The sequence below is a fragment of the Brevibacillus agri genome (assembly GCF_004117055.1).
GTDB classification, from domain to species: domain Bacteria; phylum Bacillota; class Bacilli; order Brevibacillales; family Brevibacillaceae; genus Brevibacillus; species Brevibacillus agri.
The window spans coordinates 2,726,257-2,782,081 of the sequence record NZ_CP026363.1 but is presented as its reverse complement, the minus strand read 5'-3'; the positions used below and the strand labels follow the sequence as shown (position 1 = coordinate 2,782,081).

Here is a 55,825-nt window from a genome sequence, read left to right as displayed (position 1 = left end):
GGACCTACGATTTGCGCGCCAAGGACGAGGTTGGAGCCTTTTTCCGCAATCAGCTTCACGTAGCCCTCGCCTGCGTTGACAGACAGAGCGCGGCCGTTTGCAGCAAACGGGAAGCGTCCCACCACATAATCGATGCCTTTTTCTTTTGCTTCTCGTTCGTTGATACCCACGCTTGCGATTTCCGGATCGCAGAAGACAACCGCAGGAATCGCTTTGTAGTCCACCTCAGCCGGATGTCCGGCAATGGCTTCGGCAGCCACTTTTCCTTCGTAGGAAGCTTTGTGTGCGAGCGCAGGACCTGGCACGATATCCCCGATCGCGTACACGTTAGGAATGTTCGTGCGGCCTTGCTTGTCAACGACGATCAGGCCACGATCGGTCAAGTTCATGCCGATATCGCGAACGCCCAGCTCATCGGTGTTCGGACGGCGGCCAACGGTGACGAGCACGTATTCTGCCTCGATTTGTTGCGCTTCGCCTTTGACTTCGGCTTTCACGATCACGCCGTTTTCGGTCTCTTCCATGCCTTGCGCCAGCGCTTTGGTATGGATGGTCACGCCGAGCTTTTTCAGCTTGCGCTCCACGAGACGCGGCATGTCTGGCTCAAAGCCAGGCAAAATTTGATCGGAGCCTTCGAGAATCGTCACTTTGGTACCGAATTTCGCAAACACCGTACCCAGCTCGATGCCGATGTAGCCGCCGCCGATCACGACCATGCTCTTCGGCAGCTCGGTCAAGGACAGAGCTTCTGTCGAGGACAGCACGCGCTTGCCGAACGGGAAGGCAGGCAGCTCGATCGGGCGGGATCCGGTCGCGATGATGCAATGCTCGAAGCGATAGCGGTTCACGTCATAACCGTGGAAGACGCGCACTTCGTTTTCGCTGACGAACAGCGCTTCACCTGGGATTACCTGGATTTTGTTGCCTTTAAACAGGGAGCCAACGCCGCCTGTCAACTGCTTCACGATGCCGCTTTTCCATTCCTGGACTTTGGCAAAATCCACTTTGACGTTTTCCATGGTGATCCCCATGGATTCGGTATGTTGGGCGTGCTCATACGTGTGTGCCGCATGGATCATCGCTTTGGAAGGAATGCAACCTACGTTCAGGCACACGCCGCCCAGCTCTGCTTTTTCCACAACCGCTACGGTTTTCCCCAGTTGGGCGGCGCGAATCGCCGCCACATATCCGCCTGGGCCCGCACCGATGACGAGCACGTCTACTTCTGTCGTAAATTCACCTACTACCATTGTCTCTTATCCCTCCATGACGAGCAGCGTCGGGTTTTCCAGAAGCTGCTTCACGTAGTTGACGAAACGCTGCGCAGGTTCGCCATCAACCAAGCGGTGGTCAAAGCTCAAGGACAGATGCAGCATTTGGCCAACCACGATTTCGCCGTTTTTCACCACTGGTTTTTCGCTGATGCGACCAACGCCGAGGATTGCAACCTCTGGGTAGTTGATGATCGGCGTGAAGAACATGCCGCCAGCGGAACCGATGTTGGTGATGCTGAAGGTAGAGCCTTTCAGCTCGTCAGCACTCGCTTTGCGCTCGCGGGATTTTTTCGCCAGCTCGCTGATTTCGCCAGCGATTTGGAAAATCGACTTGCTGTCAGCCGCTTTGACGACAGGAACGAGCAGGCCGTCTTCTGTCGAAGTCGCGATACCGATGTTGTAATATTTTTTGTAGATGATTTCTTGTTTTTCATCGTCAATGGAAGCATTCAGCTCTGGGAACTTTTTCAGACCCGCTACGACTGCTTTCACGATCATTGGCAGGTAAGTCAGCTTCACGCCGCGCTCTTCTGCGAGTGGTTTCGCATCTTTGCGCATCGCAACCAGCGCGGTTACGTCCACTTCGTCGAAGATCGTTACGTGTGGCGCTGTGTAAGCGGATTTCACCATTGCTTTGGCAATCGCTTTGCGGATGCCTTTCAGCGGAACGCGCTCTTCCAGTTCGCCAGCTTGTGCGCTGTAGTGAACGGTTGGCGCAGATGCTGCTTGGGCAACACCAGTTGGAGCCGCTGCCGGAGCTTCGACTGCTGCTGGAGCAGCCGTTTCTACTGCTTGTGCGGCAGGAGCGGATGCGACAGCGCCGCCCGCTACGAAGCGGTCTACGTCTTCGCGGGTGATGCGGCCGAGCTTGCCCGTACCAGGTACCAGTGTCAACTGCACGCCTTTTTCACGCGCGTATTTGCGCACGGAAGGAGTAGCCAACACGTGCTTGCGGTCGATTGGAGCGGCAACCGCTGTCGCTGTCGCTTGCGGCGCCATTGGCGTTTCCAGCGCCTGGTTTGCATTTGCGCTCACCTGGGAGCCGATGTCGCAGCCTGGCTCCATTTTGTCAGCAGCAGGAGCTGGTGCAGCTTCAGCCCCATGCGCATCGCCGTGACCGTGGTCTGGCAGGTTCGGAATTTCGCCTTCTACTTCGAACTCGATCAAAGGATCGCCGACGACAGAAACAGTCCCTTCTGTCACTTTCAGCTCGACAACTTTTCCTTTTACAGGCGATGGAACTTCTACTACCGCCTTGTCATTTTGCACTTCCATAATGACTTGGTCTTCTTCTACGGAATCTCCGGGCTGTACGTGCCATTTGACGATTTCGCCTTCATGGATACCCTCGCCGAGCTCCGGGAGTCTGAATGTAAAACGACTCACAGTATCTCCTCCTTTTAAACACTACGCTTCAATGAACAGCCTGCAAATTTCGGAAAGAAGGCGGAAAGCTCTCAACTTTTCCGCCATTATGTCTGTTTCCGATTAAAAATCGAGCACTTGCGTGAGTCCGTCTACCACGCGTTTCACGTCAGGCAGCCAGATATCCTCTGCTTGTGCAAACGGATAGACTGTATCCGGCGCAGTGATACGCAGCACAGGCGCTTCGAGGTGGAGAATGGCGCGCTCGTTGATTTGCGCGATGATTTCCGCAGCAACACCGGAAGTTTTTTGCGCTTCCTGCACGACAATCGCACGGTTTGTTTTCTTCACGGATGCGACGATGGTGTCGATATCGAGCGGGCTGATGGTGCGCAGGTCGATGACTTCTACCTTCGCGCCGCGCGCTTTTTCGATTTCTTCTGCGGCTTTCAGGCTGGTATGCACCATAGCACCATAGGTGATGATGGTAACATCGCTGCCTTCTTTTACTACGTTCGCTTTACCCAGCGGGATGGTGTACTCGCCTTCTGGCACTTCTTGACGGAAGGAACGGTACAGCTTCATGTGCTCCAGGAACACGACCGGATCGTTGTCGCGAATCGCGGAGATCAGCAGACCTTTTGCATCGTACGGGTTGGAAGGGATAACCACTTTCAGACCCGGCGTTTGCAGCATCAAGCCTTCCAGGGAGTCAGCGTGCAGCTCAGGTGTTTTCACGCCGCCACCAAATGGGGAGCGGAACGTTACCGGGCTGGAAAAGCGACCGCCGGAACGGTAGCGCATACGAGTCGCCTGGGAAGCGATCGCGTCGAATGTTTCAAAAACGAAGCCAAAGAACTGAATTTCCGCTACAGGACGGAAGCCGTTGATGGACAAGCCTACAGCCAGTCCACCGATTCCGGACTCAGCGAGCGGCGTATCGAATACGCGCTGCTCGCCAAATTCAGCTTGCAAACCTTCTGTCGCACGGAATACCCCGCCGTTTTTCCCTACGTCTTCCCCGAAGACAAGTACGGTTTCATCGCGCTTCAACTCTACGCGCATTGCATCCGTAATGGCTTGAACCATTGTCATTTGTGCCATGGCTTATTTCGACTCCTTCGCCAGGAATTCTGCCTTTTGCTCTTCGAGTGCAGGCGGCAGTGTCTCAAACATTACATCGATCAGTTCGGTCACTTTCATTTTCGGCGTTTCGTCCGCTTTTTTGATCGCGTCCGCAACTGCTGCTTTTGCTTCTTCAATGACAGCTTCCTCGTCTTTTTCGCTCCAGAGGCCTTTGCCTTCGAGGAATTTGCGGAAGCGGATCAATGGATCGCGCAGTTCCCACTCGCTTTGCTCTTCGCCAGAGCGGTAGCGGGTTGGGTCGTCACCTGCCATGGTGTGTGGACCATAGCGGTAGGTCAGCGCTTCGATCAGTGTCGCGCCTTCGCCGTTCACGCCGCGCTCTCTCGCTTTTTTCACCGCGTAGTAAACAGCGAGGATGTCCATACCGTCGATACGCTCGCTGGCGATACCGGCAGCCACTGCTTTTACGGCGATGTTTTCAGAAGCCGTTTGCTTTTCGAACGGCAGGGAGATCGCGTAACCGTTGTTTTGCGAGAAGAAGATGACAGGCAGCTTGTAAACGCCTGCGTAGTTCATGCCCTCGTAGAAGTCACCTTGGGAGGTTGCCCCGTCACCGAAGTAGTTGATCGCCACGCGCTTTTCGCCGCGCAGCTTGTAGCCCATCGCCACACCTGTCGCTTGCGTACATTGCGCAGCGATGATGATTTGTGGCATCAGTACGTTGACGCCTTCCGGAATCCGTCCACCCTCGATGTGTCCGCGGGAGTAGAGGAACGCTTTGTGCATAGGGAAACCGTGCCATACCATTTGCGGAATGTCGCGGTAGCTTGGCAGGATGAAGTCTTCTTTGGAAAGCGCTGCCTCGGAGCCGATCATGCTTGCTTCTTGACCCGCTACAGGCGCGTAAAAGCCGAGACGACCTTGACGGTTCAGGCTGATAGCGCGTTGGTCCCACACGCGGGTAAAGACCATTCTACGCATCAGTTCACGCAACTCATCATCAGAGAGCTCGGGCATCAAGTCAGGACGAACAACCGTACCGTCCGGTGCAAGAATTTGCAGCGGGGCGTTGTTCTCTGTTTGTTCAACAGCAGTGGTTACGCTCATCTCATTCACCTCGTCACTAGAATAAGGGGCTTCCTGCCTGCCGTGCGCCCTGCCGCGTTTCACCGAGCAGATGCTCAATCAATGGCGGCGAGTGCGAACGATGTCGGAAGTGTCCCCAATAATGGAAAAAGCAGAAGAAAAGTTGTCTCGTGCAAGAAAGGGCTTACAGCGCCGTTTGCACCACCCTGTTATACTGCAGACAAATTGTCTGTTTAATGTGTTATAGTATTGATATTACAGGGTTTATTTCCTCTCTGTTATCATTTACTATAAAAGCTGTATCAGTTTTTTTCAAGGCTTAGTTTTACATTTGAGCAAACAGGAGTGTAAATCGATGTCTGAATATGTAAAACGAACGATCATAAAAGAAGAAGTGCCAAGCATTCATGTGGACACTCCCCGCTCGGTCAAAGTGTACCTCCCGCCGGGCTACAACGAGCTTCTGTCCTATCCTGTCGTCTACTGCCAGGACGGGAATGACTTTTTTACGATGGGACGAATCGCTACCATCGCCAACCAGCTCATTTTGGAGGAAGGCATCGAGCCGTTCCTCGTCGTCGGCGTCTCGGTAGACCGCAGCAAGCGGACGAGCGAATACTCCCCCGTCGGCGCAAGAAACGAAGCGTACAAACGCTTTTTTTGCGAAGAGCTGCTGCCGTACATCGAGGAGCGCTATCCCGTTAGGCGCGACAAAGCGTCCCGCGTGCTTGCAGGCGATTCGCTCGGAGGCACTGTGGCGCTGCATCTCGCCCTGGACCAGCCTGAGCTGTTTTCGCAGGTGCTTGCGCTGTCGGGAGCCTTTTTCCAGCCGACGCTCGACGCCATCCAAAGCCGCGAGAGCCTGTCCTGGCTGCGCATCTGGATGGTCGTGGGACTGGACGAAACCGCCGTGGAGACGCATATCGGAACGTTTGACTTCGTCGAATGGAACCGGGAAGCGAAAAAGCTGCTCACGGCCAAACAGGCCAACCTGTCCTATGCCGAAAAGCCGGGCAATCACGTCTGGGGCCTGTGGCAAAAGGAGCTGCCGGATGCCCTTCGCCACTTTTTCCCGCCGCCGCGCCTGTAGCCGCTTCCAGACTCGGCTGGCTTGGCGACGTGTCCGTTTTCGGCTAGAGCGAGCCGTTGATTTCCTTGATCTCTTCGTATCCGTAATAACGGCCATCTACCATGTAAATGCCCTGGTGGGTGGCTTTTTCAATTTCTCCTGCTACCTGCTGCGCATTTTGGAGAACGATGTTGACGATCTTGCTCTCGTCGCGCTTCATCTGGTTTTGCAGCCGCTCACGCTCTTTGGCCGATATCATGTTCATCCCTCTTTTCCCTCAACAGTCAATGGCTATAGTATTTCTTTGGAAGAAGGGAAATACACGCGAACGACGGAGAAAAACCCCCGCCATGCCGCAAGAGCCGCTCTTGGACAGACGGGGGCTTTCTGGATTTATTTTTCGCTCTTTCAAGCCTTCTGCGAGCAGCCCCTTCGCCTTGGCGGCATCTTCCTTGAAGTAATCGTTGCTGCTGAGCTTCATCGAGGGCGGCACCCAGGCGTAGGCAGCGGGAACACCCGGCATGACAATTCCGTCGACCAACGGCTGGCGCTCAATCGCGTAGGAAAACGCCTGGCGAATTTTTTTGTTCGTAAACGGCGGCTGGGTCGTATTAAACGTAACCGCTACGGTATTCGGATACGGGTCGAGCACAATTTTGCCCTCATCCTGCAAGCTTTGCAGCAAATCGACAGGCAGCGTATAGGCAGGGTGGCCGCCCCAATCGAGATCGCCGGAATCAAACAGCGCTTGCAACGTGTTGGTGTCGGTAATCATGCTCCAGACGATCTTGTCCAGCTTCACCGCGTCTTTGTCATGGTACTTGTCGTTTTTGACCAGCACCAGCTTGTTTTTATGCTCCCAAACATCCATCTTGAACGGGCCGTTTCCGATGTAGTTCTCGGGAGAAGCCGCCCAGCCCGGATTGGACTCGACCGTTTTTTGGTGCAGCGGGAACAGCGTCGGGAAAGCGGTCAGCTCGTAAAAAAACGGCGCGGGCGAATTGAGCTGCACTTCCAGCGTGTGGTCATCGAGCGCTTTGACCGCGACGGCATCCTTGCTTCCTTTTCCCGTGTTAAATTCTTCCGCTCCTTTGATGAAATAAAGCATGTAGGCGTACTCTGAGCCTGTTTGCGGGTCGAGATTGCGCTTCCAGGCAAATTCAAAATCGTGCGCGGTGACGGGATCACCGTTGGACCAGAGGGCGCCTTTTTTCAATTGAAACGTGTACATCAGCATATCGGGGGAAACGGAGTAGTTCTCGGCCAGCGCTCCCGCAATCTTTCCGTCAGGCCCGTAGCGCGTCAGCCCTTCAAAACAAGCCGTAATCACGTCAAAGGAAGTCCCGTCTGATGCCAGGCCCGGGTCTGCCGTCGGCGTTCTCCCCCTTCCGCATTCCAGTTCAAGACCATCTCTTGCGTTTTGGCTTGCTCGGATTTCGTTGTTTCTGTGCCCTGGTTGTCAGTTGCCGACGGCTGGGACGAACTACAGCCTGCAACGAATTGAAAAATCAGAAACCCAATCAATAGCGCGCCTGTTCGTTTCTTCAACTCTCGCGTCCTCCTCGTCTGTGTCGAGTTCGCGAAGATGACTGATTGACAGTCTTTTACTCTCCACCATGCTATCGCATCACCGCAAAAAAGGAATCGGACGAGTTGGTAGAAAATCATGTGCTAGCGGCGAAAGATTTTTATACATATTGCCAAAAAATTCGTTCTATTTCTTCGGCGCTTCCCAAGCAACAAGCCAGTCCGCCCCTTGTCTGGTGCTGGACTGGCTTTTCGCTCTCGCTCAAACAGCCTGTATCGTTACCCGGAACACTTCGCTGCTCCCAGCAGCTTCTCTACGACTTCCAGCACTTTGGCGACGCTTTGCTCGTCGATATGACGGTGCGTCGTAAAGCGGATCACGTATTCGTCGAAGTCGACCGCCAACACCCCTCTGTCTGCGAGCCGCTGCAAAAAGTCAACCGCTGTCTCCTGGATCGAATCGGTCCTGACCAGCACGATATTCGTCTCGACAGGCTCGACAGTCAGGGACAGCTTGCGAAAGCCTGCGGCCAACTGCTGTGCCCGCTCGTGATCTTCACGCAGCCGCTCGACCATCTCGGTCAAGGCGATGATTCCCGGCGCAGCCAAATAGCCCGCTTGGCGCAAGCCTCCGCCGAGCTTTTTTCGCCACCATCTCGCTTCTTCGATAAAAGCGCGGTCCCCAGCCAAAATGGAGCCTACGGGCGCACTCAGCCCTTTGGACAGGCAAACTTGAACGGTATCCGTGTATTGGCTCAGTTCGCAAACGTCGACTCCTTGGGCGACCGCCGCATTGAACAGCCTCGCCCCGTCTAGATGAACCGGAATCCCGTGCTTTTGCGCCACGTCATAGACGCCCTTCATCTGCTCGACAGTGACCACCGCGCCTCCAGCCCGGTTATGCGTATTTTCCAGGCAAATCAATTTCGTTCGCGGAAAATGAATGTTGTTGCCGCGGATCGCTTTTTCCACGTCTTCCGGGCGCAAGGCACCGCGCTCTCCCGCGAGTGTCCGGGTTTGCACGCCAGCCAGAGCCGACATCGCTCCCCCTTCGTAATAAAAAATATGCGATTCCGCTTCCGCGATCACCTCGTCACCATTGACACAGTGGGTCAGCACAGCGACCTGGTTGCCTTGTGTGCCGCTGGTGACAAACAAGGCCGCCTCCTTCCCGAGCCGTTCCGCTGCAAGCTGCTCCAGTCGGTTTACCGTCGGGTCTTCGCGATAAACATCATCGCCCACTTCGGCTTCCGCCATCGCGCGAAGCATCGTTTCAGTCGGTTTCGTGACGGTATCGCTGCGCAAATCCATTTTCATAAAAGCGTCCCCTTCCGCATGTTCGTCTAGCAACTCTATGTTCCAGAACACTTTCCACATTGCATCTGCAATTCCCTCTTTGCTAAGATGGAGAAGAAACTTACATACATACAGTTAGGAGACTTGACCGATGAAGGTAAAGATCACTCGCAATGCAGCGAAGCAACTGACCACGATCATGGAGCAGGAAGAAGACAAAGACCTGAAGCTGCGTGTCTATATCACTCACGCGCACGGCGATCATGCACACTACGGCCTGGCGCTGGACAAACCGACCGAAGAGGATGAAGTAGTCTCCACTGACAAGGAAATCGACGTTGTCGTGAAAAAAGACGAGCCGCTTCTGGACGGCATCATCGTCGACTACCTGTATCTGCCGCAAGAAGGCTTCGTCATCACCAACCCGTCCAAAGGAAACACAGGCGACCATTAATCGCTTTGAGCCACACACGCAAAAACCCCTCTGCTGCTTATTCAGCCAGAGGGGTTTTTACTATTTGCCACGTTCAAGCCTGCGTGTACAGCTCGGGCGAAAGCTCAGCCAGCAGTGGCGCCTGCTCCCCTGCCATCTTCGTCAGCACGAGGCGATGCACCGGCCTGGTCATCGCCACGTAGAGCAGCTTCGCGTCCCATTCGTTGCTTTGATACGCATCCACATCGACCACGATGACCGCGTCAAACTGCAAGCCTTTTGTCAAATAGGCAGGCATCACGGTTACGCCGCCCGGAAACTGGTTGTCTTTGCTGCCGAGCAGCGTCAAATCGGCAATGCTCTTTGCAAGCGCCTTGTGCGCCTTTTTGCTCGCCTGAATCGTCTTGGTGACGATCGCGATTGTTTGCAACCCTTCCTTTTGCAGAGCGGCCACCCGGGAGCTGACTTCCGTCCACAGCTTGGCGCGCGAATCGGCCTCGACCATGATTGGCTTTTCGCCATGGCGCAAGACGGGCTTCGCCAAGACGGCTTCCGGCAGCTCAATCTGCCGCAGCACTTCGTTGGCGCACAGCATGATCTCAACTGTCGAGCGATAGCTTTGCGCCAGCGTGTAGTAGGCGGGACGAAGCTGTTCGAAAATACCCTGGGTCAGCTCCTCCCACGCGTGAATGCCGCGGTAGCTGTGAATGCCTTGGGCGATGTCGCCGACAATCGTCAGCGAGTGGCGCTTCGTCGCGAGCGCAATCACGGCAATCTCCAACGCGCTCAAGTCTTGCGCTTCATCCACGACGGTATGGTCGAAATGCCCGGCCTTGTTCATCCCTTCGATGATATGCTGCAAATACAACAGCGGCGCGATATCCTCCGCTTCCAGCCGCTCCTGGGCAAACAGCGCCGCAGAAGACCGGCTCACATCGCGGACCACTTCGTCGGAAATGTCCGCAGGGACAAGCTTGCGCAACAGCTCCTCCTCTGCGATCAGCTCGCGGTACGACTCGAAAATGTCCAGCCGCGGGAAGGAGACGAGGTACGTATCCAAAATTTGCTCCAGCATTTTTTCAAACTTGGCCAGCCCTTGCTTGTCGAGGTCGACTTTTCGCTCGCGCAAATGCGAAAATAGCTGTTTGTTCATCTCCTGCTTCAAATGCTTGCGCAGCGCATCGACGCGCCGATGGTACGGCAAGGACCCGAACTGCTCCAGAAAAAACTGCCGGATCGTCTCGCCCGGGATGGAGAACACTTGCTTCGTCTTGTTGTAAAGAAAACTCAGTTTTTTGAACGGGATTCTCGTCTCGATCACGTAGCGTATGTACTCTTCCATGGCTTCCCGGCACGCCAGCGAGCCTTTGAAACGCAGCCGATGGCGGGTGATTTCCTGCTCCCGCTCGTCCTGCCCTTCTTCAAAAAACAACTGCAGCGGTTTGTCCGGGCTCACGATCCGCCAGCCTTTGGGCATGAGCGGCTTCACGAGCCGCGCCGCCCAGTCTACAAACGTCGATTGCTGAACATCGTCGACGCCAAGCTCGGGTAGCACCTCTGATATGTACGTCAGAAACATCCGGTTCGGGGCGAACACCATAAATTTTTTCGACATCATCGTATCCTGGTAGTTGTAAATCAGGTACGACAGCCGATGCAGCGCAATCGTCGTCTTTCCGCTGCCCGCAACCCCTTGCACGACGATCGGCCGATCTTTTTCCGCGCGAATGATGTCATTTTGCTCCGACTGGATCGTCGCGACGATATCTTTTAAGCGGCTGTCATTCGTCAAGTTCAGATTGGCGTTCAAAAATTCGTCGATGAAGCCTTCCTGCAAAAACTCGTCCGGGTGCCCCATCTCGCGGTTGATCGTCTCTTTTACAGCGCCATCGTAAATCCCGACGATTTTTCCGTCCTCAATCGCGAAGTTGCGCTTCAATCTCACCTCGCCGCGCACGATCTCGCGCCCCATCCGGTAAAACGCATCCTTGCTCTCTCCGGAATAATAGAGACTGGCAATGGGCGCTCGCCAATCCACGACGATCGAATCAAACGTATCGCTGCGGACGATCCCTCTTTTTCCGATGTACACCTGGTCAAGCTCGTAAACCTCGTCCTTGAGAAAATCGACTCGGCCAAAGTACGGCTTGTCGCGTCCGTGATCCTCCAAATAACGCAGGTCTTTTGCCTTGCTTGCGTTCACGACCTGCTTGACGTAATCGTCGGTCGCTTCCCGAATCTCTTCGCGCAGCCGAGCGATCTCCCCATCGATCAATGCAATCGTCTCATCCAGCTTGTTTTGTTCTGCCTCGTAATCGCGGTGTTGGGTACTCACACCCATCCCCCCTCTCGTCTTTTATCAATGTGATGGTCGTTATTGCATTTGTCTGGCAAGCCAGATTCCCGCGGCACAAGAGAGCAGGCCGACCACGATACTGAGCAGGGCGTAAACGAGCCCGCGCAGCCATTGTCCCCCTCCCCAGAACGAAACCACTTCCAGCGAAAATGTGGAAAACGTCGTGAATCCGCCCATAATACCTGTCGTAAACAAAAGATACAGCTCAGGCGAGAAGCCTCCCCGCTCCTTGCCGATCACAAACAAAACGCCGATGGCAAACGAGCCAATGATGTTCGCCAGCCACGTGCCTACAGGCCAGCCCGGCTGATTGGCAACCAGCGCCAGCACATAACGAAGCAACGAGCCGACTGCTCCCCCAACCGCTACAGCCACCCATGCCATTGGTCCCCCTCCTCAATTGCAAAACTGGCAGATGTCGTCAGGAACAAAAAGACACCCGAGCGTCAAGCAAGGATGTCTGCCGTATCAATACAAGTAAGTTTACTGTTTTGGACGATTTTCCTCAAGATCTTCCACATAGCGGATGGAATCCAGATTCGCTCGAAGCGACATCTTGACCGCATCGATGTACTTTTGGCGCAGAGCTTTTTGCTCCTGCTTTTCCTCGTCAGTCAAGCCAACCTCGCGAGATTTCTTGACCAGTTCGTTGATTCGTTTAATTTCCGCGTCAGATACCACGTTCCGGTTCCTCCCACTCTGTAGTAATGCCGCTTTATTATATCATATCAGTCGGAACTGGCAAGAGAGCGGATGGCGGGCAAGTGCTCGAATCAGTCCGTTTCCGGGATGAACAAGGTCTGCCCCGGATAAATGAGATTGCTGTCGAGGTTGTTCGCCATTTTGATATCGAAAATCAGATCGCGCACATCCACCTTTTCCGAATGATGATGGCGCACAGCAATCGTCCAAAGACTGTCGCCGGAGCGAACGGTCACTTCTTTTCCTTTTAGCGGCTCTTTATGCGCAGAAGAGGCAAACACCAGTTCGGTAAGCAAGTAAAAAAAGAGAGAGAACGTCAGCAAAAACAAAATAGCTTGTCCTCTCGTGATGCCCAAACGGACGCGGCGAGGCTGCTTTTTCTCGAAACGGTTATGGATAGACATGGCATTCATAATATGACCCCCTGCAAACATACGTTCTATAAGTTCGTATCCCTATCATAAATGAGAACATATGTTCATGTCAATACAAAAACCGCCGTCTCGCAAATTCGCGCGGAGCTGCTGTGCGCAGCCGTTTTTGCTTCGGATGACGCTGCCGGGCGACTCTATTGGGGTGGATTTAGCTCGTTTCTAGCTGGTTGCTTGCTACCTGAACAGAAGTCCAAGTGTGCCGCGTTGGTGCGGTTTGTGGCTTGACGTAAGCTCGGCTCTTCGGTACTGGAGCGGCTGGCGGTTTGACGTGAGCTCGACTCTGCGACAGTGGAGCGGCTTTTGGCTCGACGTAAGCCCGGCTCCGCGACGATGGAGCGGCTTGTGGCTCGACGTAAGCCCGGCTCCGCGACGATGGAACTGTTTGCCGACTTGGAGTTAGCCCGGCTCTATTACAATGGAACGGCTGCAACTTACGGCTCCGGCCGCCCGCCCGCGCTTTTTTCGAGATTTGGCCGATGCTGTCGAATCAAATGCATTTACCCTGTCAAAAATTCCTGTTCGCATCAAAATCGAACTTATGTTTGTCGAACGCAAGCTCCCATGGTATAATATAGGAAAACATGTTCGAGAAATCAGGGGTGTCTCTCTATGTCAAAATTATCCAGCAGACAACAAGCCATAATCGAATTTATTCGCAAGGAAGTCCGGGACAAAGGCTATCCTCCATCCGTCCGCGAAATCGGCGAAGCTGTCGGACTTGCCTCCAGCTCTACTGTGCACGGTCATCTGGCGCGCTTGGAAAAGAAAGGGCTGATCCGCCGCGACCCTACCAAGCCTCGCGCCATCGAACTGCTGTCTGAGGAAGACCGCTTCCAGGACAACTTCGAGGACTCTGTCGTTCGCGTTCCCGTCATCGGGAAAGTAACCGCCGGGCAGCCGATTACCGCGATTGAGGACGTCGAAGAGTACTTCCCGCTTCCAGAAAATATCGTGACTTCAGACAAGGTGTACATGCTGCGGATTTCCGGGAACAGCATGATCGACGCCGGTATCCTGGACGGCGACTACGTAATCGTGCGCCAGCAGCACGTCGCCAACAACGGCGATATCGTCGTCGCCATGACAGAAGAAGACGAAGCGACCGTCAAGCGCTTTTTCAAAGAGAAGAACCACTTCCGCCTCCAGCCGGAAAACGCGACGATGGAACCGATCATTTTGGACAACGTCACCATTCTCGGAAAAGTCATTGGCGTCTATCGCCTCATCCACTAATCGTTCCAGCGCATGAAAAAAGGACAGCCTCCGCTGTCCTTTTTCGTCTCTATCATTATATTTATCTGGCAAGGAAAAACCAGACGATCATGCTCACCTGCAACACGACTTTGACAACTGCGCTTCCCAAAAAGCCGATCAGCGAGCCAAAGCCTGCCTTTACCGCTTTCTCTATCGGCTGCTTTTGCACGAGCAACTCCACCAGCACCACGAGCACGAACGGCATAATCAGCATCCCGAACGGCGGGAACACGAAGATTCCGAGAACAATCCCTACGGCCGCAGCCACCGAAGACCATTTGGAGCCGCCGTACTTTTTCACGAAAAACATGTTGGTCAACAAATCCGCACCGTACAGCAAGATACTGAGCACCACCATCCCCCACCAGAAAGACGCTGGCAACCCCGCTCCCGGATCGGCTATGAAAAAGTGGTAGAGCAAAAAGCCTGCCCACAGTAAAATCGTATCGGGTAGTACTGGCAAAAATATACCGGCGATACTTAGCGCGAAAAGCACCAACACGATAATCCAAAGAACAATATCCATTCTCTATGCACTCCTCTCACATAGGTAATACGAGAAAAAGCCGATTGAAGTTGCACTCTTCTTTTGCGAATCCGTGAGGCCGTCTGCGAGGAGTACCTGCCTATTTTAACGAAAGCGGAGGGTTACTATGACGCGAAACTGGCGCGACCTCTCTTATTTGCACAACGGGACACCGAAACAAAAAGCTGCGGGCCAGGCCATCGCCCAATCCGCGGTCATGCAGCGGCTGCAAGCGTTCGATCCCGTGCTCGCAGGTACGATCCCTCTGGACATCGACATTGCGGACAGCGATCTGGACATTATTTGCGAGTGCCACGACCTCGAGCAGTTTGCCGACGTCGTCCGCGCTTCGTATGCGGCGTATGAAGGCTACGAGGAAGCTCGTCTGCTCGTGCAAGGCGTGCCCACCTGCCTGATTGCGTTTTTTGCCTGCGGCTTCTGGTTTGAGCTGTTTGCCCAACCGCGCCCGGTCGAACAGCAAAATGCGTATCGGCACATGGTCGTCGAGCACCGTTTGCTGCTGCTCGGTGGCGCTGACGCCCTCCGCGCCATCCGCCAGCTCAAGCAAGACGGCCTGAAAACCGAACCTGCTTTTGCCTCCTATTTTAACATTCCGGGAGACGATCCATACCAGGCGCTGCTGGATGTGGAAAAGTGGACGGAAGAACAGCTCCGCACTCTTGTGACCAGGTAAAGAGTCCCCCGCTCCTTTGTCGCATAGGCGGACGGCGCGCGCGTGGCGAAAAAATCGCCAGAGCCGCGGTGCAAATGGCGGACAGATGATTTATAATGGGAACTACTGCGCGGGCACTTGGCGGCGCGCAGGGAGAAAACGCGAACGAGGGGGTGTGTGGTTGGTGAATGGAATTGGTTTGCCAGATACTGCAGCGTCTCATGCAAAGCCTGGGAATAAGGCGATACTTTGCATGAGGTGGACAGTCGTTTAGACAATTCATCGCCTTCTCTAACGTATCTCATTTCTTATTTCCTGGCTTTGCCCCTTATTTTTCACTTCAAAAATAAGGAGCGAGCGGAAATGAAATATGTGAATGCAGCCAGCATGCTGCCAGAAACCTTGATCGCAGAAATCCAAAAGTACGTGCAGGGAGAAATCATCTACATTCCGAAACCGAAGACGGCCCATCACAAATGGGGGACCCGGACCGGCGGCAGAAAACAGTTGGATGAACGCAACAGCGCGATCCGCAACGCTTTTCGCGAAGGCGCCTCCATCCAGGAGCTGGCCGAGCAGTACTTTCTCTCGACGGAAACGATCAAAAAGATTGTGTATGCCAAATAGACAAAAGCACTGGCGCGTCCACGAGACGGTCAGTGCTTTTCCTATGCCGAGTTCTTTTTACAATCGTTCTTTCCCTTTGCAGCGCACTCCGCTCCTTTTACAGTAGAAGGTACAAACACCATCACAACTCCTCACGCCTGACGGAGTACGCTGCAAGGAGGAACCAGAAAGATGCAACCATTTATTTCACCCCACCACTATCACTTCATCAAAGCACAGGTGCAAACCTTGTTGAACGCATACACAAGCAGCACAGACCCTAACGTCATCCGGGCCCGCAAAGAAATCGCCCAGGAATCCGTGTTCCAGCTCTTCCCCGGCATGACAGAGGAACAAAAACAACTGCTTGCGCCACTCGCAGCCATCAAGGAAAAGAACGAAGCCAAACAGTTTTTGCTGCGGCTCTCGCCGTATATCATCCCTTTTCCCGCTTTGACCGAGCAAGCGATCAAAAAAATGTTCCCGAAGGTCAAGAAGCTCAAGCCGCCTGCGACAGCGGAAATCCCGTATGCCGAAACGTCGTATGTAAGCTGGTTCGACAGCGGGGCAGACAAAAAGTACATTATCGCCTACTACCCTGACAAGCTGATCGGCATTCACGGCGTTTTTACTCCCCTGCCCAAAAAAGGGATTTGTGCGATCTGCAACAAAATTACCGACATCGGCATGTTCGTCCTGGAAGCGCGGGGGGCGGGCAACGGCACGTATTTGAAAAAAGGAAACTACTTGTGTCAAGACAGCGTCACTTGCAATCAAAATATTCGTTCGCTGGAAAAACTGCATGATTTTCTGGCTACGATGGTCAAATGAGCAGAAACACGATCATGCGCGAAAAACAGTGGCGGCTCCTTGTTCAAGCTTAGCGAACAAGGAGCCGTTTTCATAAAAAATACCCCTCAAGCAACTCAAGGGGCAGTTGACGGCAAACGGGCGAGAGGATGCATTCGTTCTTTTGACCGAATCTTTGATGAAGCCCGCTATCTTTGCGAAAACTGCGCGGAGAAATGGAGCTTCCACAAAGGCCACGCCATCAGGAGGGCGATTTTCATCGACAATGGCGTCCATCAACGGAAAGGGAGGATTTTCCTTTCGGGTACCTTTACTATACTTTGCTTCTCTATTTGCTGTCTCCTGACCAAAGTTAGGTGAGGTTAATCTTTTTCACGGGAGTTGCTAGCGTTTCTCTTATTTTGCCAGCGTGGCGAGTACATCCAAACTGTTCCGCCACTCGCTGTTTAGGCGGGGGAACTGCCCTCTCAGCTTCCATTGGCTTGAGCATGGTACAGCCAGATAGGCCGGTCGGAAGCGAGATAACGATTGTTTCGGCATGCCGGGCGAACTGAATGTACGTGGATCGGATAGGTTAAGCCCCGCTAGACAAAAATGGTTCGTCCAAAGCGGCGGGCAAAAGAAGGATGCGGCTGTTACAAGTAGTCGAAAAATCGGTTCCACCAGGTGTATTCGCCGATCATCGCTTGATTTTTCCCATCGTACAAGGTGTTCAGCTCGTCTGCGGGGATGTAGCGGTAGCCGTTCTCCTGCAGCGTGGCGATGATGCGGTTCATGTCTGGTTGCTTTCCCGTCTCGTCAAAAGCACCAAGGATCGTCACGAACCGTCCAAAGGCCGAAAAGCGGATCGCCAGCTCGTAGCACATCGCATAGCTTCCCCCGCTCGCTTTCGCATCGTGTTGGCTTTTTTCCAGGATGTACATCTCTGCGAAAAACGAGGCGTCCTGTACGCAGTCGTCCAGTTCGAAACGGTTGTCTGTTTCAGCTTCCAAGCGGGCTTTTACCATTTTTACTTGCTGCATTTCTTTTCGGTAATCGAAGTCTTTCGGGGCATACCATTCGGCTGCGTCGTCGAAGTGGAGCAGGAGTTGTTTTAGTTGCGGGTTCATAAAGGTTCCTTTCCTATAAGAAACAATGTTATCTTTTTGATTTTGTACCCTTTACAAAAAATAGAAAATAATCCTTATTCAAGCTCTTCACCATTAAACGTGCTTGATCTTCCTCTAGCGTAGTTTTTCACTTTTTTATATGGCTGGTTTACACTCCAGCCGAATTCGAATCTTGAACCGCTCGATGTTGCGATACCCATAGGCTCGTCGCTTGATGACTTTCACTTTGTTGTGTGTCCCTTCAATCGGAGCATTTGTAACTCGAAACGAAAAATAATTCTGAACCGACTGTCGCCATTGAACGATTGTTTTTGCAATCGAACGGACGGCAGAGGTGGGAGATGTGAGGTGCTCGGTTATCCATTGTTGGAGTGCTTCTTTTCCCGACTCTTCTGTCTGAGCTGCATATACCGTTCTCATGTGCTGAAGAGCGTTGTAAAGGCGTTCCAAATGGGGATCTTGAGCGAACCAGGCTTTCAATTCCTCCTGTTCCTCAGGTTTCAGTTTATCAGGAGGTGTGTGGAGCAGACGTTGTTCATGTCTACCCCGGCGATGAGTTCCCCGCGAACGGGTACGTTTACGAGCAGCTTCTAACGATTTGGAGAAGAGTTGAATGACGTGGAACTTGTCCGCTACTACCGTGGCATCCTTCCAAACACCGTGAACCGTCTCAGCCATTCCAGGAGCCAAGTCTGTCACAACAACCTGTGGAGGCGTAGCAAAGGGCCAGTTCATGAGAGCCTGACGAACCTGCTCACGTGAACGCCCTTCTGTAACCTGCCAGATATGCCCGCTTTGTGCATCCATGAGGTTGACACCGTACTTGTGTCCTTTTTGGAGAGCAAACTCGTCCAGACAGACCATAGTAGGCGTAAGATGATCTTGGGGCTTAGCGAGAAGCTGAGGAGCCAGTTGGTAATACCACCGTTCCAATGTCGTATAGCAGATTCCGAGTTGTTTGGAAACGCTAAGCAAATCCCTCTTCTGACACAACTCAACGGCCATTTGACGAAACGCAAAAGTAGCCGTTCCTCGATAGGGAATTCCATCCCATTCGAGAGTCCAGGTGATCTGGCAATCGTGGCAACGTTGTCGATATACAGGAACACGTACCCAGACAGTACCCCATGAAGGAATAAAGCGGTGACGAAGAAGACGGTACCCTGGGCGAGCATGATTGGTGCTCTCTTTCAGGCAGAGAGGACACAGATGAGAGGCTGGATTGGGAGTGAGAGTCACTACCCAATCGGTTTCAGTCGTTTTGTCCCAATGGGAAAGTTGAAACGATGGAAGGCCGATTAAGTCTGTGGTAAACTGGTTAGACAACGTAGATTTCCTCCTATCTTGTGATGGTCAGGACAACTTTCACGATAGAGGAACATCTACGTTTTTTCAATGTCTAGCACGGGTTATGGTGATGAATCCTTATTCATGTTATGCTCTCACTAGCTAGGCCACAAAGGAGAGATTGACATGGGAAAAAGCATTTTGATCGGGCTGGCCGTTTACGTCATCGGCATCATCCTCGTCTCGGCTACTACCGCCATTTATAACGGAACTCCTTCAGAGTTGTCTTATTTGCGCGCCATATCGTACGCAATTATTTACCTCGCAGGCGTCGTCGCTGCCAGCGCTGTGCTGTTCGTGAAAAAGCGCCAGAAATAGTTCCTCGCCAACAATGCTCGGATTCCCTCCTGGCTCAATCCGTTCTGGTCAAAAAAAGAACAAGAGGGACTATTTTCATTATAAGCAGCTTGAGTGCTGTTTTCATGGTAGCTTCTGCTTTCTCTCTTTTTAGCTAGTCCGGAAAGCAGGAAATCGCCAGTTCCTTCTGATCCGCTCCCACTCTTGGTTGCAGGAGCGGATCAGCCTCGTTAAAACCCCAATAAAAAATGTTCTACTAACTCATTTATGTAAACGAATCACTTTTGTTTCTTCGCAATTCCCTCCGCCCCTCGCAAAAGCACCTTTGGAACCAGCCGAATATATACTAGCTCCCCAATCAGCTCTACAATGGTTTGCGTCACGATCACTGCCGACGCCACTCCGTTTAGCGGTTCCGGCAGCGCCAGTGCAAACGGAAGAACGACCAGAGAGTTACGCGTGCCTGCACTAAAAATCAAAGCTCGCCCTGCTCCGGTATCCAAACGGAATAGATGGGAAATAATCCGCGCAATAATCGGTGTAATCGCCATATATGCTGCATAGACAGGAATCACTTGGATGATCGAATCAAAAGAGCTATACAGTTTGGCAATTTGCGAGGCAACGACAACAAAAAGCGTTAGCGCCATAAAAGGCACAGGCAGCCATGCTGTTGCATCAAGAAACCGTTCTCCCCGTGGTTGTCTTGTTGACCACCATTGCGTAAGTAGAGCAAGAATCAGCGGGTCGACAATAAGCCCGAAAAACGCTTCGAGAAATGGCCCGACACTCACGATTTCTGCTGCTTTCTCGCCCATAAAAAGCCATAGATAAACGGGCAAAAAAAGCATTTGGGTGACAAAAAGGATCGGGGTTGAAACCAACACGAGTTTCTCGTTCCCACGCCCAAGATGGGTGAAGACAATCACATAGTCAATGCAGGGGGTAAGCAAAACAAGAAATACCCCTAACAAGATTGCTGGATCGGCCGGAAGAAACCGCGTTAACCCCCAGACAAGGACTGGTACGGCTATGTAGTTGACGAGAAGGAGCGCATACATAAACTTTCGATTCGAGAGTGCCTCTTTTAAACGAAAAAAAGGGATTTGGGCAAACATTCCATACATCAAGATGGCAAGCACGAACGAAATCGTACGATCAAGGCTCTCGCCTGATTCTGGCCATAACAACCCGAATCCAGCAGCAATCACGAGCACGAACGCATAAAGCCACACTTGATTCTTTTCTAATTGTTCTCTTGAAATCATTTCTCGCCCAGCCCTTTCCTATCGCGAACCCGTAGTTTCTATTTTTTTCAGGCATTCCGACCACGTAAGGCATTTGCAGCTTAGCCCGCTGTCTAATATTTGTATCATCCAATCAAGCTGTTTTTTTCTTTCCTCAAGTTGGGAGCGTTTCTGCTTCGCCATTTGTTCCCAGCGCTCAGACAGTGGTCCACTGGTTTCAAAACCTTCTAGCAAAATCGCGATTTCCTGGATGCTAAAGCCTGTTTGCTGCGCGATCTTGATAAAACTGATACGTTCGAGTAGTTGTTCATCGTACCGGCGTTGCCCATTTTGACGTTCCGGAGCAGGAAGCAAGCCAACGGATTCATAGTAACGCAGCGTCGATGCGTTTACCCCTGCCCTTGCCGCAAGTTGCCCAATGCTAAGTCCAGACATAACAACTCCCCCCTTGACTTAAAGTTAACTTTAAGTTTTACGATTCGATTATATCTCTTTGCGGAAGGTGCTGTAAATGAAATGAGTTGCTAGTTGCATACGCTCTGTGCTTGTGCTTTTCCAGTCAGTGGTGCGGTAGCTCTGGGCGTTCAGCTTGTAGAAAATCAGGCATTCTTGCTGAAACGTGAAAGGGGAAGACAAAATGAGCCCAAAAATGCCTATCGCTTGTTGCCACACAGTCTTTACGGAAGCGGAGCGAGTGGAGTACAAAAGCATTTGGGAAGAGCTTGATTCGAGAAGGATTAGCATTGCGGAGCTTGAAAAAGGGGTTCAGTATCAATTTCCGGGGGATCAAGATACGTTACGGCTTGTGCAGGAATGGGTGCGGCTGGAGCGAAAATGCTGCCCGTTTTTAACGTTTACGGTCATTGCAAGCAGCGAAGAGAACCCGATTTTGCTGGAGCTTACCGGAAACGAAGAAGCGAAAGCATTCTTACGCAATGAAATGGAGGCGGAAATGAAACGAATAACATGCAAAAAAAAAAGCTCCACGATTAGTGGAGCATACTTTCCCAGTCTCGCCTGGTCCGTTTGCAGGTGCTGGTGTGATATCCCAACCTGCCGGATATGTTCGTCCACATTTCCAAAAAATTAAAACAGATAGGATGGACAAATTTGAAAAACACATATTAACAATCTACAACTAGAAAATTTGTGGGCGAATTGTGGGCAAAAGCAATACATCGACGTGAATTTCGAAAGCTGCCCACAAAAGCAAAAACCCCTCGCACCAGCAGGCGCAAGGGGATTTTTCCATTTTAGTAAGTGCTCATGTACTGCTCGCGCTCCCAGTCGTGGACGCGTGTGCGGAACATATCCCACTCGATTTCTTTTGCTTCGATGAAGTGTACCAGCGCGTGCTCGCCCAGGGCTTCGCAGATTACTGGATCGGCTTTCAGGCACTCGATCGCTTCCTTGAGCGTAGCTGGCAGGTTGACGATGCCGTTTGCTTCGCGCTCTTCTTCGGTCATCACGTAGATGTTGCGGTCGATCGCTGGTGGTACAGTCACTTTGTTTTTGATGCCGTCCAGGCCGGCTTTCAGCATGACAGCCAAAGCGAGGTACGGGTTTGTTGCCGGGTCTGGGCTGCGCACTTCGATACGGGTTCCCATGCCGCGGGAGGCTGGGATACGGATCAATGGAGAGCGGTTTTTCGCCGACCATGCCACGTAGCAAGGTGCTTCATAGCCAGGTACCAGACGTTTGTACGAGTTCACGAGCGGATTGGTGATCGCTGTGAAGCCGCGAGCGTGCTGCAAAATACCTGCGAGGTAATGCTTCGCTGTTTGGCTCAGGCCCATTTCGTCTGTCTCGTCGTAGAACGCATTTTCGTTGCCGCGGAACAGGGATTGGTTCGCGTGCATACCGGAGCCTGCCACACCGTAGAGCGGTTTTGGCATGAAGGTTGCATGCAGGCCGTGTTTTTGCGCGATCGTTTTTACAACCAGCTTGAAAGTCAAAATCTGGTCTGCTGCTTGCAGCGCGTTCGCGTATTTGAAGTCGATTTCGTGTTGGCCTGGCGCTACTTCGTGGTGGGAAGCTTCGATTTCAAAGCCCATTTTTTCCAGGGTCAATACGATGTCGCGACGGCAGTTTTCGCCGGTGTCGAGCGGAGCGAAGTCGAAGTAGCCGCCTTGGTCGTTCAGATCGAGCGTAGGATCGCCTTTTTCGTTGAGCTTGAACAGGAAGAATTCAGGTTCTGGTCCCACGTTGAACGCAGAGAAGCCCATTTCTTCTGCTTCTTTCAACGCGCGCTTCAAAATATAGCGAGGGTCACCCTCGAACGGAGAGCCATCCGGCATATAGATATCACAGATCAGACGTGCAACTTTCCCATGCTCGTTGCCCCACGGGAATACAACCCAGGTGTCCAGGTCCGGTACCAGATACATATCCGATTCCTCGATACGAACAAACCCTTCGATGGAAGAACCGTCAAACATCATTTTGTTGTCCAACGCTTTTGGCAGTTGGGACAGAGGAATCTCCACGTTTTTGATAATCCCCAGCAGGTCAGTAAACTGCAGGCGGATGTATCTCACGTCCTCTTCCTGGGCCAATCGCATAATGTCTTCTCTTGTGTACTTGCTCACATTTCTCTCCTCCTGTCTCTCTCACAACTTTATATCAGTGGAAGAAGCGGGATAGCTCTCCACGAATCAATGCGTCCTCGCCTGGGCGGGCAGCATTGCGATACATGATCTGTTGTCTGAGCAACTGGTGCAGTTCCTTGTCAGACATGTCCTTGCGCTTGCCTTCGGACGTTTGCGTAATCTCCGTCGGCTCGGTGACCGGTTCTTGCAGCTTCAGCACTTGCTTGATGCCGGCAATGTTGAGTCCTTTTTCGATCAGTTCCTTGATCTCCAACAGTCGGTCTACATCATTGAAGGAGAAAAGCCGCTGCTTCCCTTCCGTGCGAGCCGGTTGAATCAGGTCATTTTGCTCGTAGTAGCGAATCTGTCTCGCAGTGAGATCGGTCAGCTTCATGACGATCCCAATGGGAAAGAGGGCCATATTCCGGCGAAGGTCATCACTCATGACTTGTCCCTCCTCTATCGTTATCCTTATGCCTTATTTTATGCAAAAGCATAAACACTGTCAACGGATGTTAGAAAATATCACGCAGAAAGTGACCCGCATTGGTAAAAATCCACGTTTGTCCCGCGCTGCCAGGCACTCGAACCCCGGCGCTTTCGCTTAAAACCGCCTCATGAGGACATTGAGCCGCTTGCTTTTTCCGCCAGTCGGCGCTTCCTGCGGGGAGCTACCCGCTCTCCGGCGTGTCAGCCGCAAAAAAACGGCATCCCCTGCGTAGAGAATGCCGTCTCGTCTATGTCCGCGCCGTCGCTTGTGCCCGGTTTACTTTTCAGGCAGGTCGAGCAAGCCTTTTTCCAGCATGCCGTTCAATGCCGTTAAAATCCCCACTTTGACGTGCGAATACGTCAAACCGCCCTGCACGAAGCCGAGGTACGGGGGACGAATCGGGCCATCTGCGGAAAACTCGATGCTCGCCCCTTGAATGAACGTCCCCGCAGCCATGATGACCGGGTCTGCGTAGCCGGGCATTTCGCTCGGATACGGCGTCACGTGTGAGTCGACCGGGGCTGCCTTTTGAATCCCTTGGCAAAAGGCAATCAGTCGCTCGGCACTGCCAAAGGCGACAGACTGAATCAAGTCTGTCCGCGGCTCGTGCCAGAGCGGGTTTGTCTGAAAGCCGAGGCGCTCCAAGAGAGCCGATGAAAACACCGCGCCTTTGAGCGCTTCGCCGACGACGTGCGGCGCAAGGAAAAAGCCTTGGTACATTTCCAGCAGCGAGTACAGCGAAGCTCCGCCCTCCGCACCGATGCCTGGCGCTGCCATCCGGTACGAAGCAAGCTTGACGAGGTCTTCCCGGCCGACGATGTAGCCGCCCGTTTTGACCAGCCCGCCGCCCGGGTTTTTAATCAGGGAGCCGGCCATGATGTCCGCGCCCACGTGCAGCGGCTCCTGCTCTTCCGTAAATTCGCCGTAGCAGTTGTCGACAAAGACGATCACATCCGGCTTCATTTCTTTGACAGCGCGAATCATTTCCCGGATTTTGGCGATCGTGAAGGACGGACGATCCGCGTAGCCGCGCGAACGCTGGATGCCGATTACTTTTGTATTCGGCGTGATCGCTTGCGCTACCGCGAGAAAATCAATCTCGCCCTCAGGCGTCAGCGGCACGAAGCCGTACCCGATGCCGTAGTCTTTGAGCGAGCCTTGTCCTTCGCCGCGAACCCCCACGACCTCCTCCAAGGTGTCGTACGGTTTGCCCGTGATGTAGAGCAAGTCGTCGCCAGGACGCAACATGCCGAACAAGGAAATGGCAATCGCGTGCGTGCCGGAAATAATGTGCGGCCGAACCAGTGCCGCCTCTCCGCCAAAAACGTCTGCGTAGATTGATTCCAGCGTAGCCCGCCCGGAATCGTCGTAGCCGTAGCCGGTTGACGGTGAAAAGTGAAACTCGTTTACTTCATGCTTTTGAAAAGACCGCAACACCTTCAACTGATTGGTGTCCACGAGCGCGGAAATTTGACGATGTCTTTCGGAGATCGTCGCTTCTACTTCCAGTACGAGCGGACGAAGCTTTTCTCCGTGGGAAAAGTATTGAAACATCTGCTATCTTACCAACTCTCTTCAACAGTCTCTGGTTTGTCCAGGAGAAAAGGAGCGATCTTGCCGTAGATCGGATTGTCCCGGTTCACGCGCACGGTGACCAGGTACGATTCTTCCTCTTCGCTAAATTGCTGCTCCATCTCCACGCCTTCGCGGTGCAAGAGCGACAAAATGTCCCCGCGCTCGACCGGGACGCGCAGCTTCATTTCATTATAAGAGGAAAGCACAAATTGTTCGATCCTCGCCAAAAGCCGTTGCTGATCTTCTTCGCGAATGGCAGAGACGAGAATGGATTCGTCTGCATGCGGCAGGTAGGCGCCTTCGGTCAGCAAGTCCGCCTTGTTGAATACGACGAGCTGCGGGATTTCTTCTGCTTTCAGCTCGCGCAAAATTTTGTCCACGACTTCCATGTGCACGCGCAAATCCGGGTGGTGGCTGTCGACGACATGCAAAATCAGGTCGGCTTCCTTCACGCCCTCCAGTGTGGAGCGAAAAGCGGCGACAAGGCTCGTCGGCAAATCTTGAATGAAGCCGACTGTATCCGTCAGCAGCACTTCCAGGCCGCTCGGCAGCACGAGCTGGCGGGTCGTCGGGTCCAGCGTGGCAAACAGCTTATCTTCCTGCAACGTGTTGGCCTGTGTCAACTGGTTGAGGATCGTCGACTTGCCCGCGTTCGTATAGCCGACCAGCGCAATCTGGAACACGTTGTTTTTCTTGCGGCGTTCCCTATGGAGCTGTCTCGTCCGGACCGTGTCGTCCAACTGCTGCTTCAGCTCGCTGATCCGCTTGCGAATGTGGCGGCGGTCGCTTTCCAGCTTGGATTCACCCGGACCGCGCGTCCCGATTCCGCCCCCGAGCCGGGAAAGCTGCTTGCCCTGGCCCGCAAGACGCGGCAGCAAATAGTTGTACTGGGCCAGCTCGACCTGAATCTTCCCTTCGCGCGACTGCGCTCGCCCCGCGAAAATATCGAGAATGAGCTGGGTCCGGTCAATGACCTTGCAATCAAAAATTTTGTCCAGATTGCGCGTCTGACTCGGGGACAGCTCATCGTTGAAAATGATGACGTCCACATCCAGCTCATGCGCCTTTTCGGCAATTTCATCAATCTTGCCCGTCCCCAAATACCAGGCAGAGTCGATTCGATCTCTGTTTTGCGTCACGACATCGAGCACTTCGACGCCAGCCGTTTCAGCCAGCTCGTGCAGTTCTTCCATGGAGAGACGCGTCCGTTCCTCATCACGGCCATCCAGGTAGCACCCGACCAAGATCGCAGTTTCTTTTGTTTTGATAAGTTCGTTCACCGATTCACGCCCTTTCTTCTCCCTATCATACCACATTTTGCCCATTTCGTTACGGTCGCGATGCACCCCGCCCCTATTCGCTACAGAACAAAGCGCAGGGTTAGAAAACTTGGCTGCGCCAAGCCTTTGGTGCAGCTTTAGTTGCCCTTATACTGGATAAGAAGCTTCTAGAATTCTTATCTGTAAAAAAAATCCCCCGCAGCGGAGGGAACGGATGGATCGTGGAGAAGTCACACTTGAAAGTCCTCGGCTCTTAGCCGCTGCAGCTCTTCCCGCGTCAGCTCGTTTGCTTTCATCAGCCGGACCGCCTGCACCCGGATCGCTTTCTCGATGCAATTGCGCACGAACCGGGCGTTGCTGAAATTTTGCTGGAACGGGTCATTCACGATTCCGGTCAGCAGACGGCGGATTTTTTCTTTCGCTTCTCTCGTCAGCTCAAAATCCTTTTCGCGGGTCATCAGAGTGGCGATGTCCAAAAGTTCTTCCACACTATAATCGGAAAAGTTGATGTGAACCGGAAAACGGGAAGGCAAGCCGGGGTTCAGCTCCAGAAACTGCTCCATTTCGTCGTTGTACCCGGCAATAATACAAATGAAATCTTTGTTCGAGTCTTCCAGCGCTTTCGTCAGGCAGTCAACCGCCTCCTTGCCGAAGTCTTTTTCGCCCCCTCTGGCCAACGAATACGCCTCGTCGATAAACAAAATGCCGCCGAGTGCCTTTTTGACCAGTTCCCGCGTTTTTTGCGCCGTATGGCCGATAAATTCACCGACCAGATCGGCCCGCTCCACTTCGATCAGATGGCCTTTGCTCAAGATGCCCATTTCGCGGAACATTTTGCCGAACAAACGGGCAACCGTCGTCTTGCCCGTGCCCGGGTTGCCTTTGAACACCATATGAAACACTTGCTTTTCAATTTTCAGGTGATGCTTTTCCCGTTCCTTGTTGATTTTTATCAGCGCGTAAATCTCATACATGGTCTTCTTCGCTTCTTGCAGACCGATCAAATTTTCAAGCTCATCAAACAAGGAGGCCAATTCGCTGGGTGCGGATGCATTTACGTATTCGGGCAGCGTTTCGGGCTTCTTGATGGATAAATCGTTGCGTTTGAAAACGACTTGAATCCTGTTTGAGTTGGAAGAGGTGGAAGCAGAGCTGGGATCAATGGAGAGACTGCTTTCCGAATGTCTCATGTTCGGTCACCTGCCTTTGTGCATCACTCTAAACGTTCGTTCGTCCCTGCCTGTCAGTCCTTACAGATGCGCAGCCATGCTTTATGTTCAAAAGTGTCATCCAGTTTGGGCCAGTGCGAATACATGCTTTTTCAGCCATACATTAATATACTCAGAAGCTAGGCAAACCTGCCCTATTTTTTCAAACCTGGCCGATTCGCCAGCGGAGCAAGCAGACAAATCCCGAGCAGGCTTCCGGACAGAAAAGGAACGACCTGCTGCAACGGATGAATCAGGGGAGACACCCCTTTCACGAAAAAGGCATGCCAAACGACGACGCCCAGTCCGATTACAGCCACTCCTAGCCAGAACAGCCCTTTTCCGTACAGCGTGGCCTGTTTGATCTCGACGTGATCGTTCTTGCGTCCGGTGCGCCAGAGCACAAACGCGATGGCAAGCCCGCCCAGCAGCGTGCTGCCGTGCTGTAGCAGCTTGTAGACAGGCACGTCGAGAAAAAGGAGCGGGATGCGCTGTTGCAAAAAAGCGAACCGTTCGACCATGCTGCCTCCGTCGTGGGTAAAAGCATCCCAGGCGATATGGCTGTAGCTTCCGAGCAGCGCGGAGTAAGCGAACACTACCAGCGATACCCACGTCCGCCTGCGGCTTCGTGTCTGCGGCCGCCCGCTCGCCAAGCCTTTTGCCGCCCACAGCGGCAAGACGGCGAGCAGTCCTTTTTCGACGATGTAGCGGTACAAAACATACAGGACGATCACGAGCGGAAGATCAACGCAAAACAGGCCAAGCAGCGTGTGGCTGTAGACGCTGTACGGCTGCATGCGCAAAAAATATTCAAAATCCGGCGCCATGCTGCCAAAGACGAGAGCCGGAAAGGATACCCAGCCCAGTCTGCGCAGCGGCAGGACGATCGCCGGGTGCGAAAAGGTAAACGGCATGAAATCACTCGCTTTTCTGTTTGGTGGTTGCTTGTCTTTTCTATTAGAAAAAGACGCGGCAAGCAAGCCAATGGCTACACTTGCGAAAAAAAGCCCGGCCGAAGCGACAATACCATCTGTCACTACGAGCCGGGCCTTCCCGTACAGCTATTGCTCCTTCGGAAGCAGGACAGCGACCACTTGCTTGCCGCTTACTTGAATGCCTTTTTCCTGCACGCCGCAATGCGCAAGCTCTTTTACGAGTTGCTCGATCAATTTTTTCGCTTCCTGGCTTTCTTTTTTCTCCAGGCGCACGGTCAATTGCACCGCGTCCCCTGCCGCGAGAATTTTTTCCGCTTGCCGCTTTTTCGTATCGTAGTCGTGCTCTTCGATATAGGCGCTCAAGCGAAGCTCCTTTACTTTTCTGCCTTTTTCCTCTTTGCGCTGCTTGGCCTTTTCGCGGTTGAGCTGCTCTTTATAGTTCGTGCGGCCAACCAACTGGCACGGCGGCGGGCTTGCGGCGAGCGAAAGGCAAACGAGGTCGACGCCCTGCTCCTTCGCCATTTGCAGCGCGACTTTCGTGTCGACGATCCCGAGGTCCTCTCCGTTCACGCCAGTCAGGCTGACTTCCGCCGCTTTTATTTTTTCATTCAAAATCATCGCGTTGTCACCTTGTCCTTTCCTGTTTCGGAATGGTTAGTTTCTACAACCGCTACTTTCTCTCCTTCCTTCGGAGACAACATTCTTTTACTCCCTCATGACGAACGTGCTTCGTTTTTGTATAATAGATCAGTATTGACTGTGGATTGAGAATCATTTACATTAATTTTTAGTTAGCCAGCTAACAAAACGGGGGTACTTTGGTGGAATTTGATTATTCTACTGCTTTGACACATGCGATGGGCCATGTTATGAAGCTTCATAAGAAAAACGTTGAATATCTCATTCAAAACTACGACGTCTACCCAGGGCAGCCGATTCTCCTGATGCGTCTCGCCAAAACAGACGGCTTGATGCAAAAGGAGCTGGCCCGACGTATCCAGGTAAAACCCGCAACGCTTACGGTCATGATTAATCGCATGGAAAAATGCGGGCTGGTTGAACGGCGCGCCGACGAGCGCGACCAGCGCATCTCCCGGGTTTTCCTCACCGACAAAGGGCGGCTGGCGACAAAAGCCGTCAAGGAAGCGCTGCGCATTCTCGAACTGAAATGCTTCGAGTGCTTTACAGACGAAGAAAAAATCGTCTTGCAAGGCATGTTGGAAAGAATGCACAACAACCTGCAAACCTTTTACCTGGAAAATACGGAGCCATCTGCTGAACCAAACGAGTAGCCAGGCGTTGTCGCTCTCCCCATTCCACAAGAGAAAGGTTTGAACATTGCTTTGAACCATGTAGCCAAAGAACTGGATTCCTCGTCGCTTGCCGGCAGCAAGTCGCGCCGTTTGTGGATCGCGACCATTTTAGGCTCCCTCTCGGCATTCGGCCCGCTGTCGCTGGACATGTACTTGCCGGCTTTGCCGCTGCTCGCAGATGACCTGCATACGAGCACCTCACTGGCCCAGCTCAGCCTCACCGCTTGCCTGATCGGGCTTTCGGTCGGCCAGCTTTTTGCCGGACCGATCAGCGACGTGCGCGGGCGGAGAATGCCGCTTTTGATCGGACTGATTTTGTATGCCTTGTCTTCTTTTTTATGTGCGGTTGCGCCTTCGATTTACACGTTTGTCTTTCTTCGTTTTGTTCAGGGGCTGGCCGGCTCGGCGGGGATTGTCATCGCCCGCGCGACTGTTCGCGACCTGTATTCCGGGACCGAGCTGACCAAATTTTTTGCCCTGCTAATGCTCATCAACGGGATCGCGCCGATTGCCGCGCCGATTGTCGGCGGTCAACTGCTGGAATTTACTACCTGGCACGGCGTCTTTGTCGCGCTCGGGCTGATCGGTGCCATCATGCTGCTTGTCGTCGTGCTTGGCCTGCCTGAGACGTTGCCCGTCCATCGCCGCTCCAAAGCCGGGATTGGCAACACGCTGAAAACGTTTGGCGGACTGCTGAAAGACCGGGTATTCATGGGCTACGCCTTGTCGCAAGGCTTGGTCACAGCCGCGATGTTCGCCTACATTGCAGGCTCGCCGTTTGTCTTCCAGAAAATTTTTGGCGTCTCTCCGCAAGGCTTCAGCATGATTTTCGCCATGAACGGGCTCGGAATTATTATTGCCAGTCAAATTACCGGAAGGCTCGCAGGAAAAGTCAAGGAAACGAAACTGTTCGTCACCGGCATCTCGCTGGCCGCAGTCGGCGGTGTCGCCCTGCTCGCTATGATCTTGCTCCAGGCCGGGCTGGTCGCTGTCCTCGTTCCGCTGTTCTTCGTCGTATCGAGCGTCGGGATCGTCGGTGCGACAGGCTTTTCGCTGGCGATGCAAAACCAGAGCAAGGCCGCAGGCAGCGCTTCTGCCCTGCAAGGTCTGCTCTCCTTCATCAGCGGCGGAATCGTCGCGCCGTTGGTCGGGATTGGCGGAGAAGGCACAGCCGTTCCGATGGGGATCGTCATCGCGCTCGCTACACTCGGCGCCATCCTCTGCTACCTCCTGATGATTCGCAGGAAGACGGCGGCATAAAAAGCTTTTCCTGCCAGACGAGGACGCTTTGCCAGTCCTCGGTTTTTTAACCCCCTATTTACGAACAAACGTTCTTTATAGTACAATCTGGATATGGAAAAGCCGCTGCTTTTGCTCCCTCCATAAACAAGCCCATATCCCAAGGAGATGATTCCTCAATGACTTTGCGTTTGATCCCTTATCTCGTCCTGAACGGAACAGCAAGTGAAGCAATCGCCTTTTACGAACAAGCACTGGGTGCCGAAGTGCTGTACAAGCAGACCTTTGGCGAAATGCCGGAAAACCCTGAGTACCCTTTGCCTGCGGAAGCGAAAAATCTCGTGGGACATGCCACCCTCAAAATTGGCGAGAGCCATCTGATGCTTTCCGATACGTTCCCAGGACAGCCTCACCAAGTAGGCGATCAGGTGACCATTTGCATTTCCATAGGGGACAAAGCTGATGCGGAGCGCATCTTCGCCACACTCCAAGAGGACGGGCAAGTACATATGCCTCTGCAAGAGACATTTTTCAGCCCTGCCTATGGCAGTGTGCGCGACAAGTTCGGTATCACCTTCCAGATTTTTACTGAAGACAAGCAATAACTGCTCCTTAGCTTGTAGATTGTAAAGGGCCAGACCAGAGGGCCAGTCGAAACGCGCGAAAACGTGTGTAGACTGGCCCTCGTTTATTTTGGCGAGCAATCTCGGTTAGCTACGGAGGCACCGCGCCCCTGCTGCTACTGCTTTTTCTTCTGGTGATATCCGCGTTCTCCGTACGGCTGAAGCTTGTCGAGCCATTTTTGCTCCATTTTCTCTAGCTCCTCCTTTTCGTCAAAGTATCCCTCTTCCTTCTTCTTCAAAACCTCCAGCACTTCGCAGACGAACGCCTCTTCTCCGTACTCGTCCCACTCGCTTTGAAGCTGTTTGTTCATATGGGAACCGAGTTTAAGCGTGAACAGCTTTCCGTTCATCGTTTTCAGATTGCGGGTGCTGCAAATCCACACTTTGTGATTTCGGGTGTTTTTAATTTGATACACCCCTGCCTCTGTCTTCGCTTCTTTAAACGTCTGTTTCAGTTCATCTTTTCGCTTCATAGTTTCTCCTCTCTTTTCACGCCGCTACACCCGTAGCCTGTATTCGGCTTCCTGTGCGATTTTCGAAAATAAGCTTCGCCTGGCTTCCGTCTCGACAAAGGAGACGGTCCAGGAAACCGGTCAGAAAAAAACAAACATTTTACGGTTTGGTTTTTATAATAATAAACATAAAATCAAAATGTTTGTCAATCCTAACGAAAAACTGTTGCTTTGCGATGAAATCTCCGCTACACTTTGCAGTAATTTCGAAAAGGAAAGAGGGAAAGAAAATGAAACTACCAACTACTTCACAACACAAGCCTGTCGTCGTGTCAGAAAACTACGATCGGGTTGACGGCCGTTCTGCCAGAAATACGGATGTCAAAGCGCTTTCGCTTGGCTTGGCTGCGAAAAACGACACCGGCAAAGCCGCCATCGCTGCCAAAGCATGGAAATCCACAGGCGAAGCCTGGTCGACGGAATCGGAGGAACTCCCGCTCCATCGCATTCTCGATCTGTCGCTGCTCGTTTGCCGCACGTTGAACCATTTTCGCGAGGCATACAGATACGAGCATTTTTACGACCCGCAAAAGCCCGTTATCGACAGGATTGCTCTGCAAGGCGATGCGTTGAACGTGGCGATCTGCACGGACAATGACACGCTTCATGACGATATCAAGCAATTCAGCCGCGTGTTGAGCGAAGACGATGAACTGATAGGCGAACGTCTGCGCGCATTAGCGAGACTATTAAAAGATATGGGGTATTGACATTGTTCAGGAATCCTTATGTACGAACGATTATCCTTTCCCGCGTGCTGTTGCAGTTGGGCATCTGGGTCCGGAATTTTGCCGTTCTGCTGTTCGTAAGCGAATGGACGAACAACAATCCTGTTTACGTATCGCTGATCTCGGTCGCAGAGTTCGCTCCGATCTTTTTGTTTGGGCTGATTGGCGGAACTTTTGCCGATCGCTGGCAGCCAAAGCGGACGATGGTCTGGAGCGATCTACTGTCTGCCCTGTCCGTGGGTGCGGTGCTGCTCGTGCTGATGAACGACGGGTGGATTGCTCGTCCGCAACACGGAAGGCGCCTTGATCGGCCGCGTATCGGGCACGATCACGCCTGTTTTCATGGGGATGATGGTCATCGGTATGTCCGTGTCCGGCTATCTCAAAGAGATGTTCTCCCTTGGCGCGGTCTATGCCGCAAGCGGAGGATTCATTTTCGTCGGTGCGGCTCTGCTGCTCCCCCTCGTCGTGGAGAAGAAGCGCAGGGGCGAGAATCGCACCACATAACTACGATTCGGAGGAAAAGAAAATGACGGAAAAACAGTCTCTATCATTTGTCACCGGACAGACAGTTGACGGATAATGAAGCATTTGTTGAAGCTTGCGGCGGAAAAAACCGTGGGGGAAAATGTCGAGTACCGCTTTTACCCTTCCGAAATCGTCAGGGCCTATCAAAAGGGATATTTATTGGAAATTCAGGAACCGAACGTTATTCGTGACGCTGCGGTGTTAATGACGTTAAACTCTGCCCTGGAACTGGATGGCAGCCCGGTTTTCATGACGAGAAGATGCTGGCCGTATTGGCGGATGTGATTCTGCTTTTGGACAAAACCGCACGGGCTAACGCGATCAAAGGCGTGGCGGGAATGCGCTCCTTCTTCTACTGGGCAGATGCCATCGCCAGCGGAGCTTCCGCAAAACAATCGCTTTACCACAAGATCATTTACAAAATAACGACCGACTCGGAAGAAATTCGGCTTCTGGAAGAAGCACTTATCCAGCAAGGATTATCCGCCAGCCTAGAAGCAGTCTCTCTGGAGCTAAAAAAAACGAGAATCTCCGGATGCTATCGAAATCAAGACTTCGGGAGAAATAGACGACACGGCTTTTGACATGGACAACGGCTTGGCTGAAAAAGGAATCGCCCTGAAAAAATTAGCCGACAGCGACGACAACGGCTCTTCCTATATGGCAGATGATTTTGCCCATACAAAAACCTCCACTTCGGGAGCTCCCCGCTATCATCAGGCCAATCCAGCGCCTTTGCAGGAGGATGAAAAACAAAAGGAACGCGACTTCCGTAAAAAGCTGAATCAAGCGGCAAGAGAAGTCATTGCTGATTCCATCCATAAAAAAGTAAAGCTGATTGTGCACCGTCCGGACTACGATCAGGAGGACCAACAGGAATACGTCCGTAAGAACTGATGCCGATCGTGCAACAGCTTGCCAGAAAAACATTGCCCTACCTGGAGCATGAGCTGGCTTCCGACTTTTCGCGGAATCGTTACTATGGCAGCAAGTTTCAGGCAGACAGCGTCGCTTACAGGGATTACAAATATTTTGCCAAAAAGCGCCCGCCCGCTGAATCCCCTTCGCTGGTAGTGGGCCTACGGGTAGACGAATCCGCCTCCATGTCTGCCTTCGGGCGATTGGAAGCAGCCAAGCGGGCCGTCATCGCGGTGTATGAATTTTGCCAGCTCTGCCAGATTCCTGTTTTGATCTTTGGCGATACCGCGGATGTTTCCCGCTTGGAGCAAATGTCCATCTTCGCCTATGTAGACCTGGACAAACCGGACGCGAGCGACCGTTTCCGACTGATGCAAATTCGCGCCAGAAGCAATAATCGCGATGGAATGGCTCTGCGAATTATGGCGGAACGGCTGGCCGCTTGCCGACAGCAGACCAAGCTGCTCATCAGCATCAGCGACGGGCAGCCGAAAGCGATGGACGACTATACCGGAAGCTATGCCGTTGCCGACATGAAGCAAACGATCCAGGAATACGAACGGAAAGGAATTGCCTTTCTTGCCGCCGCAATCGGCCAGGACAAGGAGGTGATTAGCGGCATCTACGGCAAGGAACGTTTTTTGGATATGACCAACCTTCACGAGTTCCCTGCCAAGCTTGTGCGGATGATCGCCCGCTATCTGTAGCTTTTCATAAACAGGTTTGCCGCAAAGGCTTTCCGTGCAGACGCTGAAAGCCTTTTGTGGCGCCTTTTCCTTTTGGTTTCTAAAAGAAAAAACCAGGACTTCAAGAGTCCTGGCTGGTGGGCAGAGCGTTTTGCGATTTATTGCTGGTTGTTTTCCGAAGACATGAGCGATACAGGGCGTTGCGGAGTGAAAGTGGAGATCGCATGCTTGTATACTAATTGTTGCTTGCCTTCGCTATCAATCACAATCGTGAAATTATCGAACGCTTTAATATACCCGCGCAATTGAAATCCGTTCACAAGGTAAATGGTAACCGCGATGTTTTCTTTCCGCAAATGATTCAAGAACGTATCTTGAATGTTGATCGTCTGTTTCATGTACACTACCCCCTAAAAGGACTTGTATGTTATATATTCGGCAATTGTTGAAACTTTCCTGCCAATATCTGCTTGATAGTTTCCACGGACTTCGCTTGACCAGCCGGATCGGTCATGTCAAACCACTGCACTTCCGGGATGCGGCGGAACCAGGACAACTGCCGTTTGGCAAAATGCCGCGTCCGCTGCTGGATGTCGTTGATCGCCTTTTCCAGCGTAATTTCGCCGTACAGGTAAGGGATCAACTCCTTGTACCCCAGCCCTTGCATCGACACCATGGAAGCGTCGTAGCCTTTGTCCAAAAGCCCGCGCACTTCCTCGACCAGCCCCGCTTCGATCATCAGTTCGACGCGGCGATTGATCCGTTCGTACAGCACGGCACGCTCCATCGTGAGTCCGATCATGACGAGATCGTACGGAGAGTGCTGCGCCCGCAGTTGAAAGTCCGACATTTTGTAGCCCGTGCTTTCGTATATTTCCAAGGCGCGAATTACCCGTTTTACATCGTTCGGGTGCAAGCGCTGTGCTGTAATCGGGTCAACGTCAGCGAGCCTTGCGTGCAGCGCTTCCACGCCTTCCGCATCTGCCAGACGCTGCAGCCGTTCGCGCAGCTCCGGATCTTGGGCGGCTTGCGAAAATTGAAACCGATGGGTAACCGATTCTATGTAGAGACCCGTACCGCCTACGATAAAAGGAAGGCGTTCCCGTTGGTTGATCTCCGTAATCAGCCGGGTGGCGCTTTCCTGGAACAAGGCGACAGAATATTCTTCGTCCGGATTTTTGATATCAATGAGATGATGCGGCACCAGCGCCAGCTCGGCAGGCTCTGCCTTGGCCGTCCCGATGTCCATGCCGCGGTAGACTTGCATGGAATCCCCGGAAATGATCTCGCCGTTGAACTGCTGGGCCAAATCCAGACTCAGTTGGGTCTTGCCGACTGCTGTCGGGCCGATGATGACGACTAGCTTTTCTCTCTGCTGCAAGGTCACTCCCCTCCACCTGTCTCTTTGTAGCTGTACACGACCTGTTGGCCGCGGGAGCGAAATGGAACGAAGCCAAAACGCTCGTAGATTTTGCCTGTTTTTCCTTCCTTCATAACCACGCGTCTTCTCGCTACGCGGAGCGCTTCTGAAATGGCCTGCTCCGTCAGTGGTTGCGGGTTGGCAAACTCGCGCACTCCTGCGATTCCTTGCGAGCTGTGAACCGTCATTTCAAACATGGGATCGAAGTAAACGACGTCGAAAGAGCGGCTCGGCAATCCCTGCAAGACTTCCAGATGGTTTTCGCACCGCACTTCAATACGACGCATGGCTCTCTCCAGTTGTTCCGAGTCAGACGCCCAGTGCTTGAGTCCATCTTCGACCATGATAGCAAGCACTCGTTCAGATTCGATGCCGACCACTTTCCCCTCTGCTCCTGTCGCATGGGAAAACACAATCGCATCCGCCCCTAGTCCGAGCGTGGCATCCAACACTTCATCCCCTGGTTGAATTTGGCAAGCAACAAGCATAGTATCAGTATCGCCGCGCATCAGCCGCTTTATACGAAAAGCCGCAGTGTTCGGGTGAAAAAAGAACGGCTTTTTCCCCGGCACCTCCAGGCGCGCTCCTTGCGCAGAGACGACCAATACTTCGTCGTCGCCATGCCGTTTTCGTAGCTGGCTGAGGGAAAAGTCACCGCGTCTCACTACAGGTACGCCAAACGCATCGGCCAATGCCAGCGCATGGCGCAAGGTGTCCTCAGCAGGCTCAAGTCCCGTCGTTACGATCACGTATCCGCTTTCCTTTCCGTGTGTCTGCGTCCTGTTGGACGGAAACTCTTTTATTGTAAGCAGGATTAATTTGGCGGTCAAATAGAATCTGTGCCAAACTTATGTCCGATCACCTGCTATCATATCACGTTTTCTTCCGCCAGTTACGGGCTTGTGAATTTTTTTACAAGGAGAAAACAAAGCGGTCTGCCGACAAGCCATAACAAAACCTTTATCGCGGCCATCTCAAGGATGAGCGAACGCGTTTTAGCGGAAGGTTATTCTTGCTGAATCGGGTTGTTTGTTCTTGCCGTTTATGCTTTCCGATTCAGTCAGAAAGACCCCCTAGAGCATCTAAGGGGGGCGTCTGCTTCGCGTCTGTGCGCTTGCCTACATGACGCGCTTGAACATTTTCTCCAGATCGTAGCCGCTGAAGTGAATGACGATCGGTCTGCCGTGCGGGCATGTAAAAGGACTGCTCGTCTCGCGCAGTTGGTTCAGCAGGCTTTCCATCTCTGCGTGCGTCAAATAGCGGTTGGCTTTGATCGAAGCTTTGCACGACATCATGATCGCGGCTTTTTCCCGCATCTGGACGACACTAGCCTGTCCGTGCTCGCCTGCTTCCAGCACAAACTGGATCAGCTCCTCGATGACTTCCAGCTCGGCTCCTTCCGGGAACCAGTGCGGGTGCGCGCGCACGATAAACGTTCGCCCGCCGAAAGCTTCGACCTCCAGGCCAAACGACTGCAACAGCGGCAACCGTTTTTCCAGCCGCGCTGCCTCTGCTGCCGTCACCTCGACGGTATGCGGGAACAGCATCATTTGGCTCGCGACGCCTTCCTCGGCCAGCTTGGCCATGAAGTATTCATAAAAAATCCGCTCCTGCGCCGCGTGCTGATCGACCAAATACATCCCCGTATCGTTTTGCGCCACAATGTACGTTCCGTGCACCTGTCCGACCGGGTACATGACGGGAACAGCCGACGTAGTAGTTTCTTCGTTGGCTGGTGCTGCTGGAGTTGCCGCCTGGCCTTGCTGTTCGCTTGGCTCGTCAAGCCGGGTGACGTCAGCTTGGGCCCATGCTGCGCCCGTCGGCGGTTCCGCTGTCCCTGCCTGTGCGTTTATCGGCTGCGCGACTGGCTCCGTTTCCTCGGCTCGGTTGAGCGGCTGGAAGCGCTGAGACTGGAGCTGCGGCTGTTGCTGAACCGCTTCGGGCTGTGCGTGGGTTTCGGCTGCAGCTAGAGTCTGGGCATTCGTCCCAGTCCCAGCTTGAGCCTGGGCTTGGTCTAGGGCTTGGGCATAGTCTTGCTCGCGATATTGACCATGTTCGTTCCCTTCGCCGACACCCGCAGACGCGCTCCCCGTCGCTGCCGCAGCTTGTGTCCCCGTATGCCCTGCTGCCTCCCCGCCCCCAACACCAGTTTGCAAAGCTTGCTCTGGACGCGGATAGGGCGAAGCGGCCTCGTGTACCGTTTTCTTTTCCGTCTCCTGGAAAGACAGGCCGGCAGGAGAGAGAGGGTTTGCAGGACTTGCCGCGTTTGCCATGCCCGCTGGCTGCCCCGCCTGCGCCTTGTTGCTCTCCTGCTTCGCCATCCATTCCTGCAACCTCGGACTAGCCTCCAACAGCGAGCTTTTCTCAATGGCTGGCTTCGTAAATGTCAGGTCAAACTGCGGCTGCACGACTTGCGTGGAGATTTTCGCTTTTGGCTGGGTCGCCATCGGCCGTACGATCCCCAAGCCTTGGCGCAACGTCGTTTTCACCGACTGCTCGATCGCGCTGCACAGTTCGTCTTCCTTGCTGAAGCGCGCCTCCAGCTTGGCGGGATGCACGTTGACGTCCACCAGCGTCGGGTCCATTTCAATTTGCAGCGCGACGATCGGAAAGCGTCCAATCGGCAGCAGCGTGTGGTAGCCGCGCATGATCGCGTTGTTGAGCGAGTAGCTGCGAACGTAGCGGCCGTTCACCAGCGTCGATAAATAGGAACGGTTCGCCCGCGTCACCTCTGTCTTGGACAAAAAGCCGTCCCAGTGAAAATCGAGCGTCTCTCCCGAAATCGGCAGGAGCAGTTTGGCTACCTGCACGCCGTAGATGGCCGCCATGACGTGCAGCAGCTTGCCGTCGCCCGTCGTTTGCAAAAGCGTCTTGCCGTTGTGGGTCAACGTAAAAGAAATGCCGGGATGCGTCAGCGCCAGTCGGTTGACGTAGTCGGAAATGTGGCCGACCTCTGTGGCGATCGACTTCATGTACTTCAACCGGGCAGGTGTATTGAAAAACAGGCTGCGGACGCAAATCTCCGTCCCCTGCACCGCCGCCGCATCCGCCACCTCTCTGACCTCGCCGCCTTCCACCAGCAGCCGGGTGCCGATCTCGCGGCTCGAACGGTTGCTGGTCAGCTCCATCCGCGAGACAGCCGCGATACTCGGCAGCGCCTCGCCGCGAAAGCCGAGCGTGCGAATCCGGAACAAGTCCCGCGGGGTGCTGATTTTGCTCGTCGCATGCCGTTCCAAAGCGAGCAGGCAATCGTCCCGATCCATCCCGTGTCCGTTGTCGACGATGCGGATCAGCTCCAGGCCGCCTTCCTCCACATGAATCTCAATCGAGGTGGCGCTAGCGTCAATCGCGTTTTCCACCAGCTCCTTCACAACAGAAGCCGGACGCTCCACCACTTCGCCTGCCGCAATCATATTGGCGAGCTGCTCATCGAGCACTCGAATGTTTCCCATGAGCTCCTCCCCTCTGCCTATCGTCCTATCGTTTTTTCAGTTGCTGCTTCCATGCATACAGCTTCATCATTGCGTCCATCGGGGTCGTCGCGTTCAAATCCAGCTCGCGCAAATCGCGCAAAATCTCCTCTTCCTCCGGCGACAACAGCGATACGGGCTCCTCGCGCACGGCGGCAACCGGGGCCGACCATAGCGTTTCCAGCGACATTTGCATGTCGGCTGTCGCTTGGCTGCCCGCCTCCAAGCCCGCCAAAATGCTGCGGGCGCGCTCAATGACCCAGACAGGCATTTCCGCCAATTCCGCCACGTGGATGCCGTAGCTTTTATCTGCCCGGCCTTCCTCAATCTTGTGCAGGAACAAGAGCTTGCCGTCCCGCTCCTCGCAGCGGGCGTTCACATTGACGACGCCCTTCATCGTGTCAGCCAGCCCCGTCAGCTCGTGATAGTGCGTGGAAAACAGCGTCTTGGCTCCGATTCGCTGGCAAATATACTCGATGACCGCCTGCGCCAGTGCCATCCCGTCGTACGTGGACGTCCCGCGCCCGATCTCGTCGAGCAAGATCAAACTTTTGGCAGTCGCCTTTTGCAGCGCGTGCCTTGTTTCCAGCATTTCCACCATGAACGTACTGTGTCCGCCAACGAGGTCGTCGGCAGCGCCAATTCGCGTAAAAATCTGGTCCACAATCGACAGCTTCGCTTCTTTTGCAGGCACGAAGCAGCCGATTTGCGCCATGACGGTAATCAGTGCGATCTGGCGCATGTAGGTGCTTTTCCCCGCCATGTTCGGTCCGGTGATGAGCAGAACCTGACGACTGTCCTGGTTCATCCGCACGTCATTGGCTACGTACTTCTCCCGCTCCAGCACGGCTTCCACGACAGGGTGGCGTCCGTCGACGATGACGTATTCGCCGTCGTCTGCGAACTGTGGACGCACGAAGCCGCGCTCGTCACTGACCGTAGCAAACGCCTGGAGCACGTCTACAGAAGCGATTCGCTCGGCAAGGCTTTGCAAGCGCGGAATATGTCCGGCGATCTCGCTGCGCACAGCCGTGAACAACTGGTACTCCAGCTCGATCATCTTTTCTTCCGCTTCGAGGATGAGCGCCTCGCGTTCCTTCAGTTCGGGCGTGATGTAGCGCTCGGCATTGGCGAGCGTCTGCTTGCGCTCGTAGCGTCCCGCAGGCACGTTGGCGATGTTCGACTTCGACACTTCGATATAGTAGCCAAACACTTTGTTGAAACCGACTTTCAGCGAACGGATGCCTGTCGCTTCCCGCTCGCTCTGCTCGAGCTGGGCAATCCACGTCTTCCCGTCGCGGCTTGCGGAATGCAGCTTGTCCAAATACTCATCGTAGCCGGTGCGAATCATCCCGCCTTCGCGCACGGAGATCGGCGGATCGTCGACGAGCGCCGCCTGCAAAAAGCTGACCAGGTCCGCGCATTCATCCATGCCCTGGGCCAACTCCTGCAACACCGGGGCATTCGTCTGGCTCAAGTGCCGTTTCAGCTCCGGCACTGCTTCCAGCGACAAACGCAACTGGATCAGGTCGCGGGCATTGGCGTTTCCGTACGAGATGCGGCCAGCCAGCCGCTCCAGGTCGTACACGTTGTCCAGGCAAGTCCGCAGATCGGAGCGCAGCAGCAAATCGCTCTTGAGCGCTTCGACGGCATCCAGGCGGGCATCCAGCTCTGCACGTCCGAGCAGCGGCCGCTCGATCCATCTGCGCAACAGCCGTCCGCCCATGGCGGTTTGCGTCCGATCCAACAGCCACAGCAAGGAGCCTTTTTTCGTCTTGTCGCGGATCGTCTCCGTCAGTTCCAGGTTTCGTCTGGAAAAGCCGTCCATTTGCAAATATTGCTTGCTGTCGTAACGTTTCAACAGCCGCATATGCGCGAGACTGCGCTTTTGCGTCGTCCCGATGTAGTAGAGCAGCGCATTGACGGCTGCGCGCATAGCGACGTCCAGCTCTTTTCCCGCTTCCGGGTACTGGCTGTCCACCGCAAACGCATCCAGTTGCTGGCTTTCCACGACCGTTGACGGCAAAGACGTTTTCGGCAAGGAATCAAAGCCGAAGAACACCAGTTCTTTCGGACGGTATTGCAATGCCTCATCGAGCGCGGCCTCCGTCTGTCCGAGCAGGGAGGTGACGTACATTTCCCCTGTACTCATGTCGCAGGCTGCGATCCCTATGCGGCCGTCGAGGGCTGCCAAGGCCGCCATGTAGTTGTTTTCCTTGTCCGTGAGCCATTTGCCCTCCATCATCGTGCCGGGCGTAATGACGCGGGTCACTTCGCGGCGAACGACCCCTTTTGCTTCTTTCGGGTCTTCCACCTGCTCGCACACCGCTACTTTGTGTCCTTTTTTCAACAGCTCGGCGATGTAGCCATCTGCCGAATGGTGCGGGACGCCGCACATCGGGATGCGTTCATCCCCGCCACCGTCGCGTCCTGTGAGCGTAATCTCCAGCTCGCGGGACGCGAGGATAGCATCGTCAAAAAACAGTTCGTAAAAGTCGCCTAAGCGGAAAAATAAGAAAGTATCCGGGTACTCTTTTTTGATAGCCAGATACTGCTGAATCATCGGGGTATATTGCGCCATTTTTTTCTTCTCCTAGCCTTCCAATCTCGACGCTATTATACCATGATCGCGCCACGATGTTGATGTTCGATTCCAGTTGAAAAATTCAATGCAAGTTCCACGCGCTCTTCAGATCCAAGTCAGAGAGCCACACGTCCCCGCGCAACAGGCAGGAAAAATACGCTTCCAGATGAACCCGCGAAAGCGAATAGCCCGGCAGTTCCCGCAACTCGTTGCGCACCTGTCTGACGTACGGTTCCAGCGTTTCCTTGTCCCCGCGGTAGTACGCTTTGACCAGCGGCAACTGCAAATGCGGTGTCGCTTTCAGTTGAGCGTGGCTCGTGATGACCAGTCTGGCTAAATGCAATATTCCCCGCGCCACGACCGGATGCACGAGCCAACTGGGCAATGTCCGATACTCGAAACCGTACGCCTTTTCCCGCACGTCGCCCAAAAAGCCGTAGCGTTGCCGTCGCAGCACGCAGCCGACGTCCTCGATCAGCACGAGCGGCAACGCGAGATAGGCGTCCAGCTTCCGCCGCAAGGAAAAAGTAGGCGACACTCCGCTAAAGTGAATGTGCCCGCCAATCGGATAGCCAGGAAACGGCATCCCGCCCGCCAGCCACTCGATCTCTTTGTTGGCGATTTTTTTCATGGCGAAAATCAATGCTTCATAAATATGAAGAAACAGCTCATCGGGGTCTTCCGACGGGGCAGGGCGAAGCTCGGCTACCGGATGCTGATGCAGCGCCAGGTCTTCCCGGTAGCGTGTCGTATCGCAGCCGACCGTCCCGTTAATTTTCAAAAAATCAGAGGCGAGCGCCATTTCCCCCGTTGCCCTGCGCAACGAAAACTCCGGGTCGGCGCCCAGTTTGTTCAGCTCCTGCGGCTGCTTGCGCATGCGCTCCTGCCACCAGTCGCGCGCACGCTGCATGTAGCGATCCGCCTTCTCTGCCGGCCAATCCGGCGCCACGGAAACCACCTTCGCCCGGTGAGCAGATGCCGCTATGATCGTGACTTGCCCCGCTTCCGCTCCGACAGCATACAAGCTGCGGACAGCCAGCGCTTTGACCATCTGCACCTCCGGATCGGTGGACGGAAACGGAATCGGCTCGTAGTCAGGCTCCTCCAGACGATGCAACAGCCATTGCGGATGCTCCATGCTCCGCACCACGTCCAGCACCAGGTCCTGATAGAGACAAAGCTTGTAGGTTCGCCATCCGGGAGGCGCTGTTCGTCCCGTAGCCACAGGCAGCCCGCTCAGCTTCAGCAACCAGCGTCCGACCTCGGGGCGGTGCAAAAAAGCGACCGCTTCTTTGGCGTTGGCTGTCATTGGCTGCGATGCGGCGCTCTCCTGCAACCCTTCTCGTATCATGCTCTCCACACTCCCATGCTGTATTCTTCGATATCTTATGTTTGCGCCCAGGGAAGAGTGAGAGCGTAGACGCTTGCCGGTTTTTCGCCGCGAAAAAAAGAAAAAAGAGGAGATGAGTCTCTCCTCTTTAGTCAAGCTCGTCGAGCATGGTGGCTGAATCAAAGTCGTCAAATTCGTCGCTGTTTTCTTCATAGTCACCAATCATGTGGAAGTCTTTGTCATCGCAGTTGTTGCAGACGACTACGCAGACTTTGGTTTCTCCGATGATTTCTACGGCAAATTCGCTTTCAACCCTGACTGTGATGGTGCCTCCAGCACTCAACTCGGCTTTTACGCACTTCGGCTGTTCCACGGCGCGAGCGACAATTTCCAGATCGCCTCTGCAGTTTTTGTCGAAGAACGTAAGCGGAACGAGTACGGAGAACTTGACAGTTTCCCGCTTGACTTCGGTTTGCGTGTTATTTGCAAACGAGAACCACAGGTTGACGTCATACGTACCAGATACTTCAACCGCGTCTCCGACTTTCTCTGCCTGGAAGTTCGTGTTTATAATCCAGCATCCGAGGATCGTCGAAGGAGTTTGCGATGGTATGATGGTGTGGGTGGTAGTAGAGAATTTATGGCCTTTACCGCAGACAGCTTTCGCGATGAGTTCCCGGCACTGTAGATCTTTGTCTGTACCCGACATTTCGTTACCTCCTCCATACAACGTTTCTGTACATTTGTATGCAGGGCATTCGGCTAGGGTGCAAACACCCACCTGAAATTGGGTATCTTGTTTGGAAAACTCCATCGCGTCAGCGTCTTTCGCGTCTGCCGCCTGCCTTACGAGCAGCAGCCGCCGCTATGTTTCTTTTCCGGCCCGCCGCCGGTTTCGCCTGTCAGCGGATTTCCGCCTGTATCCAAAATAATACGCTCGGATACGGTGTTCGTGATGACATTCGTCACCATTTGCAAAAGATCGTTCACATCCACCTGGGATTGCTTGAACTCCGTTACGATCGGAATCGAGTCCAGCTCCTCGTGCAGCTTGTTGTACTCTTCTTCGACTTTTTTCACCAGTTCCGGCTTATTGATGGATTCAAACATGACCATCTGCTTTTGCTTTTGCTTCAATTTATCAATCAAGTCTTGGACGCGCTCATTGTGCTTGATTTGCAGTTCCGCGCGTTTGAAAAAATCGACTTCATTGGTGCGCGAAATCATCGCAGCCAGCTCGCGCGCTTTGTCCAGAATCTCTTTTTGTGTGTACAAGTTTGTTTGTTCCATATTCTACACCTCGACTTTGGTAACGAGTTCGCCGTGAAGCGTCCACGTTTTGGCATCTGTAATTTTGACGTGGACATACTCGCCGATCAACGACTTGTCTGCGGTAAAGTGAACGAGCTTGTTCGTCCGCGTGCGTCCTGCGAGTACATCCGGGTTGTTTTTCGATTCGCCCTCGATCAGCACTTCCAGCACCTGATCTTGCAGCTTTTTGTTTTGCTCCAGACCGATGCGGGCCAGCACTTCATTCAAGCGGTAGAGGCGCGCTTTTTTCACTTCCATCGGCACGTTGTCTTCCATGACGGCGGCCGGCGTCCCTTCCCGTGGGGAATAAATGAAAGTATACGCCGAGTCGTACCGGACCTCTTCGACCAGGGAAATCGTCTCTTCAAACTGCTCGTCGGTTTCGCCCGGGAAGCCGACAATAATATCTGTAGAAAGAGAGACATTCGGAATCGCGGCCTTGATCTTGCGCACCAGCTCCAGATAGTGCTCCCGCGTGTATTTGCGGGCCATGCGCTTCAAAATTTCCGTGGAGCCGGACTGAACGGGCAAATGGATTTGCTCCACCAGGTTGCCGCCTTTTGCCAGCACCTCAATCAGATGATCGTCGAAGTCGCGCGGATGGCTCGTCGTAAAGCGAATGCGCGGAATGTCGATTTTGCGGATCTCGTCCAACAGATCGCCAAAGCCGTACTCGATGTCGTCAAAGTCTTTTCCGTACGCGTTGACGTTTTGACCGAGCAGCATGATTTCCTTGAAGCCTTGGCGGGCGAGATCGCGCACCTCGGCGATGACGTCTTCCGGACGGCGGCTCCGCTCTTTGCCGCGCGTATAGGGCACGATGCAATACGTACAGAACTTGTCGCAGCCGTACATGATGTTGACCCATGCCTTGGTGTTGCCTTCGCGCAGCTTCGGCATGTTCTCGACGATGTCGCCTTCCTTGGACCAGACCTCGATCACCATTTCCTTGCTGAACATCGCATCGCGCATCAACTGCGGCAGGCGGTGAATGTTGTGCGTACCAAAAATCAGGTCCACCTGCTGGTAGCTTTTCAAAATTTTGTTGACGACCTTCTCCTCCTGCGACATACAGCCGCAGACGCCAAGAATCAGGTTCGGGTTGTTGTTTTTCAGCCGCTTCATGTGGCCGAGTTCGCCAAACACTTTGTCCTCCGCATTTTCACGGATCGCACAAGTGTTGAACAAAATGACATCGGCCGCTTCTACCTCGTCTGTCGAGGTGTAGCCCATCTGCTGCAAAATGCCTGCGATCGTCTCGGAGTCGTGCTCATTCATCTGGCAGCCGTACGTGCGGACGTGATAACGCTTACCTTTTCCGATCTCGCGCATGTCTTCCGGAATCGCGAAATCGTAGTGCACCTGCACTTCTTCTTTTCCCCGCTTTTTCGCATCCTTCAAGGATGGCGGCTGAAAGTATTTCGCATAGTCCGCCGTTGTTTTCGGAGACTTGGCGGATTTTAAGTCCGGAGTCGCCACTTTCGATTCCGTCATCATGTATCACCTCAGCTAGTAATTTCGTTTAATGAGTCACCAATAAATAATTATAGCATTTTGGAGGATACAAAAGCTAATGCATAATGAGGCAAAAAATGTACGAAACGGCCATGACTGCACGATTTTCTCGCGGCTGCCAGACCGGGACGGATCGGCTTTCGCCATGCCCTGCACGAAAAGCTGACCGCCGTGCCGAAGCCGGGATAGCGGGATAGCGAAACGGCTGCCTGTCGGACCGCGAAAAATCGTCGCGGCTGTCAGCATGCCCTCGTCCCTTTTGCCTGCGCTCTCCCCGCCTTTTTCCCCATTTACGCGCGACTGGCTCCCTTACGTTTTTGCAGACAACCTCCGTCTTTTTTCCTATTTTGCCCTTTTCGCCTTGTCCTGTGCAACATTCCAAACCCAGACGTCGTCGTAAGAAGCAGCTACCAAAACCACGAGCCATATTGAGGAGGTCAGCATGAAACGAGCATTCGCCTTATTTTTATCGGTGTTGATGTTCCTGACTGCCATCCCTTTTGTCAGTGCCGCTTCGACTCCGTCGTTCTCAGACGTTCCGCGTAGCCATTGGGCCTACAAGGAAATTACAGAAATGGCTGAAAAAGGGATCATCAAAGGATACGACAACCGCACATTCCGTCCGAACAACCAGGTGACCCGCGCAGAGTTTGCCAAAATCATGATTGCGGCAGCCGATGTGGACATCCAGAAAAGCTCTGTCACCCAGACGTTCAAAGATGTTCCGCGCTCCCACTGGGCATTTTATTACGTCGAATACGCCAAGCCGTACCTGACTGGCTACAAATCCGGCTCGACCTACACGTACAAACCGGATCAGCCTGCAGTCCGCGAAGATATTGCGATCGCACTCGTTCGCCTGCTTGGCTACGACAAAAAACACAAAGCCGATCTCGATCAGCTCAAAAAGTTCCGCGACCAAGGCGAAATTTCGCCAGCTCTGCGTCCGTACATCGCCATCGCGCTGCAAACGGACCTGATGAAAGGCTACAACAACTATTTCCGTCCGCAGGACCCGATCACCCGTGCGGAAGCTGCTTCCTTGCTGTACCGCGCCATTCTGGAGCGCAAAGATGACGAGACAAAAGTCGTCTTCCCGAATCCGGAACCGCCAAAGCCTGAGCCAATCAGCATCAGCGACGCTTTTTCCGCCGCTGACCTGAAAAACTGGGATACGAAAAAGGCTACAGGTAGCTGGGGCGTCCTTAACAAGCAAGTAACGGCTGTCTCCATTGACGATGATGTCGATCATTACTTCCTGCCGCTCATCTGGAACGAGTCGGCCAAACCGGAAAATTACGAGTTGAGCGTCGATGTCAACGTCTCCGGTACAGACGGCCTCGCAGGTCTGTACTTCAACGGCAAAGACGGCAAAGCCAATGTCGTCTTCGTGCAAAAAGACCGCGTCGTTCTCGGCAAGGTTACCGATGTTGAAAAAGACGACATCGAAATCATCGCATCCGGCTCCTACAAGCTGAAAGCGAGCAACAAACTGAAGGTAGCTGTCAAAGGCAACACCGTTTCGATCTACGTCAACGATCAATATTTGTTCGGCCAGCAACAGGTCAAGCAGGAAGGAACGAAGCTCGGCCTGTACATCCAGGAGGACGCAACCAAAGAAGCGCCTCGCAAAATGACCTATCTGGACAATTTCAGCCTGAAAGAAGTCAAATAATGTTCCTACACCCGGCGCGCACGAGCTTGCATGTCGGGTGTTTTTTTCTCCGCACTCGCCTGCAAGCTTTTCCCATCCAGAAAAAAGGCAGGCAAAAACCTAGAAATGTACGCAGTTCAGTTGTATAATGGTAGCTACTCTTGTCCTGTGAAGGAGCCTTTTTTATGTCATTTTCTGTCAATCAGCCTTTCCACTGGATGGATTCGGGCGTCTATCGGGGCCAACCGCTCGAACCTTTGGCTCGCGACGAAGCATTGGCAGCCGGTATGCAGGCCGAATCGGCCGTGCCGGTCATCCACCTGTGGGTGTACGATCAGGCCCTGTATTTGGGCCGCAGAGACGCGAGGCTGCCCCATTTGGAAGAGGCTTTGCGCCAGTTTGGCCAGGATGGCTTCGGATGTGTGCTGCGTTCGTCCGGCGGCGCCTGTGTCCCGCTGGATGCCGGTGTTCTCAATGTCGCCTGGCTTTTGCCAGACACGACGATTTCGATTGATTCGTTTTTTTCCTTTGTGGCCGAAATGCTGCGGGTCGGACTTCGCGATTATGGCGTGCTGGAGTTTGGAGAAGTTGTCGGCTCCTACTGTGCCGGAGAGTACGATTTTTCGCTGCACGGCAAAAAAATCGGGGGCATGGCGCAGCGTCGTACCCGCTACGGGTCCATTTTGCAGATTTGCATTAATATAGAGGAAAGGCCGCGCGGGGAGTGGATGGAGCGCTTTTACGCGATCGCCGGGCTTGACGAGATGGAAGCCCACAAGCCGATCCCGACCATCGTTGGCTCGACAGTCGGAAGCATTGCTGGGCTGACGGGACAGCCTACGACGGTCGACGACGTAAAGGCGCGGCTGTTCGCTGCGATTCGCTCCCAGTGGCCCGCACTCCCCGTTCCTTTTTCTGTACAGGATGAGTTGCTGGCGGAGTCAGAGCACCATCTGGCTAACCGTTTGCAGCTTTTCTCCTTTACCGCAAAAGAACTGGCTACACCGCAATGGCGTTTGCCCAAGTAAATGGTTCCATCTGTTTGACAGGTGGTGCAGCCGGTGAGACTTTGGGAGGATTTATGAATAGCGATCGAAAGGGGACGTTTCAGGATCTGAATGCCCTTTTTGTTTTTGGAGCACTGACCGTACTTGCGATTCACATTCTCGGTTTTTTCATTGAAAATCAACAGGACTACCCGTGGAACGGCGAAGTGGAGGCCGTCCTGCTCATCTTGCTGCGCTTTGGGCGCTCCCTGTTTATTTTTGCCACGGGGCTGCTGCTGTTTTACTGGTACCAAAAGCGGGAGTTGGACTGGGCTGCCTTCTGGAAAAAGCGCTGGCGCACCATCGTTTTGCCCTACGTCATCTGGACCGCGATCTTTACCGGATTCAAGCTGCAAACCGTCGATCCTGTCGTTTTGGCGGCGCCGTTTTTCGAAAGCCTGTTTACGGGCAGCGCGTTTTACCATCTGTACTACATTCCGCTCTACCTGCAGTTGAATTTGCTGTTTTGCCTGTTCAAACCGTGGTTTGAGCGATTGTTAAGCTTTCGCGTCCTGGTGGTGCTGTTCGTCGGACAGATCAGCCTGTACGTCCTGTACAAGTACTTGTTTATCAACCCGCTCTGGGAAATCGACTGGACGGCGTCTCCTGTTTTTGCCTTCGTCGAACACACCTATGTAGCCGGGCAAAACTACGTGCATATGTACATCTTTACGTTTGCTCTCGGGGCGTATGCCGGCTTGAACCTGGAAAAATGGCGCGCGTGGACCTGGCGTTTGCAAGTGCCAGCCTGTATCGTGACGCTGGCGACCGCTGCCTGGATTGCCTACGAGTACTTGAACGGCACCGTCTCGTATTACGACAGCCTGAACATTTTCAAACCGCTCTACTTGCTCTACACGGCGAGCTTCCTGGTGAGCTTCTACTCGCTTTCCCGCTACCTCGGGAAGCTGCCCAAGCTCGGCCAATGGCTATCGCGCATGGCCCGGCAAAACATGGCGATCTACATCGTCCACCCGCTGATCCTGTTTTTGCTGGAGAGCTACGTCATTTTCCGGCTGGATTGGTCCACGCCGCTCATCATGCTCGCCATGTTCGTGATTACGCCGCCGCTCTGTATTTTCTTGTACGAACACACGCTGTTCTCGTACTGGACGGGCGGCAAAGGCAAGCCGAAGTCCAAGCCGGTCTACAAAACGGAGGTTTACAAGGCGTAGCGCCTGCTTTCCTCCAAACTCCTAATGTAAAAAAGAAGCCGTTCTTGCATACTAGAACTAGGGACAATTGTTCCACACCTCGATTCTTTGCCCGGCAAACTGCCGGGCTTTTTTCGTTCACATCTACCGCTGGCCTCTTTCTTACGGTATCATAGAAGAGGATCACTGGCGGCGTGTAGCTGCCGTAGACGACAGAAAAGGTGGTCGATCTGATGAATCAGGATATCCCATTGTTACATACTCCGATCAAAGAGCTCATAATCGCGTCCACAAAAGTTGCTCATGTGCAATTAGGAAATTCGCTTGAGCACGCCCTGCTCGTTCTCATCAAATCCGGTTACTCGGCCGTCCCGGTGCTGGACCACCAATACCGTTTGCACGGGTTGATTAGCACGAACATGATTATCAACAAATCGCTAGGACTTGAACGCTTTGAACTGGAAAAAATCTCCGAGTACGTCGTCGACGATGTCATGGACACAAAAGTGCCGCGCCTGCACGATACGGATGAATTTTTGAAGGCGTTGGAAGTGTCCATTAACCACCCGTTTGTCTGTATTGCAGATGCCGACCATTACTTCCAAGGAATTTTGACGCGCAAATCCATTTTGGCCCTGGCTTATCGCCATTTTCGCAACCTGCCCTATCCATTGGCCGAGAACCAGCAGCCCCAACAAGAAAAAGCGTAATACCGCATGCAAAAAAGACGGAGGCCCGCGCCACCGTCCTTTTCTTTTCGACTCTCCGCTCTCAAGCTTACTCGTTGCGATGATCGTGCTTCAGGTCGCTTTTCTGCCATCCCCGCTATTTTCCTTCGCCAGTGAGCACATAGCCGTGCTGTATCACTTCGATCTTTATTCGTCAATCCACAGCTCCTGCTTCAGAATGCAAAAAGCAGACGTCGCTTTGGCAACCGTCTGCTTTTCAGTCGTTATCCGTGCAGCCGCAAAAATTGGGCCGCGTGTTTTTTGCGCAGCTTTTGCTCCTCCAGCAAGGTCAAGGCGTATTCCAACGGATGGCGATACGTCTGTTTGAACATCGCCTTTTCCCCTGCCTTGAAAAAAGAATACCGCTGGTCCCGCACATTGACCTCGATTAAGTACGGGTTGCCTTTCTCGTCGATGCCCATGTCCATCCCGAGATCCGCCAGCGAGGAAAAATGGCGGCCGTACTGCTTTGCAATAGCGACAGCCGCTTCGCTGATGCGCTGGATCGTCTCCGCTTGCTGCTCAGGCGTGAACAACGTTGCCACCGCTTCTGTGAAAGGCACTGCCCTGCCGCCGCGCGAAAGGTTGCTCAGTTTGTTTTTGCTGTTGGCGACTTTGGCGACCATTCCGCTGACCGTCCAGTCCCGCTCCCGATTTTTTTGCACGGACACGCGAATGTCAAACGTTTTTCCGCCGTAGCGGGCCAGCGGGATGCCTCGCTGGATGAGAAAGCGTTTGTTGCCGACCCATCGCCGGACGGCGGCCAGCAGCGCCGGACGCGACATCACTTTGCGCTTTTTCGAGGCGATAAAGTGGTAGTCGCTCCCGTGGCGTTCGATTCTTGCCACACCGATGCCCACAGAACCGATTGACGGCTTGACATAGACCACCTGGTATTTATCGAGAAACTGGCGAAGCTGTTCACCTGAATAGGGAACGGTGTGGGGCAAGTATTTGCGAATGTGCTCGTTCTTCCACAGCATCTGGTGCACCTTTCGCTTGTCGCGCACGACCAAACCGTTGAAGACTGTCTTCTTTTTGCTGAGCCGGGAAATGACAGCGCGGGCTTTTTGGTCCCCGGTCAGGACGCGGTTGTGGATGACCCGCGGGATCGGGACCAGTCGGGAAACGAGCCTGCTGCCATTCCAAAAATAGCCTTGCACCCGTTCCTCGCCTGCAAGGACATGCCTTGGATGAAAAAAGACAGGCTCCAGCCCCAGCTCTTTGCCGATTTCCACATAATACGGCAGGCGCTCGTACGACTTGTCTCCTTTGATCCCTTTCTGCATAATGGCCCAATCTAACATAATGCCGATTCTGTCCACAAAGATCCCCCTTGCTCCATTCCTCAACATAGGGTATGTGCCAAAAACGGCAAGGGCGTGCCTATTTTGCAGCCGCCAAGCCTATTGTGCCTGCTGACAAAATTTTTGCCCAGGCTTACGCAGCCTGTCGGAATATGCGCTTGCCCGGGAAAAGGGGGACATGCGCTACTGGGCCCGGCGCTCAATCGCCAAAAGAAACGGCGCCTGGTTTTGCTGGTTGATGTACTGGTATTTCAACACGAGAAACTCCAACTGGCTAAGCTCGTGGCAAAAAGCCTCCACGGCCTCCTTTTCTACTTCGCCTGCGGCATGGCCCCAGTAGATCATTACCGTCATGATCCCTCCTGGCCGCAGTACGCGCAGGCCGGACTCGATGGCGCGGATCGTGCTGCTGGCCTGGGTCGTAATCTCTTTGTCGCCTCCGGGCAAATAGCCCAGGTTGAACATGATCGCGGCGGCTTGCACGTTCAGGCTCTCAATTTCCTCGTGGCTCGCCAGCTTCAGCTCTACGCGGTCTGCCAAGCCTTCCCGCTCCAGCCGATCTTTCGTTTTGGCGATCGCCTGCGGCTGAATGTCGAAGGCGATGACCTTTCCCGTCTCCTGAACGAGCTGGGCGAGAAACAGCGTGTCATTGCCGTTGCCCATCGTGGCGTCGATCACCGTCTCGCCTTGTTGTACGCGCTCGCGAATCAGTTTTCGTGCTACTTCCAATACATTTGGAAACATAGCGTTTTCTCTCCTCTCTTTCTATCCATGCTGCTACAGCTCGATTTGCAAACCGATGCGGGCCGCATACACCGGACCTGCCACAAACGCCTCCGCCTGACCTAGTACCTCGCTCTCTTCGTACCCGTGGAACAGATGGGTGACCAGAAGCGACCGGCAATCGTGCGCCTGCGCCAGCTCTGCCGCCTGGCGGACGGACAAATGCCCGTTCGGCTTCGCTGGGCGATTATGGTCCAAATAAGTCCCTTCACATATAAACAAGTCTGCCCGATCAGCAAAGCCTCGCCAGTTTGTCCCTGGCCCACTGTCGGCGCCGTAGACAATCGTTTTCCCATTTGCCACAAGGCGCATGGCGTAGCAAGGGTCCCCGTCACCGTGATCCGTGCGCAGGAAGGAGACGTGCACATCCCCGATGGCGAGCTGGCTTTGCTCCTCGACCGGGAAAAAGCGGGTCGCATTCCGGTAGGTCAGCGTTTTCGTCTGCTGCTTTTGCAACGCTGGCGCGTAGATGGGAAGCGGCTGGTCAGCAGGCCGTTGCCCGAACAACTGATGCACCATCAGTCCATACTGGAGCACCCCCACATCTGCCACATGGTCGTGATGATAATGAGACAAAAGCAGGGCATCCAGCTCGTAAATAGGCAAATAGACACCGAGCTGGGAAAGCACGCCGCTGCCGCAATCTACGAGCAGCTTCACTTCGTTCGTCTCGATCAAGTACCCCGGTGTCGCTCCTCCAGGGCCTGGATATGGAGATTGATAGCCGAGCACGGTTACGCGCATATTCGGTTCACTCCCGTTCATAGGATGGAATAAGGTGGGACAGGAGGTCTGAGATGCAAGGAACATGGAGAGCCTCATGGCAAATCGCTTTTACGTATATCGGAACAGTCGTAGGAGCCGGCTTTGCATCAGGCAGAGAAATCGTCGAGTTCTTTGTGCAATACGGGACACATGGCTTGATTGGCATTGTGATTGCGACAAGTTTATTCATGTGGGCTGGTATTCGGGTAATGCTCATCTCCTACCGGATCCAGGCCAATTCCTATCAAGAGGTCAGCACGTATTTGTTCGGGCACCCTTTTGGCACCGTTTTTAATACGCTGCTGCTAACCGTTATGCTAGGAACGACGTCCGTGATGCTAGCGGCTACCGGCGCTATTTTCTGGGAGTCTTTTCATTTGTCCCCGCAAATCGGCATTTGGCTGAGCATGATTCTCATTTTTTTCGTCACGCGCAAAGGGCTGTTTGCCATTCATCAAGTGAACAGCATTTTTGTGCCCCTGCTCATTGCCTTTACCATGCTCGTGTTTCTGTACTCGAAACCATGGCTGGATACAGGCGTCACGATAGAAGCGTTGCGGCCGTGGGCCTGGCTCAGCTCCCCTCTTTACTATGTTGCCTTAAATGTGACGCTGACACAAGCGGTTCTTGTGCCGATCGGCCGGCACAGCACAAGCGAAAAGCCTCTGATCGTCGGGGGAATCATCGGCGGGCTGGGAATTGGGCTGCTCTTGCTGCTGGCTTTTTCTTCGTTGACGGTAAAAATGCCGGGTATTCAGGAGGCGGAAATGCCGATGATCGCCCTGCTGCAAGGGCTGGGAAGGGGAATCCCGTTTTTGTTCTCCTTGCTGGTGTACGCGGAAATTTTCTCGACGCTCGTAGCCAATGTGTTCGGCTTGGCGCAGCAAATTCGCCAGGTGACGCGACTGCGCGGAGCCACGATCATTCTCGGCATCCTCGTCATCTGCTACCTGGTCAGCTTTATCGGCTTCAGCTCGCTGCTGCGCTTTTTGTACCCGCTGTTTGGCCAGCTCGTCGTGTTGTTCCTGGTGATGCTCGTCTACAGACAGTGGCGTGACCGCGCCTGGTAGTACAAAAAAACCTCTCCGCAGATGGAGAGGTTTTTTCATCGAAACCTTATGCAAATTCTGCAACCAGTTTGTCGAAGTCTTCTTGGGACAGACGGATGTCTTGGTTCGCCAAGCCTTCTTCTTTGAAGCCTTTTACGAGCGCCTCGTAAGGTTTTTGCTCGGTATTTTGATAGATCAGACCGGTAATCAAACCTTTGTACTGCATCGAAGTAGACATCGCTTTGATGCGGTCATGAGGATCGTAGCCTTCAATCGTGTCTACTGGCACGATGTTCTCTTTGAACCAGTCGTAAGTGTTTACTTTGTTGTAGGTTACACAAGGGCTGAACACGTTAATCAGGGAGAAGCCTTCGTGTTTGATTCCTTTTTCGATCAGCTCAGTCAAGCCTTTCAGGTCGCTGGAGAACGATTGGGCAACGAAGGTTGCACCAACAGACAGCGCCAGTTCCACTGGAGTGATGGAGGACTCGATGGAGCCTTGCGGCGTAGACTTGGTCACGAAACCAGTCGCGGAACGCGGAGAGGTTTGACCTTTTGTCAGACCGTAAATTTGGTTATCCATCACGAT

General features: G+C 53.5%; 60 protein-coding genes and 1 pseudogene (2 of these 61 running past the window's edge). 23 read left to right on the top strand and 38 right to left on the bottom strand.

The annotated features are described in order from the left end of the window. The 4 genes from lpdA to pdhA all read right to left on the bottom strand — a co-directional run. Positions 1–1,250, bottom strand: partial view of a dihydrolipoyl dehydrogenase gene (gene lpdA / locus BA6348_RS13950; RefSeq protein WP_005835777.1) — the 5' portion only. It extends 160 nt beyond the left edge of the window; the window shows 1,250 of its 1,410 coding nt (coding positions 1–1,250); its start codon is at positions 1,248–1,250; the stop codon falls past the left edge of the window. A 6-nt stretch (positions 1,251–1,256) separates the two neighbouring features. Continuing rightward, entirely contained in the window at positions 1,257–2,660 is a 1,404-nt protein-coding gene (locus tag BA6348_RS13945; RefSeq protein ID WP_122952629.1) for a dihydrolipoamide acetyltransferase family protein, read from the bottom strand. 102 nt (positions 2,661–2,762) lie between these two features. Next, positions 2,763–3,743, bottom strand: coding sequence for an alpha-ketoacid dehydrogenase subunit beta (locus BA6348_RS13940; RefSeq protein ID WP_005835781.1), 981 nt, complete (start codon positions 3,741–3,743; stop codon positions 2,763–2,765). A 3-nt stretch (positions 3,744–3,746) separates the two neighbouring features. Beyond that, positions 3,747–4,832: a pyruvate dehydrogenase (acetyl-transferring) E1 component subunit alpha gene (gene pdhA, locus BA6348_RS13935; RefSeq protein ID WP_007786964.1), complete on the bottom strand. Its 1,086-nt coding sequence runs from the start codon at positions 4,830–4,832 to the stop codon at positions 3,747–3,749. A 334-nt stretch (positions 4,833–5,166) separates the two neighbouring features. Between pdhA and BA6348_RS13930 the strand changes: the two genes are divergently transcribed. Then, on the top strand, positions 5,167–5,901 hold the full coding sequence (locus BA6348_RS13930) for an alpha/beta hydrolase (RefSeq protein ID WP_005835785.1): 735 nt from the start codon (positions 5,167–5,169) through the stop codon (positions 5,899–5,901). A 43-nt stretch (positions 5,902–5,944) separates the two neighbouring features. Here the strand turns inward: BA6348_RS13930 and BA6348_RS13925 are convergent, their stop codons facing one another. The 4 genes from BA6348_RS13925 to ltaE all read right to left on the bottom strand — a co-directional run bounded on the left by BA6348_RS13925 (position 5,945) and on the right by ltaE (position 8,724). Beyond that, positions 5,945–6,145, bottom strand: coding sequence for a hypothetical protein (locus tag BA6348_RS13925; RefSeq protein ID WP_007786962.1), 201 nt, complete (start codon positions 6,143–6,145; stop codon positions 5,945–5,947). Between the two features lie 12 nt (positions 6,146–6,157). Continuing rightward, on the bottom strand, positions 6,158–7,210 hold the full coding sequence (locus BA6348_RS13920; RefSeq protein WP_242507350.1) for a peptide ABC transporter substrate-binding protein: 1,053 nt from the start codon (positions 7,208–7,210) through the stop codon (positions 6,158–6,160). Continuing rightward, positions 7,207–7,428: a hypothetical protein gene (locus BA6348_RS27360; RefSeq protein WP_005835787.1), complete on the bottom strand. Its 222-nt coding sequence runs from the start codon at positions 7,426–7,428 to the stop codon at positions 7,207–7,209. Before BA6348_RS27360 ends, BA6348_RS13920 begins: the two co-directional genes overlap by 4 nt. A 258-nt stretch (positions 7,429–7,686) precedes the next feature. Beyond that, entirely contained in the window at positions 7,687–8,724 is a 1,038-nt protein-coding gene (gene ltaE, locus BA6348_RS13915) for a low-specificity L-threonine aldolase (RefSeq protein ID WP_026557287.1), read from the bottom strand. Between the two features lie 130 nt (positions 8,725–8,854). Here ltaE and BA6348_RS13910 point away from each other — a divergent pair, with 130 nt between their 5' ends. Continuing rightward, positions 8,855–9,157, top strand: a complete 303-nt coding sequence (locus BA6348_RS13910; RefSeq protein WP_005835790.1) for a HesB/IscA family protein — start codon at positions 8,855–8,857, stop codon at positions 9,155–9,157. A 73-nt stretch (positions 9,158–9,230) separates the two neighbouring features. Here the strand turns inward: BA6348_RS13910 and BA6348_RS13905 are convergent, their stop codons facing one another. From BA6348_RS13905 to yneA, 4 genes are all read right to left on the bottom strand, one after another. After that, a complete protein-coding gene (locus tag BA6348_RS13905) occupies positions 9,231–11,471 on the bottom strand; it encodes a HelD family protein (protein WP_007786956.1) in 2,241 nt (746 codons plus the stop codon). Between the two features lie 39 nt (positions 11,472–11,510). Then, complete coding sequence (gene crcB / locus BA6348_RS13900; protein WP_122952628.1) at positions 11,511–11,876, bottom strand: fluoride efflux transporter CrcB; 366 nt, start codon at positions 11,874–11,876, stop codon at positions 11,511–11,513. A 99-nt stretch (positions 11,877–11,975) separates the two neighbouring features. Continuing rightward, positions 11,976–12,173 carry a DUF896 domain-containing protein gene (locus BA6348_RS13895; protein ID WP_005835795.1) on the bottom strand — a complete coding sequence of 66 codons (198 nt, stop codon included), beginning with the start codon at positions 12,171–12,173 and terminating at the stop codon, positions 11,976–11,978. A 92-nt stretch (positions 12,174–12,265) separates the two neighbouring features. After that, positions 12,266–12,607: a cell division suppressor protein YneA gene (gene yneA / locus BA6348_RS13890; RefSeq protein ID WP_005835797.1), complete on the bottom strand. Its 342-nt coding sequence runs from the start codon at positions 12,605–12,607 to the stop codon at positions 12,266–12,268. 630 nt (positions 12,608–13,237) lie between these two features. Here yneA and lexA point away from each other — a divergent pair. Further along, complete coding sequence (gene lexA / locus BA6348_RS13885) at positions 13,238–13,861, top strand: transcriptional repressor LexA (protein ID WP_005835798.1); 624 nt, start codon at positions 13,238–13,240, stop codon at positions 13,859–13,861. 61 nt (positions 13,862–13,922) lie between these two features. Here the strand turns inward: lexA and BA6348_RS13880 are convergent, their stop codons facing one another. Beyond that, positions 13,923–14,408 carry a DUF456 domain-containing protein gene (locus tag BA6348_RS13880; protein ID WP_005835801.1) on the bottom strand — a complete coding sequence of 162 codons (486 nt, stop codon included), beginning with the start codon at positions 14,406–14,408 and terminating at the stop codon, positions 13,923–13,925. 127 nt (positions 14,409–14,535) lie between these two features. Here BA6348_RS13880 and BA6348_RS13875 point away from each other — a divergent pair, with 127 nt between their 5' ends. From BA6348_RS13875 to BA6348_RS13865, 3 genes are all read left to right on the top strand, one after another. Further along, the gene (locus BA6348_RS13875) at positions 14,536–15,102 is read left to right on the top strand and encodes a DUF4269 domain-containing protein (protein ID WP_026557290.1); all 567 of its coding nucleotides are present in this window, start codon (positions 14,536–14,538) and stop codon (positions 15,100–15,102) included. A gap of 342 nt (positions 15,103–15,444) precedes the next feature. Then, entirely contained in the window at positions 15,445–15,708 is a 264-nt protein-coding gene (locus tag BA6348_RS13870; RefSeq protein ID WP_005835805.1) for a CD3324 family protein, read from the top strand. Positions 15,709–15,879: 171 nt separating this feature from the next. Continuing rightward, a complete protein-coding gene (locus tag BA6348_RS13865; RefSeq protein WP_122952627.1) occupies positions 15,880–16,518 on the top strand; it encodes a FusB/FusC family EF-G-binding protein in 639 nt (212 codons plus the stop codon). A gap of 614 nt (positions 16,519–17,132) precedes the next feature. Here the strand turns inward: BA6348_RS13865 and BA6348_RS13855 are convergent. Continuing rightward, positions 17,133–17,606 carry a hypothetical protein gene (locus BA6348_RS13855; protein ID WP_007786948.1) on the bottom strand — a complete coding sequence of 158 codons (474 nt, stop codon included), beginning with the start codon at positions 17,604–17,606 and terminating at the stop codon, positions 17,133–17,135. Positions 17,607–17,741: 135 nt separating this feature from the next. Further along, complete coding sequence (locus BA6348_RS13850) at positions 17,742–18,932, bottom strand: ISL3 family transposase (protein WP_129552197.1); 1,191 nt, start codon at positions 18,930–18,932, stop codon at positions 17,742–17,744. A 147-nt stretch (positions 18,933–19,079) separates the two neighbouring features. Between BA6348_RS13850 and BA6348_RS13845 the strand changes: the two genes are divergently transcribed. Beyond that, positions 19,080–19,271, top strand: coding sequence for a hypothetical protein (locus tag BA6348_RS13845; RefSeq protein WP_005835813.1), 192 nt, complete (start codon positions 19,080–19,082; stop codon positions 19,269–19,271). A 257-nt stretch (positions 19,272–19,528) separates the two neighbouring features. On the opposite strand, the gene BA6348_RS13840 is transcribed toward BA6348_RS13845, so the two are convergent. Together BA6348_RS13840 and BA6348_RS13835 are read right to left on the bottom strand one after the other, a co-directional pair. Continuing rightward, positions 19,529–20,518 carry an arsenic resistance protein gene (locus tag BA6348_RS13840; protein ID WP_122952484.1) on the bottom strand — a complete coding sequence of 330 codons (990 nt, stop codon included), beginning with the start codon at positions 20,516–20,518 and terminating at the stop codon, positions 19,529–19,531. A gap of 18 nt (positions 20,519–20,536) precedes the next feature. Then, on the bottom strand, positions 20,537–20,932 hold the full coding sequence (locus BA6348_RS13835) for a MerR family transcriptional regulator (protein WP_007786942.1): 396 nt from the start codon (positions 20,930–20,932) through the stop codon (positions 20,537–20,539). 202 nt (positions 20,933–21,134) lie between these two features. On the opposite strand from BA6348_RS13835, the gene BA6348_RS13830 reads away from it, so the two are divergent. Beyond that, positions 21,135–21,587 carry a hypothetical protein gene (locus BA6348_RS13830; RefSeq protein WP_242507349.1) on the top strand — a complete coding sequence of 151 codons (453 nt, stop codon included), beginning with the start codon at positions 21,135–21,137 and terminating at the stop codon, positions 21,585–21,587. Between the two features lie 163 nt (positions 21,588–21,750). Here BA6348_RS13830 and glnA read toward each other — a convergent pair whose 3' ends face one another. The 7 genes from glnA to infC all read right to left on the bottom strand — a co-directional run bounded on the left by glnA (position 21,751) and on the right by infC (position 29,191). Beyond that, entirely contained in the window at positions 21,751–23,085 is a 1,335-nt protein-coding gene (gene glnA, locus BA6348_RS13825) for a type I glutamate--ammonia ligase (protein WP_005835665.1), read from the bottom strand. A 34-nt stretch (positions 23,086–23,119) separates the two neighbouring features. Continuing rightward, positions 23,120–23,530, bottom strand: coding sequence for a MerR family transcriptional regulator (locus tag BA6348_RS13820; protein ID WP_005835664.1), 411 nt, complete (start codon positions 23,528–23,530; stop codon positions 23,120–23,122). 321 nt (positions 23,531–23,851) lie between these two features. Next, positions 23,852–25,129, bottom strand: a complete 1,278-nt coding sequence (locus BA6348_RS13815) for a methionine gamma-lyase family protein (protein ID WP_005835663.1) — start codon at positions 25,127–25,129, stop codon at positions 23,852–23,854. A gap of 8 nt (positions 25,130–25,137) precedes the next feature. Next, positions 25,138–26,430, bottom strand: coding sequence for a GTPase HflX (gene hflX / locus BA6348_RS13810; RefSeq protein WP_025846016.1), 1,293 nt, complete (start codon positions 26,428–26,430; stop codon positions 25,138–25,140). A gap of 230 nt (positions 26,431–26,660) precedes the next feature. Beyond that, positions 26,661–27,620, bottom strand: a complete 960-nt coding sequence (locus BA6348_RS13805) for an AAA family ATPase (RefSeq protein ID WP_005835660.1) — start codon at positions 27,618–27,620, stop codon at positions 26,661–26,663. Between the two features lie 173 nt (positions 27,621–27,793). Then, positions 27,794–28,552 carry a DUF4184 family protein gene (locus BA6348_RS13800; protein ID WP_007786934.1) on the bottom strand — a complete coding sequence of 253 codons (759 nt, stop codon included), beginning with the start codon at positions 28,550–28,552 and terminating at the stop codon, positions 27,794–27,796. A 147-nt stretch (positions 28,553–28,699) separates the two neighbouring features. Next, complete coding sequence (infC, locus tag BA6348_RS13795) at positions 28,700–29,191, bottom strand: translation initiation factor IF-3 (protein WP_005835657.1); 492 nt, start codon at positions 29,189–29,191, stop codon at positions 28,700–28,702. Between the two features lie 203 nt (positions 29,192–29,394). Between infC and BA6348_RS13790 the strand changes: the two genes are divergently transcribed. The 3 genes from BA6348_RS13790 to BA6348_RS13780 all read left to right on the top strand — a co-directional run bounded on the left by BA6348_RS13790 (position 29,395) and on the right by BA6348_RS13780 (position 31,730). Next, positions 29,395–29,865 carry a MarR family winged helix-turn-helix transcriptional regulator gene (locus BA6348_RS13790; RefSeq protein WP_005835655.1) on the top strand — a complete coding sequence of 157 codons (471 nt, stop codon included), beginning with the start codon at positions 29,395–29,397 and terminating at the stop codon, positions 29,863–29,865. Positions 29,866–29,916: 51 nt separating this feature from the next. Further along, positions 29,917–31,146: a multidrug effflux MFS transporter gene (locus tag BA6348_RS13785; RefSeq protein ID WP_165329024.1), complete on the top strand. Its 1,230-nt coding sequence runs from the start codon at positions 29,917–29,919 to the stop codon at positions 31,144–31,146. A 158-nt stretch (positions 31,147–31,304) separates the two neighbouring features. Next, positions 31,305–31,730, top strand: coding sequence for a VOC family protein (locus tag BA6348_RS13780; protein ID WP_005835652.1), 426 nt, complete (start codon positions 31,305–31,307; stop codon positions 31,728–31,730). A 134-nt stretch (positions 31,731–31,864) separates the two neighbouring features. On the opposite strand, the gene BA6348_RS13775 is transcribed toward BA6348_RS13780, so the two are convergent. Then, positions 31,865–32,221, bottom strand: a complete 357-nt coding sequence (locus BA6348_RS13775) for a GIY-YIG nuclease family protein (RefSeq protein WP_122952485.1) — start codon at positions 32,219–32,221, stop codon at positions 31,865–31,867. 269 nt (positions 32,222–32,490) lie between these two features. Here BA6348_RS13775 and BA6348_RS13770 point away from each other — a divergent pair, with 269 nt between their 5' ends. From BA6348_RS13770 to BA6348_RS13755, 7 genes and pseudogenes are all read left to right on the top strand, one after another. Beyond that, positions 32,491–32,970: a DUF6530 family protein gene (locus tag BA6348_RS13770; RefSeq protein WP_122952486.1), complete on the top strand. Its 480-nt coding sequence runs from the start codon at positions 32,491–32,493 to the stop codon at positions 32,968–32,970. A 2-nt stretch (positions 32,971–32,972) separates the two neighbouring features. Continuing rightward, positions 32,973–33,269: pseudogene (locus BA6348_RS28025) on the top strand (MFS transporter); the annotation flags it as partial. Beyond that, complete coding sequence (locus tag BA6348_RS28020; protein WP_007786926.1) at positions 33,265–33,495, top strand: hypothetical protein; 231 nt, start codon at positions 33,265–33,267, stop codon at positions 33,493–33,495. The pseudogene BA6348_RS28025 and the gene BA6348_RS28020, both read left to right, overlap by 5 nt. Positions 33,496–33,579: 84 nt before the next feature. Beyond that, on the top strand, positions 33,580–33,801 hold the full coding sequence (locus tag BA6348_RS28015) for a hypothetical protein (RefSeq protein ID WP_371861769.1): 222 nt from the start codon (positions 33,580–33,582) through the stop codon (positions 33,799–33,801). After that, entirely contained in the window at positions 33,777–34,100 is a 324-nt protein-coding gene (locus BA6348_RS28010; protein ID WP_369750417.1) for a hypothetical protein, read from the top strand. Before BA6348_RS28015 ends, BA6348_RS28010 begins: the two co-directional genes overlap by 25 nt. Position 34,101: 1 nt before the next feature. Then, on the top strand, positions 34,102–34,413 hold the full coding sequence (locus BA6348_RS27355; protein ID WP_242507348.1) for a hypothetical protein: 312 nt from the start codon (positions 34,102–34,104) through the stop codon (positions 34,411–34,413). Then, positions 34,413–35,141: a vWA domain-containing protein gene (locus BA6348_RS13755; RefSeq protein WP_242507347.1), complete on the top strand. Its 729-nt coding sequence runs from the start codon at positions 34,413–34,415 to the stop codon at positions 35,139–35,141. Before BA6348_RS27355 ends, BA6348_RS13755 begins: the two co-directional genes overlap by 1 nt. Positions 35,142–35,278: 137 nt before the next feature. Here BA6348_RS13755 and hfq read toward each other — a convergent pair whose 3' ends face one another. From hfq to miaB, 9 genes are all read right to left on the bottom strand, one after another. Beyond that, on the bottom strand, positions 35,279–35,518 hold the full coding sequence (gene hfq / locus BA6348_RS13750; protein ID WP_005835647.1) for an RNA chaperone Hfq: 240 nt from the start codon (positions 35,516–35,518) through the stop codon (positions 35,279–35,281). Between the two features lie 29 nt (positions 35,519–35,547). Then, entirely contained in the window at positions 35,548–36,507 is a 960-nt protein-coding gene (gene miaA / locus BA6348_RS13745; RefSeq protein ID WP_025846031.1) for a tRNA (adenosine(37)-N6)-dimethylallyltransferase MiaA, read from the bottom strand. Next, positions 36,504–37,289, bottom strand: a complete 786-nt coding sequence (locus tag BA6348_RS13740) for a class I SAM-dependent methyltransferase (RefSeq protein WP_025846033.1) — start codon at positions 37,287–37,289, stop codon at positions 36,504–36,506. Before BA6348_RS13740 ends, miaA begins: the two co-directional genes overlap by 4 nt. A 369-nt stretch (positions 37,290–37,658) precedes the next feature. Continuing rightward, positions 37,659–39,992, bottom strand: coding sequence for a DNA mismatch repair endonuclease MutL (gene mutL, locus BA6348_RS13735; protein WP_025846035.1), 2,334 nt, complete (start codon positions 39,990–39,992; stop codon positions 37,659–37,661). 25 nt (positions 39,993–40,017) lie between these two features. Beyond that, positions 40,018–42,591 carry a DNA mismatch repair protein MutS gene (mutS, locus tag BA6348_RS13730; protein WP_026557300.1) on the bottom strand — a complete coding sequence of 858 codons (2,574 nt, stop codon included), beginning with the start codon at positions 42,589–42,591 and terminating at the stop codon, positions 40,018–40,020. 85 nt (positions 42,592–42,676) lie between these two features. After that, entirely contained in the window at positions 42,677–43,945 is a 1,269-nt protein-coding gene (locus BA6348_RS13725) for a putative amidoligase domain-containing protein (protein WP_007786911.1), read from the bottom strand. A 127-nt stretch (positions 43,946–44,072) separates the two neighbouring features. Then, positions 44,073–44,633, bottom strand: a complete 561-nt coding sequence (gene cotE, locus BA6348_RS13720) for an outer spore coat protein CotE (RefSeq protein WP_005835636.1) — start codon at positions 44,631–44,633, stop codon at positions 44,073–44,075. 137 nt (positions 44,634–44,770) lie between these two features. Further along, on the bottom strand, positions 44,771–45,214 hold the full coding sequence (locus BA6348_RS13715) for a YlbF/YmcA family competence regulator (RefSeq protein WP_005835634.1): 444 nt from the start codon (positions 45,212–45,214) through the stop codon (positions 44,771–44,773). 3 nt (positions 45,215–45,217) lie between these two features. After that, on the bottom strand, positions 45,218–46,729 hold the full coding sequence (gene miaB / locus BA6348_RS13710) for a tRNA (N6-isopentenyl adenosine(37)-C2)-methylthiotransferase MiaB (protein ID WP_005835632.1): 1,512 nt from the start codon (positions 46,727–46,729) through the stop codon (positions 45,218–45,220). A gap of 463 nt (positions 46,730–47,192) precedes the next feature. On the opposite strand from miaB, the gene BA6348_RS13705 reads away from it, so the two are divergent. From BA6348_RS13705 to cbpB, 4 genes are all read left to right on the top strand, one after another. Then, positions 47,193–48,425: an S-layer homology domain-containing protein gene (locus BA6348_RS13705; RefSeq protein WP_025846041.1), complete on the top strand. Its 1,233-nt coding sequence runs from the start codon at positions 47,193–47,195 to the stop codon at positions 48,423–48,425. 164 nt (positions 48,426–48,589) lie between these two features. After that, positions 48,590–49,432, top strand: a complete 843-nt coding sequence (locus BA6348_RS13700) for a lipoate--protein ligase family protein (protein WP_005835627.1) — start codon at positions 48,590–48,592, stop codon at positions 49,430–49,432. A gap of 53 nt (positions 49,433–49,485) precedes the next feature. Beyond that, entirely contained in the window at positions 49,486–50,625 is a 1,140-nt protein-coding gene (locus BA6348_RS13695; protein WP_007786904.1) for an acyltransferase, read from the top strand. A 212-nt stretch (positions 50,626–50,837) separates the two neighbouring features. Continuing rightward, positions 50,838–51,314 (top strand): cyclic-di-AMP-binding protein CbpB, encoded by a 477-nt coding sequence (gene cbpB / locus BA6348_RS13690; protein ID WP_005835623.1) that lies wholly within the window; start codon positions 50,838–50,840, stop codon positions 51,312–51,314. A gap of 242 nt (positions 51,315–51,556) precedes the next feature. On the opposite strand, the gene BA6348_RS13685 is transcribed toward cbpB, so the two are convergent. The 3 genes from BA6348_RS13685 to BA6348_RS13675 form a co-directional block, all read right to left on the bottom strand. Further along, positions 51,557–52,657 carry a YheC/YheD family endospore coat-associated protein gene (locus BA6348_RS13685; RefSeq protein WP_005835622.1) on the bottom strand — a complete coding sequence of 367 codons (1,101 nt, stop codon included), beginning with the start codon at positions 52,655–52,657 and terminating at the stop codon, positions 51,557–51,559. A 165-nt stretch (positions 52,658–52,822) separates the two neighbouring features. Beyond that, positions 52,823–53,383 (bottom strand): tRNA 5-(aminomethyl)-2-thiouridylate-methyltransferase MnmM, encoded by a 561-nt coding sequence (gene mnmM, locus BA6348_RS13680; protein WP_005835620.1) that lies wholly within the window; start codon positions 53,381–53,383, stop codon positions 52,823–52,825. 33 nt (positions 53,384–53,416) lie between these two features. Further along, on the bottom strand, positions 53,417–54,166 hold the full coding sequence (locus BA6348_RS13675; protein WP_005835618.1) for an MBL fold metallo-hydrolase: 750 nt from the start codon (positions 54,164–54,166) through the stop codon (positions 53,417–53,419). A 53-nt stretch (positions 54,167–54,219) separates the two neighbouring features. Here BA6348_RS13675 and BA6348_RS13670 point away from each other — a divergent pair, with 53 nt between their 5' ends. Beyond that, positions 54,220–55,257: a YkvI family membrane protein gene (locus tag BA6348_RS13670; protein WP_005835616.1), complete on the top strand. Its 1,038-nt coding sequence runs from the start codon at positions 54,220–54,222 to the stop codon at positions 55,255–55,257. Positions 55,258–55,303: 46 nt separating this feature from the next. On the opposite strand, the gene BA6348_RS13665 is transcribed toward BA6348_RS13670, so the two are convergent. Beyond that, positions 55,304–55,825 carry the 3' portion of a 2-oxoacid:ferredoxin oxidoreductase subunit beta gene (locus BA6348_RS13665; protein ID WP_005835614.1) on the bottom strand. Its footprint extends 345 nt past the window's final position, so only the last 522 of its 867 coding nucleotides appear in the window; its start codon lies off the right edge, out of view — the gene reads right to left on this strand; it ends in the stop codon at positions 55,304–55,306.

Excerpts from the sequence above, each read along its gene's own strand:
- BA6348_RS13940 (WP_005835781.1), bottom strand. The coding sequence starts at position 3,743 with ATGGCACAAATGACAATGGTTCAAGCCATTACGGATGCAATGCGCGTA.
- pdhA (WP_007786964.1), bottom strand. The coding sequence starts at position 4,832 with ATGAGCGTAACCACTGCTGTTGAACAAACAGAGAACAACGCCCCGCTG.
- BA6348_RS13930 (WP_005835785.1), top strand. The coding sequence starts at position 5,167 with ATGTCTGAATATGTAAAACGAACGATCATAAAAGAAGAAGTGCCAAGC.
- BA6348_RS13925 (WP_007786962.1), bottom strand. The coding sequence starts at position 6,145 with ATGAACATGATATCGGCCAAAGAGCGTGAGCGGCTGCAAAACCAGATG.
- ltaE (WP_026557287.1), bottom strand. The coding sequence starts at position 8,724 with ATGAAAATGGATTTGCGCAGCGATACCGTCACGAAACCGACTGAAACG.
- BA6348_RS13910 (WP_005835790.1), top strand. The coding sequence starts at position 8,855 with ATGAAGGTAAAGATCACTCGCAATGCAGCGAAGCAACTGACCACGATC.
- crcB (WP_122952628.1), bottom strand. The coding sequence starts at position 11,876 with ATGGCATGGGTGGCTGTAGCGGTTGGGGGAGCAGTCGGCTCGTTGCTT.
- yneA (WP_005835797.1), bottom strand. The coding sequence starts at position 12,607 with ATGAATGCCATGTCTATCCATAACCGTTTCGAGAAAAAGCAGCCTCGC.
- lexA (WP_005835798.1), top strand. The coding sequence starts at position 13,238 with ATGTCAAAATTATCCAGCAGACAACAAGCCATAATCGAATTTATTCGC.
- BA6348_RS13880 (WP_005835801.1), bottom strand. The coding sequence starts at position 14,408 with ATGGATATTGTTCTTTGGATTATCGTGTTGGTGCTTTTCGCGCTAAGT.
- BA6348_RS13875 (WP_026557290.1), top strand. The coding sequence starts at position 14,536 with ATGACGCGAAACTGGCGCGACCTCTCTTATTTGCACAACGGGACACCG.
- BA6348_RS13870 (WP_005835805.1), top strand. The coding sequence starts at position 15,445 with ATGAAATATGTGAATGCAGCCAGCATGCTGCCAGAAACCTTGATCGCA.
- BA6348_RS13865 (WP_122952627.1), top strand. The coding sequence starts at position 15,880 with ATGCAACCATTTATTTCACCCCACCACTATCACTTCATCAAAGCACAG.
- BA6348_RS13855 (WP_007786948.1), bottom strand. The coding sequence starts at position 17,606 with ATGAACCCGCAACTAAAACAACTCCTGCTCCACTTCGACGACGCAGCC.
- BA6348_RS13845 (WP_005835813.1), top strand. The coding sequence starts at position 19,080 with ATGGGAAAAAGCATTTTGATCGGGCTGGCCGTTTACGTCATCGGCATC.
- BA6348_RS13840 (WP_122952484.1), bottom strand. The coding sequence starts at position 20,518 with ATGATTTCAAGAGAACAATTAGAAAAGAATCAAGTGTGGCTTTATGCG.
- BA6348_RS13835 (WP_007786942.1), bottom strand. The coding sequence starts at position 20,932 with ATGTCTGGACTTAGCATTGGGCAACTTGCGGCAAGGGCAGGGGTAAAC.
- BA6348_RS13830 (WP_242507349.1), top strand. The coding sequence starts at position 21,135 with ATGAGCCCAAAAATGCCTATCGCTTGTTGCCACACAGTCTTTACGGAA.
- BA6348_RS13820 (WP_005835664.1), bottom strand. The coding sequence starts at position 23,530 with ATGAGTGATGACCTTCGCCGGAATATGGCCCTCTTTCCCATTGGGATC.
- BA6348_RS13815 (WP_005835663.1), bottom strand. The coding sequence starts at position 25,129 with ATGTTTCAATACTTTTCCCACGGAGAAAAGCTTCGTCCGCTCGTACTG.
- BA6348_RS13805 (WP_005835660.1), bottom strand. The coding sequence starts at position 27,620 with ATGAGACATTCGGAAAGCAGTCTCTCCATTGATCCCAGCTCTGCTTCC.
- BA6348_RS13800 (WP_007786934.1), bottom strand. The coding sequence starts at position 28,552 with ATGCCGTTTACCTTTTCGCACCCGGCGATCGTCCTGCCGCTGCGCAGA.
- infC (WP_005835657.1), bottom strand. The coding sequence starts at position 29,191 with ATGATTTTGAATGAAAAAATAAAAGCGGCGGAAGTCAGCCTGACTGGC.
- BA6348_RS13780 (WP_005835652.1), top strand. The coding sequence starts at position 31,305 with ATGACTTTGCGTTTGATCCCTTATCTCGTCCTGAACGGAACAGCAAGT.
- BA6348_RS13775 (WP_122952485.1), bottom strand. The coding sequence starts at position 32,221 with ATGAAGCGAAAAGATGAACTGAAACAGACGTTTAAAGAAGCGAAGACA.
- BA6348_RS13770 (WP_122952486.1), top strand. The coding sequence starts at position 32,491 with ATGAAACTACCAACTACTTCACAACACAAGCCTGTCGTCGTGTCAGAA.
- BA6348_RS28010 (WP_369750417.1), top strand. The coding sequence starts at position 33,777 with ATGCTGGCCGTATTGGCGGATGTGATTCTGCTTTTGGACAAAACCGCA.
- BA6348_RS27355 (WP_242507348.1), top strand. The coding sequence starts at position 34,102 with ATGGACAACGGCTTGGCTGAAAAAGGAATCGCCCTGAAAAAATTAGCC.
- BA6348_RS13755 (WP_242507347.1), top strand. The coding sequence starts at position 34,413 with ATGCCGATCGTGCAACAGCTTGCCAGAAAAACATTGCCCTACCTGGAG.
- hfq (WP_005835647.1), bottom strand. The coding sequence starts at position 35,518 with ATGAAACAGACGATCAACATTCAAGATACGTTCTTGAATCATTTGCGG.
- mutL (WP_025846035.1), bottom strand. The coding sequence starts at position 39,992 with ATGGGAAACATTCGAGTGCTCGATGAGCAGCTCGCCAATATGATTGCG.
- mutS (WP_026557300.1), bottom strand. The coding sequence starts at position 42,591 with ATGGCGCAATATACCCCGATGATTCAGCAGTATCTGGCTATCAAAAAA.
- BA6348_RS13725 (WP_007786911.1), bottom strand. The coding sequence starts at position 43,945 with ATGATACGAGAAGGGTTGCAGGAGAGCGCCGCATCGCAGCCAATGACA.
- cotE (WP_005835636.1), bottom strand. The coding sequence starts at position 44,633 with ATGTCGGGTACAGACAAAGATCTACAGTGCCGGGAACTCATCGCGAAA.
- BA6348_RS13715 (WP_005835634.1), bottom strand. The coding sequence starts at position 45,214 with ATGGAACAAACAAACTTGTACACACAAAAAGAGATTCTGGACAAAGCG.
- miaB (WP_005835632.1), bottom strand. The coding sequence starts at position 46,729 with ATGACGGAATCGAAAGTGGCGACTCCGGACTTAAAATCCGCCAAGTCT.
- BA6348_RS13705 (WP_025846041.1), top strand. The coding sequence starts at position 47,193 with ATGAAACGAGCATTCGCCTTATTTTTATCGGTGTTGATGTTCCTGACT.
- BA6348_RS13700 (WP_005835627.1), top strand. The coding sequence starts at position 48,590 with ATGTCATTTTCTGTCAATCAGCCTTTCCACTGGATGGATTCGGGCGTC.
- BA6348_RS13695 (WP_007786904.1), top strand. The coding sequence starts at position 49,486 with ATGAATAGCGATCGAAAGGGGACGTTTCAGGATCTGAATGCCCTTTTT.
- cbpB (WP_005835623.1), top strand. The coding sequence starts at position 50,838 with ATGAATCAGGATATCCCATTGTTACATACTCCGATCAAAGAGCTCATA.
- mnmM (WP_005835620.1), bottom strand. The coding sequence starts at position 53,383 with ATGTTTCCAAATGTATTGGAAGTAGCACGAAAACTGATTCGCGAGCGC.
- BA6348_RS13675 (WP_005835618.1), bottom strand. The coding sequence starts at position 54,166 with ATGCGCGTAACCGTGCTCGGCTATCAATCTCCATATCCAGGCCCTGGA.
- BA6348_RS13670 (WP_005835616.1), top strand. The coding sequence starts at position 54,220 with ATGCAAGGAACATGGAGAGCCTCATGGCAAATCGCTTTTACGTATATC.